Consider the following 55,387-nt stretch of genomic DNA (forward strand, 5'->3'; position numbering starts at 1 on the left):
CTCCCACCTCGCCCATGACGGCGATCCGGCGGCGCTGATGGCGGTGGTCTGCTTCTGGCGGCTGCTGGCGCGTGTCGCCGGCGATCTCGCCCTCGTCTTCAAGGCGACGGGCGGCGTCTTCATCGCAGGCGGGATCGCGCCGCATCTGCTGGCACTGGCGGACAAGTCCGCGATCCGGTCCGCCTTCGCCGGCAAGCCGCCGATGGAAGACCTCGCAGCCCGCTTTGCGCTGCACGTCATCACGACGAAGGACGCGGCCGAGCAGGGGCTCGCGGCGATTGCCACCAATCTCCACCGTTTCGGGCTCGACGACCCGAAGCGGCTGTGGTTTGGCTGAGCGCCCCGCTCATCCGACCACTTCCCGACAGGTTCGCGTGCAGCCCATCTATTCGATCCAGGTCCTGCGCGCGCTCGCGGCCTTCATGGTCGCGATCCACCACGTGCAGCCGGACGCTGCCGTGCTGGCCGAACGGGCAGGCCTGAGCTTCAGCCGCAGCGACCTGCTGCCCTGGATGGCCGGCGTCGACATCTTCTTCGTCGTGTCCGGCTTCATCATGGTCCATGCCTCGCAGGACCTGTTCGGGCGTGCGGGCGCCTGGCGCCAATTCCTGAAGCGCCGCCTGGCCCGCATCGTGCCGCTCTACTGGGCGATGACGACGCTGTTCCTGCTGGTCGGTCTTGCCGTTCCCACGCTGCTCAATTCGGGTGCGCCGAATCTGGCGCAGATCCTCGGTTCCTATCTGTTCTGGCCGGTCGTCTCGACGCAGGGGCTGGTCCAGCCGGTCTATTCGCTGGGCTGGACGCTGAATTACGAGATGCTGTTCTACGTGCTGTTCGCCGCCGGGCTTGCCCTGCCGAAGCGCTGTACCTTGCCGGCTGTCACCTTGATTCTGGCCGTGTTGGTCGGCATCGAGAGCCTGAGCGAATCCTTGTCGCTGCCCTTTGCATTCTGGGGCCAGCCGATCGTCCTCGAATTCGCAGCGGGCATGGGCATCGCCGTATTGCGGCGCGGAGGACTTCGTCTGCATGGCGCCCTGCGTGTCGTGGTTGCGGCGGCCGGTGTCGCCGTGCTGGTTGCGGCGGCGCATTTGCCGGGCACGGATGGCCCCTGGAGCGGCGTGCTGTGGCGTGGCAGTGCCGCTGTCCTGTTGATGCTCGCCGCTGGCTGCGGCCGCGAGGGCATCGTGCCGGTGAGGCCGATCATGGCGCTGGCGGCGGTCGGCGATGCCTCCTATGCGCTCTATCTCGTCCATCCCTTCGTGATCCGGGGGATGCGGGAGGTTGCGCTGCGGATAGGGCTCCACGCGCCGATACCCTTCATCGTGCTCGCACTCACCGGTTCTGTACTGGCGGCGGTGCTGCTCTATCGCTTCTTCGAGAAGCCGGCGACGCGGCTCGTGCGGCGCTGGCTGAACGGGTGATCGGCCGACGCGGCCGGTGAGCTCCAGGTTGCTCGCCTCTTTCACCGAAACGCAGGTCATCCCGGCCGGAGCGAAGCGTAGAGCCGGCGTCGCCGGACTTTAGTTCAGCTTCATGCCCTTGAGCGAATGGCCGACCACGCCGCCATCCTTGCGCCGCTGCGCCCGCTTGGACTTGATCGTCTCGACATGCTCGGGCTGCGGGAAATAGCCGCGCTCCATGATCTCGAGCGAATATTCCTCATAGGTCAGGCCGAGCGCCTCGGCCTTCTCCTCGCGGCGCAAGGCGATCTCGCGCGGCTTCTTCCAGGCCTTGCGATGAGCGAAGCGCCAGTCGAAATAGCGCCCGATCGTGCCTGATCCGGTGGTGGAGCGGCGCTTGCGCTCCTTCAACGGCGGGCCGCCATTATGGCCGATCCCGATGGGGCGTTCGCTGGGCATGGCTCTCGGACTCATGGCTGCTCCGCAGCACGATAGGGGGCAGAACAGTTCTGGCAAGTGCCGTGCCATCGCCTGCGGGCGTGACACGGCGGCGGCGGCAGTCTATCCCGCAGGCCGGAAACAGGACGGATCATGGCCCCCTTGCTGCATCTGCGCGACGTCGCGCTCACCTTCGGCGGACAGCCGCTGCTCGAAGCCGCCGAGATCGCGGTCTCGGCCGGCGAGCGCGTCTGCCTGGTCGGCCGCAACGGCTCGGGCAAGTCGACCCTGCTCAAGATTGCGGCGGGTCTAGTCGAGCCCGACCATGCCGAGCGCTTCGTCCAGCCGGGCGCGACCATCCGTTATTTGCCCCAGGAGCCGGACTTCACCGGCTACAAGACATCGCTCGCCTATGTCGAGGCGGGGCTGGGACCCGGCGACGACGCGTATCGCGCGCAGTATCTCATTACGGAGCTCGGCCTGACCGGCGAGGAGGACCCCGCCACCATGTCCGGCGGTGAATCGCGCCGTACCGCGCTGGCGCGGGTGCTGGCGCCGGAGCCGGACATCCTGTTGCTGGACGAGCCGACCAACCATCTCGACCTGCCGGTGATCGAATGGCTGGAGCAGGAGCTGAAGTCGTTGCGCTCGGCGATGGTGCTGATCAGCCACGACCGGCGCTTCCTGACCTCGTTGTCGCGCTCGACGATCTGGCTGGACCGTGGCGTCACCCGGCGGATGGAGAAGGGGTTCGGCGATTTCGAAACATGGCGCGATGACGTCCTCGCTCAGGAGGAACTCGACCGCCACAAGCTCGACCGCAAGATCGCCCGCGAAGAGGACTGGCTGCGCTACGGCGTCAGCGCCCGGCGCACCCGCAACCAGCGCCGGCTCGGCGAGCTCCATGCCTTGCGCGACCAGCGCCGCACCGCGCGCGCCGCGACCGGCAATGTCCGGCTGGAAGCGAGCGAGGCGCAGACTTCCGGCAAGCTCGTCATCGAGGCCATCGACGTCGCCAAGGCCTATGGCGACAACACGGTGGTCAAGAACCTGTCGCTGCGCGTGGCGCGCGGCGACCGGATCGGCATCGTCGGTCCGAATGGCGCGGGCAAGACGACGCTGATCAATCTGCTGACCGGCGCGCTCGCGCCCGACAGCGGCACGGTCAAGCTCGGCACGGCGCTGGAGATGGTCACGCTCGACCAGCGCCGCGAAAGCCTCGATCCGGCGACCCCGCTCGGCGATGCGCTGACCGGTGGCGGTTCGGATCAGGTGATGGTGGGCGGGCAGCCCCGCCATGTCGTCTCCTACATGAAGGACTTCCTGTTCCAGCCGATCCAGCGCGGCACCCCCGTCGGCGCACTTTCAGGTGGCGAGCGCGGGCGGCTGATGCTGGCCCGCGCCTTGGCAAGGCCGTCGAACCTGCTCGTGCTGGACGAACCGACCAACGACCTCGACCTCGAGACGCTGGACCTGCTGCAGGAGCTGCTGGCTGACTATCAGGGCACGGTGCTGCTGGTCAGCCACGACCGTGACTTCATCGACCGGGTCGCGTCGGCGGTGCTGATCTCGGATGGCGACGGCGTCTGGGCCGAATTCGCCGGCGGCTATTCCGACATGCTGGCGCAGCGCGGTCGCGGCGTCGGCGCGAAAGTGCGGGTGGTGGAGAAGGCGCCGGCTGGGGCGCCGAAGGTTGCCTCCGCGGCACCGGCTGCAGCCACATCCAAACGCAAGCTCTCCTTCAACGAGAAGCACGCGCTTGAAACGCTGCCGAAGAAGATCGAGGCGTTGCAGGCAGAGGCAGCGAAGCTCAACACCGCCGTGGCAGGCGATCTTTACACCCGGGACCCGAAGCTCTTCGCCAAGGCGACGGCGCGGCTGGAAGAGGTCGCGCGCGAGATCGGCGACGCGGAAGAGCGCTGGCTGGAGCTGGAGATGCTGCGCGAGGAGATCGGGGCGTAGTTCGCGCCGTCATGCTCGGGCTTGACCCGAGCATCTCTTTTCGGAGGACCTGGCGTCATTGCGAGGAGCGAAGCGACGAAGCAATCCAGGGGACCGGGTTGAACGCTTCGACCCGGTCACCTGGATTGCTTCGCTGCGCTCGCAATGACGGTGGAAGCTCCGGTGCTCGATCTGGACGCGATTCTCGGGTCTGCGCGTCGCCTCGCCCGAGAACGGCGGCGAGCCATACGATTTCCGTATCCGCCTGCGCGGAAAAGCGCATTTACCGACTCGCTCAATCGTTTCAAACATCGTGGCAATCGAGACCACGAGGAATGACCATGAGACTGAAGGGCAAGACAGCGCTGGTGACCGGCGCGGCGCAGGGGTTCGGCTTCGGCATCGCCGAGACCTTTGTGCGCGAAGGCGCGCGCGTCGCGGTGCTGGACATCAACGGCGACAAGGCCAAGGAAGCCGCAAGGGCGATCGGCCGTAAGGCCTTCGCCGTGACCTGCGACGTCGGCAAGGCGAAGAGCGTCGACAAGGCGGTCGAGAAGATCATCGCCAAGTTCGGGCGGCTCGACATCGTCGTGAACAATGCCGGCACCACCCATCGCAACAAGCCGATGACCGAGGTGACAGAGGAAGAGTTCGACCGGGTCTTCGCCGTCAATGTGAAGTCGATCTATCTGATGGCGCGGGCGACCGTGCCGCATTTCCGTGAGCATGGCGGCGGCGTCATCCTCAATATCGGCTCGACGGCGGGCCTGCGTCCGCGTCCGGGCCTGACCTGGTACAACGGCTCGAAGGGCGCGGCGAACCTGATCTCGCAGTCGATGGCGGTCGAGCTCGCGCCGGACAAGATCCGCGTCAACGCGATCGCGCCGGTCGCGGGCGAGACGCCGCTGCTCGCCACCTTCATGGGTGAGGATACGCCCGAGCGGCGCAAGGCCTTCACCTCAACCATTCCGTGGGGGCGCTTCTCGACGCCGCAGGACATCGCCAATGCGGCGCTGTTCCTGTGCTCGGACGAAGCCGACATGGTGACGGGCTCGGTTCTGGCCGTCGACGGCGGACGCTGCATCTGAGCTGACGAGCAGGTCGTTTACTTCAGGCCGCGCCGGCCAAATTCCGTGCGTTGGCGCGGGGCCGGCGCCGGCCTCGCCGTTCCGAGGAAACCTTGCGGCCGCACCGGAGCCGAAATCGGCTCGTTGCCGGCGATCGCCTGCTCCATCGCCTGGGTCATCTGCGAATCGGCGCCGGCCGGTTCGCGCTCGAAAAGACCGCTGCGGCGGGATGAAGCGTCGACCCCGATCGCCGCCGAAGGCTTCAGCAGCAAATAGAGCCAGATGACGCCGAGGGCGAGATAAAGCAGGCTGAGATAGTCGATGCCGCTCGTCGGGTCGTCGGCGTTGTGGGTGATCAGCGCCTCGGTCTGAAAGCCGATCGCCATGCACATGCCGATGATATAGCTGCCGATCACGACATCGCCGCCGCCGGCATCGCGGTTGCGGCGAATGGCGAAGCTGACGTGCTTGAAGCTAAAGAACAGGCTGATCAGCAAGGCGGCCGCGGCCAGCCGGTAGCGCCCTGATCCGGGTGGGCCTGAAGCCGCCTCGTACTGTATCGCTATGCAGATAAACAGCGACACCGTCTCGGCAATGCCGACGAGGCACGACCTGACGAAGAACTGGCGTCTGCCAAGGGTTCCGGAAAACATCTGCGCATCCTTCCCTTGCGGCAGCATAGGAAGCCCGCGTGAAAAGCGGGTAAATGGCAGCAGATACTTGGGAACGCGGAGTTCTTTAGGTCGGCTTTGTGTGAAGCGCGATCTCCTGGCGGAGGATGACCGTGCCGTCGAGCTCGAAGCCGCGCTGCTCCAGCCTGATCTGCGGCGCTGCAGCGTCACCTGCGATGTGGAACAGGTGCCAGGTTCCAAGTTCGCCATGGCCGAGCGGCCCGAGCGAGGCAGAGGGCACGCCGACGATGGGAACGTCATGGTCGGGGCCGGGGCGCCAGGCCAATGAGAAGCTGTGATTGTGGCCGTGGACGATGAGGTCGGCGCCCTTGCGCTTCAGCATGACCTCGAAGGCGGCGGCATCGACCAACTCGCGGCCGCGTTTCGCGCCGCCGACATAGGGCGGGTGGTGAATGAGTACGACGCGGATGAGACGCTCGTCGCGGGCGCGGTCCAGCAGCGCGGCGGTCCGCTCCATCTGCTCGCTGCCGATGCGGCCCGTCGCCATCAGCGGCAGGGTCGGCACGCCGCTGTTGACGCCGATCAGCGCGACCGGCCCGCGGCGGCGGTACCAGGGATAGCCGGCATGGCCCTCATCGTCGGCGATCCAGGGAGCAAGCAGCCCCGCGAGGGGCTTCAGCGAAGAGCGTGCATAGGTATCGTGATTGCCCGGCACGAAGCTGACGGTCTCGCGCGGTCCGAGCGTGTCCAGGAAGGCGATGGCGGTCTTGAATTCGTCTGGCAGCCCGATATGGGCGACATCGCCGGTGCAGGCGACATGGTCCGGCTGCTGCGCGTGGATATCGGCAACGATGCGCGCCAGGATATCCATGTCATGGGCGTGCCGGCGCTTGCGACGCCAGTTGACGTAACCGGTCGCGCGCTTGCCCAGAAGCTGATGCAGCGAAAACCCGGCGAGCGGGCCGAGATGCGGGTCCGACAGATGCGCGAGCTTGAACACGCTCCAGCGCTTGCCCTTCCCGCCTGCCGTCAGTCAAGCGCGCCGTTGACGCGCCTCGACTGGCGGATGCGGAAAGCTCAGTTGGCGGCGCCGGTCAGTTCGGACACGATACGGGAATCGGTCAGGGTGACGGCGGGCTTCCAGACATAGGCCGGCTTGGCCTTCAGGTACGAAACGATGAACGAGAGCAGCATGTTGATAGTTCCTAGCGGATGCGGCGGCTGTGTGAGCCGTATTTGGGGCGCGTTTGTGGCGGGGCAAGCGATGCGGTTGACGGTCCGTCATGCGCTTTTTGCATAGACAATTAATGCAGCCTTGAGAGACGTTCCGATGCAATCGCCGGCGCCCCATCCGCCAACCGATACGGAAATGCCGCGGACGCTTCGGCATCGGCTGCTCACCGCGGTGCTGCATGTCTATTTCCGGCTTTCCCGCAGCATGACGTTCGGCGTGCGTGCGGCGGTGCTCAATGACCGCGGCGAGGTCTTCCTCGTCCGGCATGGCTATATCCCCGGCTGGTACCTGCCGGGCGGGGGCGTCGAGGTCGGCGAGACCATGTGGGATGCGCTGGAGCGCGAGCTCGCGGAAGAGGGCAACATCAGGATCGCCGGGCAGCCGATCCTGCACGGCATCTTCTTCAACCGCCGGATCTCGCGCCGGGATCATGTCGCGCTCTTCGTCATCCGCTCCTTCACCGTCGAAGGCATCCGGCGGCCGGACCGCGAGATCGCCGAGGCCGGCTTCTTCCCGCTCGATCGCCTGCCGGATGGGACGACGCCAGCAACAAGGCGGCGGCTGGAGGAAATCATCGCGGGCGCGCCGGCCGCGGCCGACTGGTAGGACGAAAGCGCGATGGACGGGCCGATCTGGCTCTGCTACAGGCGCCTTTCATGAGCAACGGGTACAGCCTCCGCGACCTGCGACGACCGGCGCGCTGAAAGCGCCTTCCGGCAGTGCGCCCGCACGCGCCTGCCTCCGCCGATCGCCTCTCTTGCTCTGCCTGCTGCCATGACATCCCTGCCGCTGACCATCCGCCACGAATTGCCCGTGGACTCCGCCGCCATCGAGCGCCTGCATGAGCGCGCCTTCGGCCCCGGCCGCTTCGCCCGCACCGCTTTCCGCCTGCGCGAGGGCGTGCCGCCCGATGCGGCGCTCTCCTTCGCCGCCCATGTCGGCACCTTCCTCGTTGGGTCGGTGAAAGTGACGCCCGTGCTCGCCGGCGGCCACAAGGCGCTGATGCTCGGGCCGCTGACGGTCGACCCCGCCTTCGACGGCAGGGGCATCGGGTCCGCGCTGATGAACCGCTCGATCGAGGCCGCGCGTGAGGCCGGCCACGACCTGATCATGCTGGTCGGAGACGCGCCCTACTATGCGCGCTTCGGCTTCAAGGTGCTGCCGCCGGGCCAGCTCGTTCTGCCGGGCCCGGCCGATCCGGCGCGCTTCCTGGCGCTGGAACTGGTCGAAGGCGTGCTGAACGAACGCCGCGGCGCCGTGACCTCGGCGCGCGTCATGCCTGCCGCTTGAAGCGGCGGCCGCTCTCGCCGAGCCAGCCGGCCACGAGCGCGCCGAACAGGATCGCAAGACCGATCAGCCCGACGAAGAGCGGCGAGATCTGCACGCCGCGCACGATGCCGGAATCGCTGATCCTGAGGCCGATCCAGTCATTGCCGGCGAACTGGCTGCCGGAGCGCACCGGCACGATGCGCGGAATGCTGACGCCGGAATCGCCCTCGTGCCCGATGCGGCGCGAGGAGCCGCCGGTGGCCTGTGCCAGGTTCTGGAGCGCAGCGGGGTCGCTGACGACTTCCATCAGCTCGCGCGGATTCTCGGGGCCGACGCTGGCGAAGGCGGTGAGATTGTCGGCCGTCAACCGGTAAAGGCCCTGATCGCCGGCCGGGATGCGCGCGGTGAACAGGCCTGGCCGTCCCGGCTCGAGCGTGACCGAGCGGGACTGGCCGTCGGGGCCGGTAATGGTCACGGGCGCGGGGTTGTCGCTCAATGTCTGGCGCTCGACCTCGATGGCGCCGCCGCGCGCGGTGGCGCGCAGCGCCTCCTCCTCCAGCTCCGGTTCCTTCATCAGCCAATGGCTGAGGCGGCGCAGCAGGTCGAGATAGGGGCCGCCGTCGCGGAAGCCGCGCGCCCAGAGCCAGGCATGATCCGAGAGAAAGAGCGCGACGCGGCCCTTCTGTTCGCGGGCCAGCATCAGCAGCGGCCGCTCGCCGGGCCCGGTCATGACGGGGGAGGCGCCTGCGCGCGCCTGCGCGCCGACCATGCGCAGCCATTCGCCCCAGCGCGGCGGCGAGACTTCCGAGCCCGGCAGGTCGCGGGTGACCGGGTGGCGCTTGCCGGGCTCGCTGACCTCTGCGCGATAGGCCTCATCGATGACGCTGCCGTCCGGCAGAGCGGGCAGAATCTGGCCGAGCGGGGTGCGTGCCAGCGTCTGCGATCCCGCATACTCAGGGCCGGCGGCGACGAGCAATGCGCCGCCGTCACGGACATAGCGGACGATATTCTCGAAATAGAGCAGCGGCAGGATCGACTGGTTGGCGTAGCGGTCGAAGATGATCAGGTCGAATTCCTTGATCTTGACCTGGAACAGCTCGCGCGTCGGGAAGGCGATCAGCGAGAGCTCGTTGATCGGCGTGCCATCCTGCTTCTCCGGCGGGCGCAGGATGGTGAAATGGACGAGGTCGACATTCGCGTCGGCCTTGAGGAGGTTGCGCCAGGTGCGCTCGCCCGGATGCGGCTCACCCGAGACCAGCAGCACGCGCAGCTTGTCCCGGACGCCCTCGATGGTGATGACCGCACGGTTGTTGGCGAGCGTCAGCTCGTTGTCGAGCGGCGCAGCCTCGATCTCGACGACGTTCGGCCCGCCGCGGTCGATGCGGATCGGCACCTGCACGATCTGGCCGGTCGCGACGTCGCGGCGGGCGATGATCTCGCCGTCGCGGCGGATGGTGAGACCGGCGCGGCTCGACCCGTTCTTGTCCACGACGCGCAGGCGGATGACCTGATCCTTGCCGACGATGCCGAAGCGTGGCGAATCGACGAGCACGATGCGGCGGTCAATCTCGGCATTGCGGCCGGTCGTCAGCACATGGAGCGGCGCGCGCAGGCCGAGCGCCTCGGCATTGGCAGGGGTGTCATGGGCAAGGCCATCGGTGATGGCGATGGCGCCGGCGACGCGCTCGGACGGGACATCGGCAAGGCTCGATGCCAGCGCTTCGAACAGGCGGGTGCCGTCGCTCGCTCCTTGAGCGTCGCGCAGCTCGACGATCCTGGGCTCGATATTGGGAATGCCGCGCAATTGGCGTTCGACCTCGGCCACGGCGGCGTCGGTCTGGGCGGTGCGGTCGGCGAGGCGGTTTGAGGCCGAGCGATCGACCACGATCGGAACGACGTCCTTGACCGGCTCGCGCTCCTCGAAGACCAGCGAGGGATCGGCGAGAGCCGTGGTCAGCACGATGAGCGCGAGCGCGCGCAGGATGGCGCTGCGCCCGGCAAGGACGAGCCCAGCGCCGGCGGCCAGCGCCGCCAGCACGGCAAGGCCGATCAGGAGCGGCAGCGGCACCAGCGGGGCGAAGGAAACGCTCCACATCGTCATTGTCCCAGGCGTTCGAGCAGGGCCGGAACATGGACCTGGTCGGCCTTGTAGTTGCCGGTGAGGGCATACATCACGAGGTTGATGCCGCCACGCAGCGCCATCTCGCGCTGGCGCGGATCGGCGCCGGAGAGCGGCACCAGCCCTTCTCCGCGCTTGTCGATGGCCCAGGCGGCGGCGAGGTCGTTGGCGGTGATGATGATGGGCGAGACATTGTCGCCGGCGCGTGCCGGGCGCCGGCCGTCGCTGTCGGCGGGCGGCAGCGTCTCGACCCAGGTCGAGCCGCTGTCGTAGCGGCCGACGAGTTCGTCGAGGATGTAGAAGGTCTTGGTCAGGACGTGGTCGCGCGGCAGTGGCTCGAGCTCGGGAATATCGAGCGTCTGCAGCATGCGCTTGAGCTGATCGCCTTCCGGCGTCGTGCCGCCGCCGGGACGCGCGCTCATGGCGTCGCGCGTGTCGAAGATCACGAGGCCGCCGCCCTTCATATAGGCTTCGAGCTTGCGCAGGGTTTCGGCCGAGGGGATCGGCCGACCGGCGACCACTGGCCAGTAGAGCACCGGGAAGAAGGCGAGTTCGTCGTGCTCGACATTGACGCCGACGGGGTCGCCGGGCTCCAGCGCGGTGCGCGCGCCGAGGACGATATTGAGCCCGGCGAGACCGGCCTTCGACATGTCGTCGACTGCCTTGTCGCCGGTGACGACATAGGCCAGCCGCGTCACCGCGCCATTGGCGAGAAGCGAGCGCGGGATCGGCGGGCGCGTGTCCGCTTGCGGGTTCGGCGCGGGTTGGGCCCGGACCGGATCAGGCGAGAGGCCGCCGGCCAGGGCCAGCGCGACGAGGATCGCGGCGGGGGCGGCTGCCTTGCGGGCGCGGCCGAAGCCGAGCCGCCCGCCGAGCCAGAGCGTCGCCAACGTATCGACGATCAGCAGCAGCAGGGCGAGCGTCAGGAGGGGCGGGCGGGCATCGCGAGCCACCGGCTCGTCGATCGGCAGGATCGGCGCACCGAGGCCGGCGAGGTCGAGCGCCGCCAACGTGTCGTTCGGGGTGAGAGCATTGACCGCAAGCATGCCGTCGGCCGGACCGTAGAGACCGGGCGGATGGGCGAGCGTGCCACGCCCCGCATAGTTGCGGGGCACGGGCTGGCTGGTCGCCGGCGGGGTGCGAAAGCGGCCGCTGCCATCGAGCACGCGGGTCGGCGAAAGCGTTTCGACGCGAACCTCGTCGCTCTGGGCATCCGCCGCGGGGCCGGTGCCGGCGAGGTTCACGACCCTGCGCAGCATCTCCACGAAGAGACCGGAGAGAGGCAGGTTCGACCAGGTCGTATCCGCCGTGACGTGAACCATGGCGATGAGGCCGTCGCCGCGGCGCTCGCCGGTGACGACCGGTGTTCCGTCTTCGAGCGCGGCCCAGGTCTTGCGCGAGAGATCGGCCTCGGGCTCCGCCAGGATTTGGCGGCTGACGCGAATGTCGTCGTTGATCGTCAACCCGTAGAAGGGGCTTTCGCGCGTGAAGGGCGCTAGCTTGCGGGGCGTTTCCCAGGAGAGGCCGCCGCCCAGCGTCCGGCCGCCGCGACGCAGGCGGACCGGCGTCAGATCGTCGGAGGAGGCGGCGAGGCGCGCACCGGCGAAGCGCAAGAGCACGCCGCCGCGCGTGACGAAATCGGAGACCTTGGCGCTGGTGTCGCGATCGAGCGCGCCGATATCGGCCAATACCAGGACCGAGAGATTCTGCGCGAGAAGCTCACCGACCGGGTCGGTCGAGCCCTGGCGCGGCTCGCGGACCTCGGCGAAGGGCTGGAGGGCGCGCGAGATGTAATAGGTCGGCGACAGCAGCGGCTGCGCGGTGTCGGCAGTGGCGCCGGAGACGATGCCGATCCGGCGGCGCTTGGAGCGATCGTCGAGCAGGGCGACGGCGCCCGCGCTGTTCTCGCCGAGGATCTCGAGTCGCGAGACGGCGTTGCGCACCTCGATCGGCAGGGTGAGGCGCGCCGTGGTCTGCAGGTTGGAGCCCTCGAAAATGAACGGCGTGTCGCCGAGCGGCAGACCCTTGAGGTCGAGCGCGCGGACCTGTCCGGTGGCGGGAGCGCTCGCCGTTGGGCGCAGGACCTTCACGCTGAGCGCCCCCGCGAGATTGTCGGGCGCGGCGAGGGCGAGCTGGTTCGGCGGGCCGGCATGGATCGAAAGCCGGCGTGCGTCGGCGAGTTGCTTCAGCCGGGCCTGGAAGCTGCCGTCGTCCGAAACCGCGAGGCCGTCCGAAATCCAGACGATCTCGGCTTCAGGTGCCGTCTGGAGGAAGGATTCGATGCGTGGCAGATGGGCCGCCCGGTCCGGTGCATGGGGTTGTAGGGCCAGCGCGCGCAGCCGATCGAGCGCGACGCGCGGCTCCGCCAGTGAGATGGCGGCCGGCGCCTCGGCCAGTCCGACGACGGCGACCGGACGGCCCTCGCGAGTCGCCGCAGCGATCCGCGATTCGGCCACGGTGACGCGGTCCGGCCAGTCGGCGGCGGCGCCGAAGCCGTTGTCGACGAGCATCAGGACGGGGCCGCGCAGCGGTGCACCTTCGCGCGGCGGATTCCAGATCGGGCCGGCGACGGCGAGAATGACGAGTGCGGCGACCGCCATGCGGATCGCGAGCAGCCACCAGGGCGTATGCGCCGGCAATTCCCGCTTGGCGACGAGGTCGGCCATGATCTTCAGCGGCGGGAAGTCGATGCGGCGCGGCCTCGGCGGCGTCACGCGCAGGATCAGCCAGAGCGCAGGCAGCAGGGCGAGCGCTGCCAGTGCGAGCGGGGCGGTGAAGCTCAAGGGGAGGGCGCTGAACATGGCTGCTCCCTCAAAAACCCGATGCGCCGCGCGAGGCGGCGACGAGGCTGGCGATGCGAAGCACGGCTTCGCTGGCCGGGCGGTCGGTGCGGTGAAGCGTCAGGGTCCAGCCGGCCTTGCGGCAGGCCTCCGTGATCGCGTCGCGATGGGCGGCCAAGCGCTGGCGATAGGCCTCGCCCCAGGCGCCGGCATCGCCGACGCGAAGCGTCAGCCCGTCCTCCAGATCGAAGAGCTCGGCCTGGCCGGTGAAGGGAAAGGTTTCCTCGATCGGATCGACGATCAGCAGGAGGTGGCCGCGCGCGCCTGATGACGCCATGGTAGCGATGCGCTGCGCCAGCGAGGCGGAGGGCGAGAGACCATCGGTGATGATGATGGCATCCGCCAGCCGCGGCAGTGGCTCGCCCGGCGGGAGGTCAGCCTCGCTGTCGCGGCTATCGGCGGCAATGGCCTGCGCCAGCAATTCGACGATGCGGCGCGAGGCCAGCGCCCGCGTCAGGCCGAGATGGCCGACGCGCTCGCCCCCCTCGACCATCGTCTCGGCCAGAGCGAAGCCCGCGACCAGCGCTCGATCGACCTTCGGCGCCATTGCCAGCGAGGAGGCGAAGCCCATCGAGGGCGAACGGTCGATCCAGAGCCAGATCGAGTGCGAGGCTTCCCATTCGCGCTCCCGCACAAAGAGATGGCCGTCGCGGGCCGAGCGGCGCCAGTCGATGCGCGAGGCGGATTCGCCGGCGACCAGCGGGCGGTACTGCCAGAAGGTCTCGCCCGGGCCCGAGCGGCGCCTGCCGTGGATGCCGTGGACGCTGGCGGAGACGCGGCGGGCTTCGAGGATCAGGCGGGGCAGGCGCGCGGCAAGGTCGAGCGATTCTGTCAGAACCGGCTTGGCGGGTCTCCGCTCGTTCGGGCCCAGGACGCGCGTGCGCAGCATCAACCTATCCCAGCCGTTCCACGAGCCTGCCGATGACGCGCTCGACCGTCTCGCCATCGGCGCGTGCGGCGAAGGTCAGCGCGATGCGATGCTTCAGCACGGGCAAGGCGAGCGCGGCGACATCGTCGACGGACGGTGCGAGCCGGCCCTCGACCAGCGCGCGGGCGCGCACCGCAAGCGTCAGCGACTGGCTGGCGCGCGGACCCGGCCCCCAGGCCAGCTTTTCGGTGATGGCGGCGTCGCCGTCGCCGGGGCGGGCGGAACGGACGAGGTCGAGGATCGCATCCACGACGGCGTCACCGACCGGCAGGCGCCGCACCAGGCGCTGGATCGACATCAGCGTCTCGGCCGTCATTGCCGCGGACGGCTTGTATTCGGTCGCGCCGGTGGTTTCGAGCAGGATGCGCCGCTCGGCCTCGCGATCGGGATAGCCGACATCGATCTCCAGCAGGAAACGGTCGAGCTGGGCCTCGGGCAGAGGGTAGGTCCCCTCCTGCTCGATCGGGTTCTGGGTGGCGAGAACGTGGAAGGGCGCGGGCAGATCATAGCGCTCGCCGGCGACGGTGACGTGGTGCTCCTGCATCGCCTGCAGCAGCGCGGACTGGGTGCGGGGCGAGGCGCGGTTGATCTCGTCCGCCATCAGGAGCTGCGCGAAGACCGGGCCCTTGATGAAGCGGAAATGGCGCTTGCCGTCGCTGCTCTCGTCGAGCACTTCGGAGCCGAGAATGTCGGAGGGCATCAGGTCGGGCGTGAACTGGACGCGCCGGGCGCCGAGGCCGAGCACCGTGCCCATGGCCTCGACCAGCTTTGTCTTGGCGAGACCGGGCACGCCGACCAGCAGGCCGTGGCCGCCCGCGAGCAGGGTAACGAGCGACAGATCCACCACGGCCTGCTGGCCGAAGATGACCCCGCCGATTTCCTTGCGCGCCGCACCGATGGCGCCGAGCGCGGCCTCGGCCGCCTCGACGATCCCGCTGTCAAGATCGATGGGGGAAGTGCTCTCGCTCGCGCGGGCTTGCGCCGCCATGTCGGTCTCCTTCACTGTCGCGGGCCGTTGCGCCGCCATGCGAACCGGTCGATGTGTTCCACGGTTGAATGTGGACGGGCCAACCCGGCGGCTCAAGCGCCGAATGGAATGGTACACATCATCTCGGCTTCACGATTATGTGGAGTTCAAGGCAGAAACGCGATGCAATCAATATGCCGCGGCAAGTGGAGACGGGCCTTTCGATGACGGCTCCGGGCAATGCGATGGACCGGCTGATGGCCGCGCTGGGCAGTGGGAAGGCGCGCGGATTGCCCCCTGTCGAGCGCTGGAATCCGCCGTTTTGCGGCGATCTCGACATGCGGATCGCCGCCGATGGAACTTGGCTTTATCTCGGCACGCCGATCGGCAGGCCGGCGCTGGTGAAGCTTTTCTCCTCTGTGCTCAAGCGTGAGGGCGACGATTACTTTCTCGTGACCCCGGTCGAAAAGGTCGGGATCAAGGTCGATGATGCGCCGTTTCAGGCTGTCGAAATGCAGCTCGACGGCGAAGGGGACGAACGGAGCATCGCCTTTCGGACGCAGGTCGACGATCTGCTCTGCGTCGGGCCGGAGCACCCCTTGCGTTTCCAACGGGCTGCGAAGGATGGCTTGAAGCCTTATGTCCATGTCCGTAGCGGCCTGTGGGCTCGGCTGACGCGTGCGCTGACCTATGATCTGCTTGCGCTCGGCGAGGTGCGGGAGGCCGATGGGCAGGCGATGTTCGGCGTCGCGGCGGCGGGTCGGTTCTACCCGGCGCTGCCGGCGAGCGAGATCGAAGGCATCGAGATTTGACGTGAACGGCCAAGCTTTGAACCTCAGCACCGAGGCTTTCGCCAAGCTGGCGCGCGAGCGGTTGCGCACCGAGCCGCCGGGGCTCGGTGACGTCATCGCCCGCCTCCGGGGCGACCACGAGAATCAGCCGCAGCCCGTGCCGATTCCGGACGAGAAGCGTGCAGTCCCCGCGGCTGTGCTGATCGGAATCGTGCCGCGCGCGGCCGGCCCGACCGTGCTCCTGACCCAGCGCGCTGCGGCGCTGCGCAATCATTCGGCGCAGGTCGCCTTTCCCGGTGGGCGGGTCGATGCGGTCGATGGTTCGCCGGTCGTGACCGCACTGCGCGAGACCGAGGAGGAAATCGGCCTGTCGCGTGAGCGCATCCGCACGCTGGGGTTCCTCGACGCCTATCTGACCGGAACGGGCTACCTCATCGTGCCGGTGGTGGCGCTGATCGAGCCGCCCTTCTCACTGGCGATCAACCGTCACGAGGTCGACGAGGCCTTCGAGACGCCGCTGTCCTTCCTGCTCGATCCCGCCAACCACAAGCGGGAGGGGCGTGAGTGGAAGGGGCATTTCCGCACCTACTATGCGATGCCGTTCGAGGGTCGCTATATCTGGGGTGCGACCGCCGGCATGATCCGTAACCTCTACGAACGGCTGGCCGGTTAGAATTGTCTTGCGCGGATAGCGCGCCTGGGAACAACGAAACCGATGCTGCGCGCGATCATCGAAGAGGTTCTGCTCTTCGTCCTGCCTTTCTGCGTCTTCGCGGGCTACCTCGTGGTCAAGCGGCGCAACCCGTTCGACGTCGAGCATTGGAGCCGGCACGCCTTCTGGCTCGCCGTCATCGGTCTGCTGCTGGCGATCTCGGTGCTCACCTATACCGGCTTCATCGCTCCGCGCAGCGAGGGGGCATACGAGCCGCCACATATGGAGAATGGGGTGCTCGTGCCCGGCCGGTTCAAATGACCGGGGAGCGCGAAGACGCCATCGCCAGCTTCCTGGCCGAGCCGGTTCTGGCCCGCCTCCTGAGCGCACTGAACGGGGAGGGGGAGGAAACCCGCATCGTCGGGGGCGCCGTGCGCAATCTTCTGCTCGGCGAGCCGGCGAACGACGTCGATCTCGCCACCACCGCTCTACCGCAGGAGACGATCCGGCGTGGCCGGAAGGCCGGGTTCAAGGCCGTGCCGACCGGTATCGAGCATGGCACGGTGACGCTGGTCTCGGGCGGCGCGACCTTCGAGGTCACGACGCTGCGGCGCGATGTCGAGACCGACGGGCGGCGCGCCAAGGTCGTGTTCGGGCGGGATTTTGCCGAGGATGCGCTGCGGCGCGACTTCACCATCAATGCGCTGGGGCTCGATTGCGGGGGGAAACTGCATGATTACAGCACCGGCCTTGCCGATCTGGCCGGGCGGCGCGTGCGTTTCATCGGCAAGGCGGAAACGCGCATCCGCGAGGATTATCTGCGGATCCTGCGCTTCTTCCGCTTCCATGCCCGCTACGGCGCGGGCGCGCTCGATGCGGAAGGCCTTCGTGCCTGCATCGCGGGTCGCGAGGGGCTCGCAGGCCTCTCGCGGGAGCGCGTCCGGGCGGAGTTGATGAAGCTGCTGGTTGCTCCCGGAGCCGCCGCCACGGTCGAAGCCATGGCCGGGGCCGGGCTCTTGATGCCGGTGATCGGCGCCGTGCCGCATCTCTCGCGCTTCGTTGTCATCGCCGGCGATGGCGGCGATGGCGTTCACCCGACCTTCCGGTTGGCGGCGCTGGCGGTGTCGGTTCGGGAGGATGCACCGCGCCTGCGCGAGCGGCTGCGGCTCTCGAACGAGGAATTCGACCGGATCGACCGGATCGCGCTGGCGCTGGAAGGGCTGGGCGGACAGGCGAGGCTGCCGTCGCTGGCGCGGCTGCGTCAGATCGCCGACCGCGCCGGAGCCGATGCTGGCGCGGCAGCCCTCGTTTTGCTGACGGCCTCGGCGGGCGAGGAAGCCGGCATCGACGTTCAGGACCTCATCGGGCAACTGGCCGGGACACCCGTCTTCCTGCCGCGAGGGCAGGATGCGCTCGCCCGCGGCGTACCGAAAGGCGAGCGGATCGGGCAGATCCTCGCGGAGGCACGCCGGCTCTGGATCGAGGCCGGGTGTCCGGCCGATGCCGAAGCGCAGTTCGAACTGCTCGATGCGGCCAGCCGGCAGATGCTGGCTTAGGGCCAGCGCACCGTCGGCGGCATCGAAGACAGGATCGAATCGACATTGCCGCCGGTCTTCAGCCCGAAGATCGTGCCACGGTCGTAGAGCAGGTTGAACTCGACATAGCGGCCACGCCGGACCTGCTGCTCATGGCGCTCGGCCTCGGTCCAGGGCTTGCCGATATTGCGGCAGAGTACGTTGGGATAGATGTCGAGGAAGGCCTCTCCCACCGCCTTGGTGAAGGCGAAATCGGCTTCGACGTCGCCGGTCCAGACATAATCGTAGAAGATGCCGCCAATGCCGCGCGGCTCGTTGCGGTGCTTCAGGTAGAAGTACTCGTCGCACCACTGCTTGAAGCGGGAATAATCCGCCACGGCCGGGAAGTTGTCGCAGGGCCGGCGCATCGCGGCGTGGAAATCCCGCGAATCCAGGTCGTCCTGGTTGCGGCGGGCATTCAGTACCGGCGTCAGATCGGCACCGCCGCCGAACCAGGGCTTGGTGGTGACGACGAAGCGCGTGTTCATGTGCACGGTCGGCGCGTGCGGGTTCCAGGGATGGGCGATCAGCGAGATGCCCGTGGCGTGAAAGCGCGGATCATCCGAGGCGCCGGGGATCTGGGCCGCGAAATCCGGGTGAAAGCTGCCATGGACGGTGGAGACATGGACGCCGACCTTCTCGAAGACACGGCCCTTCATGATCGACATGACGCCGCCGCCGCCGGGAGCGCCGTCGTGATTGGTGCGCTGCCAGGGCGTGCGGACGAAGCGGCCGGGCCGGTCGGTCTCGGCAGGGAACGGGCCCGCCGCCTCGTCCTCGACCTCCTCGAAGGCCGCGCAGATCCGGTCGCGGAGATTCTCGAACCAGGCCGCCGCGCGGGGCTTCATCGCCTCGATGACAGCCGTATCGGCGGGCGCAGCTTCAACGGGCTTCGGTCTGTTCATGGTCGTGTCCATCACGGCGCGGAAAGCCGCCTGTCTGTCGCAACGCCTCGCCCATTACCATCGCAGCCGCAAGCGCGACATTGAGCGATCGCAAAGCCGGGCGCATCGGGATGTGAAGGCTCGCATCGGCCGCAGCCTGCACCGCGGGCGTGACGCCGGCCGATTCGCGCCCGACAAGGACGATGTCGCCGGGCTGGAAGACGAAATCCGGCAGCGGGGTCGCGCCGTCCGTCTCGGCGAGGACGAGGCGGTGCCCGGCGTCACGCCGCCACTGGTCGAAGGCCGCGAAGGAATCGTGGCGGGAGACGGCGGCGCGCTCGAGATAATCCATGCCTGAACGGCGGAAATGCCGATCCGAGACGTCGAAGGCGGCGGGCTCGACGATATCGACGGCGATGCCGAGACAAGCGGCCATGCGGATCATCGTGCCGGCATTCTGCGGGATGTCCGGCTGGAACAGGGCGAGACGCAACATGGCCCTGTCATGCGGTGACGCCCGGATATGCGTCAAGCAGGCTGGCCATTCGCGCAGGCGGGGGCCATATGCCTCGAAACCGTCGTGATGCCGCTCCAGGGGAAGGCAGACATGTTCGCTCCGCTCTTCCGCTGGCTCGAAAGCCGAATCGACGTCTTCGCTCCCTTCGACGAGCAGGAGACGCCGCCGCATGGCGTCTGGCCCTTCATGTGGCACCACATCAAGGGTGTGAAGGGCTGGATGGCGGCGATCATGATCACCGGCCTCGGCTTCAGCGGCATCGAGGCGGCGATGTATCTGATGGTCGGCTGGTTCGTCGATCTGCTTTCGACGCAGTCGCCGCAGACGATCTTCCGGGATCATGGCTGGCTGCTTGCGAGCGCCGCCTTCCTGCTCGTGGTCGTCAGGCCGCTGATCTATTTCGCCAACCACGCCATCGTCGATCAGGTCGTGGTGCCGCAGATCACCAACCAGATCCGCTGGCGCAATCATGTCTACACGCTCGGCCATGCGCTGGGTTACTTCCAGAACGATTTCGCAGGACGCCTTTCCGCCCGCGTCATCCAGGCCGGGCAGTCGATCCGCGGCGCGACGATCGAGGTCATCGACGATCTCTGGTACGCGCTGGTCTTCGCCACGGTCGCGATCGGCTTTTTCGGCAAGACCAGTCTCTGGCTCGCCCTGCCGGTCGTCGTCTGGCTCGGCGCCTATGTCTCGCTGCTCATCTACTTTGTACCGCGCGCCAAGAAGCGCTCGGAGGCGAATTCCTTCGGCCGTTCGACCACGACCGGGCGCATCGTCGATTCCTATACCAATATCCTGACGGTGAAGCTGTTCGCGCGCGCCGATGCCGAGCGCTCCGCCGTCCGCGACTCGTTGACGCGGTGGAACGCCTCCTTCCTCAACCTGTCTCGGCTGATCACCGGCGTCAGTGTGATCCTGCAGACGATGAACAGCCTGCTCGTCGTGGCGACGGCCTGGCTGGCGCTGCTGCTCTGGAGCCAAGGCGAGATGACGCCGGGCGCGGTCGCGGCCGCGATCGGCCTAGTGCTGCGCCTCGTGCAGATGTCGGGCTGGCTGATCCATCTCGTGCGCGGCATTTTCGAGAACATCGGCTCGGTGCAGGAGAGCATGGAGACCATCGCCAAGCCGCATGATCTGCGCGACGCGCCGGATGCGCAGCCGCTCGTCGTCGACAAGGGAGCGATCAGCTTCGAGAATATCCGCTTCAACTACGGCCGGGGCGCCGGGCTGTTCGAGGGGCTCGATCTCAAGATCGAGCCGGGCGAGCGGGTCGGTCTGGTCGGACCGTCCGGCGCCGGCAAGTCGACGCTGGTGAACCTGCTGCTCCGGCTCTATCCGCTCGAGAGCGGGCGCATCCTGATCGACGGGCAGGACATCGCCCATGTCACGCAGGACAGCCTGCGGGCGCAGATCGGCATGGTGACGCAGGACAATTCGCTGCTGCATCGCTCGATCGGCGACAACATCGCCTACGGCAGGATCGGCGCGAGCGAGGACGAGATCGCCGCGGCCGCGCGACAGGCGGCGGCGCATGACTTCATCCTCGGGCTCGGCGACCAGGACGGGCGCCAGGGCTTCGATTCGCGCGTCGGCGAGCGCGGCGTGAAGCTCTCGGGCGGCCAGCGCCAGCGCATCGCCATCGCCCGCGTGCTGCTCAAGGACGCGCCGATCCTGATTCTCGACGAGGCGACCTCGGCTCTCGATTCAGAGGTCGAGGCAGCGATCCAGCAGCAGCTCGCGGCGCTGATGCAGGGCAAGACCGTGATCGCGATCGCGCATCGGCTTTCGACGATCGCCGCGCTCGACCGGCTGATCGTGCTCGATCAGGGGCGGATCGTGGCCACCGGAAGCCATGAGGAGTTGATCCGGCGCGGCGGGCTCTACGCCCGGCTCTGGGCGCGGCAATCGGGTGGCTTCCTCGCTGCCGCGGATCCGGAAAAGCTCACGGTCTGAGGTCCCCGCCTGCGAACTGTGCGCCATGCATGGGCGGGTGGTTCGCGACAGTAGACTTCGTCCAATCTGCATGTCAAAGAGCCCGAGGTGACGCACCGCCGCATTGCGGCGGTCGCGGCGCGCCCCTATGAGGGCGAGAGGCGACAATTTCGAGCTGTTCCAGCTCGCAAGACGTGCAAGAGGATTGGATCGTGGCGAACGCGACCGATACATCGACCGGAACAACCCGCCGCGATTTCCTGATGCTTACGACCGGGGCCGCAGGCGCCGTCGGCATCGGCGCTGTCATCGTCCCCCTGATCAGCCAGCTCGCTCCCGATGCGCAGACCGTCGCTGCCGGCGCGCCGATCGATCTCGATCTGACGCCGATCGCCGAGGGCCAGTCGATCAAGCTGTTCTGGCGCGGCAAGCTGATCTTCGTGCGCCATCGCACCAAGAAGGAGGTCGACGAGGCTCTCGCCGTCGATATCGCGACGCTGCGCGATCCGCAGACCGATCAGCAGCGCACCAAGCCCGGGCACGAGCGCTTCCTTATCGTCTATGGCAACTGCACCCATCTCGGCTGCGTGCCGCTCGGCAACGCTCCCGGCGAGCCGAAGGGCGATTATGACGGCTGGTTCTGCCCCTGCCACGGCTCGCACTACGATTCCTCCGGCCGCATCCGCAAGGGCCCGGCACCGCTCAACCTGCCGGTTCCGCCCTACGCCTTCACGGCGGATACCAAGATCAAGATCGGCTGAGCAATGCGCTCGACGCTTTCCCGCCAAGATGAGACAGCCTTGAGGCATTCTTCATGAGTGGTCACAGTTCCTACGTTCCGAAGACCGGCATCGAACGCTGGCTCGACGCCCGCCTGCCGATCATCCGCCTGGCTCATGATTCGGCCGTCTCCTATCCGGTGCCGCGCAACCTGAACTATCTCTGGACGTTCGGCGGCATCCTGGTGTTCATGCTGGTGGCGCAGATCATCACCGGCGTCATCCTGGCGATGCACTACACCGCCAACTCCATGCTGGCGTTCAACTCCGTCGAGCACATCATGCGCGACGTGAACTATGGCTGGTTGCTGCGCTATCTGCATTCGAACGGCGCCTCGATGTTCTTCGTCGCCGTCTACGTGCACATCTTCCGCGGCCTCTACTACGGCTCGTACAAGGCGCCGCGCGAGGTGCTCTGGATCCTCGGCGTGGTCATCTTCCTCCTGATGATGGCGACGGCCTTCATGGGCTATGTGCTGCCCTGGGGCCAGATGTCCTTCTGGGGCGCCACCGTCATCACCAACCTGTTCTCGGCGCTGCCGGTGATCGGCGAGACGATCGTCACCTTCCTGTGGGGCGGCTACTCGGTCGACAACCCGACGCTGAACCGCTTCTTCTCGCTGCACTATCTGCTGCCGTTCATGATCTTCGGCGTCGTCGTGCTGCACATCTGGGCGCTGCATGTCGTCGGGCAGAACAACCCGTCGGGCGTCGAGGTGAAGAACGTCGAGAAGGACACCGTGCCCTTCACGCCCTATGCGACCGTGAAGGACATCTTCGGCATGGTCGTGTTCATGATCCTGTTCTCCTGGTTCGTGTTCTATCAGCCGAACTTCCTGGGCCACGCCGACAACTACATCCCGGCGAACCCGGCCGCGACGCCGGCGCACATCGTCCCCGAATGGTACTTCCTGCCGTTCTACGCGATCCTGCGCGCCATCCCCGACAAGCTCGGCGGCGTGCTGGCCATGGGCTCGGCCATCGTCGTGCTCGCCTTCCTGCCCTGGATCGACACCTCCAAGGTCAAGTCGATGACCTATCGTCCGATCGCGCGTCAGCTCTTCTGGGTCTTCGTCCTGGTCTGCATCGGCCTGGGCTATCTCGGCGCCATGCCGGCGGAAGGTGGCTACGTCATCGCCTCGCAGATCTTCACCGTGCTGTATTTCGGCTTCTTCGTCGCGCTCTTCGTCGTCGGCCTGTTCGAGCGGCCCAAGGCGCTGCCGACCTCGATCGCCGATGCCGTGCTCGCCGCTTCCGCCAAGAACGGCTCGGCGGCGCGCATCGCGACCGCCACCGCTGCCGAACCGAACGTCAAGGGCTGACGGAACCATGAGCAGAACATCGTTTCGTCTGGCCCTGACCGGGCTCGCCGCCGGCCTGTCGCTGGCGCTCTTCCAGCCGGCGGCGCAGGCGGCCGAGGGTGCGCCTCATCCGCCGGCACTCAACTGGTCGTTCGCCGGCCCCTTCGGCAAGTTCGACCGGGCCCAGCTGCAGCGCGGCTTCAAGGTCTACAAGGAAGTCTGCGCGAGCTGCCATGGCGCGAGCCTGGTTGCCTTCCGCAACCTCTCGCAGCCTGGCGGCCCCGAGTTCACGCCCGGGCAGGTCGCCGCGCTTGCCGCGACCTATCAGATCAAGGACGGCCCGAACGACCAGGGCGAGATGTTCGACCGGCCGGGCCGGGCGGCCGACCGCTTCCCGTCGCCCTTCCCGAACGAGCAGGCGGCGCGCGCAGCCCAGGGCGGCGCCTATCCGCCGGACTTCTCGGTTCTGGCCAAGGCCCGCACCTATGTTCGTGGCTTCCCGACCTTCATCTTCGACATGTTCACCCAGTATCAGGAGCAGGGGCCGGACTACATCCATGCGCTGATGGTGGGCTATGAGGAGCCGCCTGCCGGCGTCACGCTCCTGCCGGGGCAGAACTACAACAAGTATATGCCGGGTCACCTGATCGCGATGCCGAAGCCGCTTTCGGACGGGCAGATCGAGTACCCCAAGGGCCCGGACGGCAAGTCGCCGGTGCCGGAGACGGTCGACCAGTACGCGCGTGACGTCGCAGCCTTCATGGTCTGGATGGCTGAGCCGCATCTGGAAGCGCGCAAGCGCTTGGGCATGCAGGTCATGCTCTTCCTCGTGGCCTTCTCGTTCCTGCTCTACTACACCAAGAAGAAGGTGTGGTCGCGCATGCCGGACGGCTCGCCCGCTCACTGAGTGCTCAACAACGATCCTGCGAAAGGCCCCGGAGACGGGGCCTTTTTGCTATCCGGCCGTCATTCTCGGGCGAAGCGAAGCGCAGATCCGCGAAACGCGGGCAGGCAGAGATGCCGAAGCCTCCTCGGCAGAAGATGCTCGGGTCGAGCCCGAGCATGACGGCGTTGCGCTGCGCACCGTATTGCGACCGTCATCGAAAGATGGTCCCTTCCGCGCCCGCAACAGGGAATCAGCCATGAGCGAAGCCGTCCTCGGAATCATCGGCGGATCGGGCATCTACGATCTGCCGGGCCTCAGCGACTTGCGCGAGGAGCGCATCGACAGCCCGTGGGGCGAACCGTCGGATACGCTGCGGATCGGCCGCCTCGGTTCCACCAAGATCGTCTTTCTGCCGCGGCATGGGCGCGGCCATGCGATTCCGCCTTCCGAGATCAACTATCGCGCCAATATCGACGTGCTGAAGCGCGCCGGCGTGACCGACCTCGTCTCGCTCTCGGCTTGCGGTTCCTACAAGGCCGAGCTCTATCCCGGGCTGTTCGTCCTGGTCGATCAGTTCGTCGATCGCACCACGCGGCGTGAAAGCTCCTTCTTCGGCAAGGGTTGCGTTGCCCATGTCTCCGCCGCCCATCCGGTTGGGCCGGGCTTGCAGGGGCGCATCGCAGCGGCTGCGGAAGCGGAGGGGTTGCCCTTCGTGCGCGGCGGAACGCTGGTGACGATGGAAGGGCCGCAATTCTCGACCTATGCGGAATCGATCACCTATCGCGGCCTCGGCTACGACCTGATCGGCATGACCGCGATGCCGGAGGCCAAGCTCGCGCGCGAGGCGGAGATCACCTACGCCACCGTCGCCATGGTGACGGACTACGATTGCTGGCACGAGCTGCACGGCGCGGTCGATGTTGCTTCCGTCGTGGCGGTTCTGCATGAGAATGCCGACAAGGCGCGCCGCCTCGTCGCGCGGCTTGCGGCCGACTTCCCGGCCGAGCGCGATGCTTGCCCGGCCGGCTCGCACAGGGCCCTCGACAATGCGATCATCACCGCGCCCGCCTTCCGCGATCCTGCTCTCCTGGCGAAGCTCGACGCGGTCGCCGGGCGCGTGCTCAAGGGCTGAATGATGGCCGCGCCCTTGACGAAGCCGGCTCGGCGTCCGACCAAGGCGTCCGTCACCATGTCCGAGACGACGTCAATGAACCTAGCCGACAGCATCCGCGCGATTCCGGACTATCCTCGGCCCGGCATCGTGTTTCGCGACATCACGACGCTGCTCGGCGACGCGCGGGCTTTCCGCCGTGCCGTCGATGAGCTGGTGCAGCCCTTCGCGGGACTGAAGATCGCCAAGATCGCCGGAATCGAGGCGCGCGGCTTCATTCTCGGCGGTGCCGTCGCGCATCAGCTTTCCGCAGGCTTCATCCCGGTGCGCAAGAAGGGCAAGTTGCCGCTCGAGACGCTGCGGGCGACCTATGCGCTCGAATACGGAACCGACGAGATCGAAATTCACCGCGATGCGGTGCAGCCGGGCGAGCGCGTCCTGCTGGTCGACGATCTCGTCGCGACCGGGGGCACGGCCGAGGCGGCCGTCAACCTGTTGAGCGGGCTGGGTGCGGAGGTGGTCGCGGCCTGCTTCATCGTCGACCTCCCCGATCGTGGGGGGGCGGACAGGATCCGCCGGCTCGGCGTGCCCGTGCGGACGCTCGTGTCTTTCGCCGACTCTTGAGCCCATGAAGATCAACGGCCAGCATTACCGGACGATCTGGCTCGCGCAGGATGGCTGGCGCGTCGTGGTCATCGACCAGACGCGGCTGCCTTTCCGTTTCGAGACCGTGGCGCTCGGCTCGGCCGAGCAGGCGGCCGAAGCGATCCGCTCCATGGTGGTGCGCGGTGCCCCCCTGATCGGCGCGACGGCGGCCTATGGGGTCGCGCTGGCGATGCGGGCGGATGCATCCGACGCCGCGCTGGAGGCGGCGCTCGCGCTGCTTGGGGCGACCCGGCCGACGGCAGTCAATCTGCGCTGGGCGCTCGCGCGCATGCGGCGCGTGCTGGCGGCGCTGCCCGCCGAGAACCGCGCCGAAGCTGCCTATGTCGAGGCGGCGGCGATCTGCGACGATGATGTCGCGCTCTGCCGCGCGATCGGCGAGCACGGACTGCCGCTGATCCGCGAGATCGCCGGGCGGAAGCCGACGGGGCAGGTCGTCAACATCCTCACCCATTGCAATGCGGGCTGGATCGCGACGGTGGATTGGGGCACGGCGCTGGCGCCGATCTATCTGGCGCACGATGCCGGCATACCCGTCCATGTCTGGGTCGACGAGACGCGCCCGCGCAATCAGGGCGCGGCGCTGACGGCCTATGAGCTTGGCGCCCATGGCGTGCCGCACACCGTCATCGTCGACAATGCCGGCGGGCATCTGATGCAGCGCGGCGCAGTCGACATGGTGATTGTCGGCACGGACCGGACGACGGCGACGGGCGACGTCGCCAACAAGATCGGCACCTATCTCAAGGCGCTCGCAGCGCACGATAACGGTGTGCCGTTCTATGTTGCGCTGCCGTCGCCGACGATCGACTGGAGCATCGGCGACGGCCTCGCCGAGATCCCGATCGAGGAGCGCGCCGCGCGCGAGGTGACCCATCTTTCCGGGCTTGCGGAGGATGGCGAGGTGCGTCCCTTCCGCGTCGTCGCGCCCGGCAGCGGTGCGGCCAACCCGGCCTTCGATGTGACGCCGGCGCGGCTCGTCACCGGGCTCATCACCGAACGCGGCGTCTGCGCGGCAAGCGCCGAAGGGCTTGCGCATCTCTTCCCCGATCAGGCGAGCAAGGCGACGGCATGAACGAGTTGGAGCTGCGGCAGGAGATCGTCGCGGTCGCGCAGGCGATCGACCGTGCGGGCTTCTGCCCGTCGAAATCTGGCAATGTCTCGGCGCGCTTCGGGGAGGGACTGCTGATCACGCCGTCCGGACTGCCCTATGCCAAGACGAAGCCGGAGGACCTGATCCATCTGGCGCTCGACGGGACGGTGCTGAGCGGGGCGCGCAAGCCTTCCTCGGAATGGCCGTTCCATGTCGAGATCTACAAGGCCCGGCCGGATGCGCAGGCGCTCGTGCACACCCATTCGCCGCGCGCCACGGCGCTCTCCAGCACGCGGCGCGGCATCCCGGCGTTCCACTACATGATCGCGCTCTGCGGCGGCGCGGATGTGCGCTGCGCCGACTACGCGACATTCGGGACGCCGGAGCTTGCGGCCAACGCAGTGAAGGGGCTGGAGGGGCGCAAGGCCGTGCTCCTCGCCAATCACGGCGTCATCGCGCTCGGCCAGACGCTGGCCGGTGCGCACACGATCGTGGCCGAGGTCGAGAACCTCGCAGGGCAGTATCTCGACATCCTGGCGGCCGGGCTCGAACCCGTCATCCTCGATGCTGCCGAGATGGAGCGCGTCGGCGCCAAATTCGCGGGCTACGGCAAGGTCGGCTGAGGTCGTCGCTGAGGATGCCGCCAACACCCGCCTCGCGCCTGTGATCGCGCTGCCGCGATCAAGGCGGCAGCGTCTTTTCCGTTCTGCAGTGGCTCGGCTATGCCGGGACGGCGGCCGGCCGGGAGCACGCGCCGATCAGATTGCAGCGCAACCTGATCGGATCCGGCTCTAGTCGAGCATGAAAGGTTGCTCCAGCACGTCCCTGGAATCGAGGCCGAGCTGCACCTCGAAGCGTCCGCTCTCGACGACTTCCTTCAGCTCGGCATTGATGAACTTGAGCTGCTCCTTGCCGATCTCGAAGCGGACCACGCGGCTCTCGCCGGGCTTGAGCGTCACCTTCTGGAAGCCCTTCAGCTCCTTTATCGGCCGCGCGATCGAGGCGTAGGGGTCGGCGATGTAGAGCTGCACGACGTTTGCGCCCTCATAGGTGCCTTCGTTGGTCAGCGTCGCCTCGGCAGTCAGGCGTTGGTCCCGCGTGATCCGGGCCGCCGAGAGCTTCAGGTTGGACAGGGTGAAGCGGCTGTAGCTCAGTCCGAAGCCGAAGGGATAGAGCGGGCCCTGCTCCTCCTCGAAATACTGCGAGGTGTAGTTGCCCGGCTTGCCCGGGGTGAACGGGCGGCCGATCCGCAGGGGGTTGTAGTAGGTCGGGATCTGACCGGCGGAGCGGGGGAAGGAGATCGGGAGCTTGGCCGAGGGGTTGTGGTCGCCGAACAGCACGTCGGCAATGGCGTTGCCGCCCTCGGTTCCGGTGTACCAGGTCTCCAGCAGCGCGTCGGCGTTGTCCTTTTCCCAGCCGAGGGCGAGCGGACGGCCGTTCATCAGCACGACAACGAGCGGCTTGCCGGTCGCCTTGAGGGCCTTGAGCAGGGCGCGCTGGGAACCGGGCATCTCGATGCTGATGCGGCTCGACGATTCATGCGACATGCCGCGCACCTCGCCGACGACCGCGATCACCACATCGGCCTGGTTCGCGACCGATACGGCCTCCTGGATCATCTCCTCGGGGCTGCGCGGATCCTGGATGACCTCCGGCTTGTCCCAGTTCAGATAGTTCAGGTATTCGACGACCTTCGGATCGTCGAGGACGTTGGAGCCGCGGGCGGTAATGAGGCGCGCCTTGCCCTCGATCGCGTTCTCGATGCCGGCGCGCACGGTCACGGCCTGCTCGGCCACGCCCTGCGCGGACCAACTGCCGAGGATGTCGAGCCCGGAATCGGCCAGGGGCCCCACGAGCGCGATGGTTCCGGTCTTCTTCAGCGGCAGCGTCTGGTTGCGGTTCTCCAGCAGCACGATGGTTTCGCGGGCGATCTCGCGCGCCGGCTGGCGGTGGAGGCGGCTGTCGGCCTTCTCGTTCACCGGGTCGTCGGCGGGTTTGCCCATGCGCAGGAACGGGTTGGCGAACAGGCCGAGATCGTATTTGGCGCCCAGCACCTCACGGACGCAGGCGTCGAGTTCGGCCATCTTGACCTCGCCCGAGGCGATGAGGCCCGGCAGCTCGGCGAGATAGACCTGATCGGCCATGCTGAGGTCGATGCCCGCCTTGATGGCGAGCTTGGCCGCCTCACGCGCATCGCGCGCCACGCCATGGCGCGTCAGCTCGGTGATTGCGCCATGGTCGCTGACGGTCACGCCGTCGAAGCCCCATTGCTTGCGCAGCAGATCCTGCATCAGCCAGGTGTTGGAGGTCGCGGGCACGCCGTTGATCGAATTGAGCGCGACCATAACGCCGCCGGCTCCGGCCTCGATCGCGGCACGGTAGGGCGGCAGATAGACCTGATGCATGCGCAGCGGGCTCATATCGACCGTATTGTAGTCCCGCCCGCCTTCGACCGCGCCGTAGAGCGCGAAATGCTTGACCACGGCCATGATGCTGTCGGAGCGGTCGGTGGCGTCGCCCTGGAAGCCGCGGACGCTGGCCCGAGCGCATTCGGAGACGAGATAGGGGTCTTCGCCGAAGCCCTCCGAGGTGCGGCCCCAGCGCGGGTCGCGGCTGATGTCGACCATCGGCGCGAAGGTCATGTCCACGCCGTCGTTGCAGGCTTCGACGGCCGAGACGCGGGCCATGCGCTCGATCGCGGCCATGTCGAAGCTCGCCGCCAGCCCGAGCGGGATGGGGAAGGTCGTGCGGTGGCCATGGACCACGTCATAGGCGAAGAAGAGCGGGATCTTCAGGCGGCTGCGCTTGATGGCCGCTTCCTGCAGCGGCCGATTGTCGCGCCGGATGACGGTGTTGAACGAGCCGGCGATGCGCCCGGCTGCAACCTCATCCATCAGCTTGGCATGCGGCATCTCGGGGCCGATGCTGATCAGGCGCAACTGGCCGATCTTCTCCTCGACCGTCATGCGTTTGATCAGGTCGTCGATGAACGTCTTCTTGCTGACGGGGCCGGTCAGGTTGAGGGCTTGTTTCGGCGCCGCTTCAGCGGGCTTTGCCGCCATCCCCGCTGCCAATGCGACTGAAGCCATGGCGCCTAGCGCCTGGCGCCGGGACAGGCCCCGATCGGCCTCGTCATTGCATGACACCGCATCCAGCCCGTCCGCGGCCGGCGCACCGTTCGAATTATCCATGCTGAGTTCGTTCACTGAGGTTGGGAAAGGCGAAGGGCGGCGTGGGAGCGGTTCGGAAGAACGACGCTCATTCCTTGACCCTTGGATCGATGATGGGCATTTGTGCTCGGGTGCGCCGCTGCCAACGTGGGACGGGCGCGCTCCGCCCCGCCAGCCTGCATCTTTAAGGAGCTGATGTGAACTTGTCGACCCGTTCTGGTAACGGGGCCTTCAATATGGCCCGGTTTTCTTCTTCGGCCGGACGCATGCTGACGATAGCATTGGATTGGTGCGGAGCGGCCCGGCGCGGGGCGGGCTTCGCGCGATTGGGACTGGCGCTCGGCTGGCTGGCCGCCGGCACGCTCGCCGGGACCCCGGCCTTCGCGCAGAAGCGCCCGGCTGATTTCGGGCTCGAGGATGTGCTCGCGAAGGCGAAGGCGCTGGCGGACAAGCCCCACGTCACCCCGGTCAGCAATCTGCCGGACGTGTTCAGCAAGATGCAGTTCGCCGACTACCAGAAGATGCAGCCCCGGCGCGACCGCTTTGCCTGGACCGAGCTGCGTACGCCCTTCAAGCTGGCCTTCTACCATCAGGGGATGCAGTTCAACACGCCGGTGAAGATCAACGAGATCGTCAACGGCGCCGTGCACGAGATTCCCTACGACGCGGGGCGCTTCGACTTCGCCGACCTGCATTTTGACCGCAACGAGACCAGCAAGCTCGGCTGGGCCGGCTTCCGGGTGGTGTATCCGATCAACCAGGCCGGCAAGCTCGACGAGGTCATGAGCGTGCTGGGCGCGAGCTATTTCCGCGTCATCGGCAAGGGACAGATCTACGGTCTTTCGGGGCGCGGCCTGGCCATCGATACCGGCCTGCCGATTGCCGAGGAGTTTCCGGCTTTCCGCGAGTTCTGGCTTCGCCGCCCCAAGTCCGGGGATCAGCGTCTGACCTTCTATGCGCTGATGGATTCGCCGCGGGCGACGGGCGCGTATGAATTCACCCTGGCGCCGGGCGCCGACACGGTGCTGAGCGTCAAGGCGCGCGTCTTCATGCGCGAGGGGGCGGCGCCGCGGACGCTTGGCATCGCGCCCTTGACCAGCATGTTCCTCTTCGGCCCCAATCAGCCGTCGTCGACCTATAACTTCCGGCCGGCCATCCACGATTCCAACGGTCTCGCCATTCGTGGCGGCGACGGCAAATGGACCTGGAGCCCGCTCAGCAACCCTCCGTCCGCGGTGGCTATCACCAATTTCGCGGCCGAAAATCCGAAAGGTTTCGGGCTGCTTCAACGTGGACGCTCGTTCACGCGCTACGAAGATCTGAAGGATCGCTACGACTTGCGTCCGAGTGCCTGGATCGAACCGACCAATGCCTGGGGCAAGGGCAGCGTGCGTCTCGTCGAAATCCCGACAGCGGACGAGACCAATGACAACATCGTGGCCTTCTGGGTGCCCGAGAGCATGCCGGCGGCCGGCCAGCCGCTGCAGTTCGACTATCGAATCCACTGGACGACGGACGAGCCTGCGATTTTGAAGGACGGCACGTCCTATGTCTGGCAGACGATCCGCTCTACCGGGGAGTTCTATCAGTCCAACCTCATTCGTGCGGGCGACGGGACGCAGGCGTTCCTGATCGACTTCAAGGGGCCTTCGTTGCGCAAGCTTTCGCCGCAGGCGCAGATCACCGCCGAGGTCGGCGCCAACGACAATGTCGAGATCGTCGGGACCGAGCTGCAGCCGAACCCCGCCATCCAGGGCTGGCGTCTGACGTACCGGGTCAGAATCAAGAACCCGGCCGTGTCTTCCGATCTGCACGCGACATTGAAGCAGGGCGACCGCACGCTCACCGAGACCTGGAACCTGAGAATTCCTCCTTTGCCCGCTCCGAAGGCAAGGGAGTCCTATCTCAATCCCTTCAAGGCGATCGAAGGTCAAAGGTCAGAGCTGGTCGAACCGAAGCCCTGACGCCACGCGTTGTGGCCGCGCCTGCCGTGCTCAAAAGGCGGGCAGGCGGGGTCCTGGGATCAGGAGGGCTTTCGCTCGACGAAGACGCAGCCGTCGAAGCTGAAGACCTCTTCGCCCCTCTGATTGATGCCGGTGTTGTGGTGGAAGAACAGGCCCCATTGCGGGCGTGAGGCGCTCTCGCGCTTGTCCGCCACCTCGGAGAAATAGGTGATGCGGTCGCCGGCGAGGACCGGCTTCGACCAGCGCAGATTCTTGAACCCGGGCGAGGGGCCGAGACGGGCCGGGCGTCCCGTCGTCGCGGCGAGCTGGCGCCTGCGGTGCGAGACCATGGTCGCCATCCAGACTGCCGCCGTATGCCAGCCTGAGGCCGCGAGCTGGCCGAAGAGGCTGACGCGCGCCGCGGCCTCGTCCATGTGGAAGGGCTGCGGGTCGAAGCTGCGGGCGAAGGCGATGATTTCCTCCGCGGTGAAGACGAAGCTGCCGAGCTCGTGGCGGCTGCCGATCTCCAGTTCCTCGAAGAAGCGGGTAGGCTCGGGAGCCTCTGCGGGCGCCTCCAGCGGGCTTTCGAGGGCCGGGGGCTCGTAGCGCGGCGAATGGGCGAGCCAGTCGCCCTTCGGCTGCGGGGCGACGCCGGATTCCTTGCGGCCGAACATGATCCAGTTGGTCTGCTCCAGCAGCGGCTCGCCGCGCTGGTTGAGCAGTTCGAGCCGGAAGCGCACGAGGCCCATTTCGGGCCGCGAGCGCGAGGCCTTGGTCTCGAGCACGGTGCGGCGCGCGGTCACGCTGTCGCCGGGAAGCAGCGGGCGCAGCCACTTCACCTCTTCGATGCCCGGCGCGCCCATGCCGGTCGAATCGAGCAGGAAGCTCTCCGCCATCAGCCGCATCAGCAGCGAGCAGCTGTGCCAGCCGGAGCCGATCAGGCGGCCGACGAAGCTCGCCTTGGCGGCTTCCGGGTCGACATGGAAGTCCTGGGCGTCATAGCGCGAGGCGAAGGCGACGATATCGTCCTGAGAGACAGCGATGCTGTGCGAGAGGACGCTCTCGCCAGTGACGAAATCCTCGAACTGCAGCATCTGCGGGCTCTTTCAGGTGGCGAAGCGGAAGTGCAGCACGTCGCCGTCGGCGACGACGTACTCCTTGCCTTCGAGGCGGAACTTGCCGGCCTCGCGTGCGCCCGACTCGCCCTTGTTGGCGACGTAGTCGTCATAGGCAATGGTTTCGGCGCGGATGTAGCCCTTCTCGAAATCCGTGTGGATCACGCCGGCGGCCTGCGGGCCCTTGGTGCCCTTCTCGATCGTCCAGGCGCGGGCCTCCTTCGGGCCAACGGTGAAATAGGTCACGAGGTTGAGCAGCTTGTAGCCGGCGCGGATGACGCGGTTCAGGCCCGGCTCCTCGAGGCCGACCGCTTCGAGATATTCGGTCTGCTCCTCGGGCGGCAGCACCGCGATCTCGCTCTCGATCTTGGCCGAGACGACGACGGCGACGGCGCCTTCCTCGGCAGCGCGCTTCTTCACCAGCTCGGAGAAGTTGTTGCCCTTGTCGGCGCTCGCTTCCTCGACATTGCAGACATAGAGGACGGGCTTGGACGAGAGCAGGCCGAGCAGCTCGAAGGGGCGGCGCTCCTCGGCGGCAAGCTGGACGAGGCGGGCCGGCTTGCCGTCGCGCAGGAGGACGAGGCAGCGGGTCATCAGATCGACCGCTTCCTTGGCCTCCTTGTCGCCGGACTTGGCCTTCTTCTCGAGCGGGACGACGCGCTTCTCGAGGCTTTCGAGGTCGGCGAGCATCAGCTCGGTTTCGATCGTCTCGATATCGTCGATCGGCGAGACCTTGCCCTCGACATGGGTGATGTCGCCGTCTTCGAAGCAGCGCACGACATGGGCGATGGCGTCGCATTCGCGGATATTGGCAAGGAACTGATTGCCGAGGCCCTCACCCTTCGAGGCGCCGCGCACCAGGCCGGCGATGTCGACGAAGGTCAGCCGGGTCGGGATGATCTCCTTCGAGCCGGCGATGGCGGCGAGCTGCTCGAGCCGCTCGTCGGGCACCGCCACATCGCCGACATTCGGCTCGATGGTGCAGAACGGGTAGTTGGCGGCCTGCGCCGCGGCCGTCTGCGTGAGCGCGTTGAAGAGGGTCGACTTGCCGACATTCGGCAGGCCGACGATTCCGCATTTGAAGCCCATGATCGCCTGTTCCGTTGCCCTCGACGGACTGAACGGCCGCCGGGCGTGAAGCTTTGAAAGTTGCGGCCTTATTGGGGGGCTTGCGCAATAAAGACAAGTGCCGCACGCCTTATGGCCGATACGCCGCTCACGCGAACGTGCATGGCGACGGCACGGATGCTGGTGCTGGATCGCCCGGTCGCGTTTGCCTGCGCCGTTCGGAGCATCGCCATGAATCGTTTCGGTTTCGCACTCACCCTGTCGGTCTTCGCTCTGGCCGGAGGCCTGGCCGTCGCGCAGGCGCCGGGGACGCGATTGCGTGGCACGGTGGAGCGCATGGAAGGCTCGACGCTGGATCTCAAGGCCGCTGACGGGCGGGAGGTGAAAGTCGCCCTCGCACCAGGTTTCTCCACCGGCGGGGTTGTACCCGCGAAGGCGTCTGACATCGCGAAGGGAAGCTTCATCGGGGTCGGCGCGAAGCCGCAGCCGGATGGCACGCTGCTGGCCGTGCAGGTCATGATCTTCCCGGAGGCGCTGCGCGGGACCGGGGAGGGGCACCGGCCCTGGGCCGTTTTGCCTGACGCGACCATGACCAACGCGACCGTGGCCGAGACGGTGTCGCGGGTCGACGGCGCCAATCTCGTGCTGAGCTACCCCGGCGGCGAGCAGAAGGTCGCGATTACGCCTGAGGCAACCATCCTGATGGCGGCGCCGGCCGAGGCTAGCGAGCTCAAGCCCGGCGCCCAGGTCACGATGACGGCGAGCCGGCAGGCCGACGGCAGCTACAGCACGAGCCGTGTGACGGTCGCGAAGTCAGGCGCGAAGCTGCCGTTTTAGCGTTCATGAGGCATTTGTGGGCGAGGGGCATTCCGGACCAGCCGCGTCAGCGGCGCCGACCGGGGATGATGCCCGAACCTGTCCGGAGAGGCTCGGGCTGGATCCCGGGTCTCCCTTCGGTCGCCCGGGATGCCGGTGCGCGTCAGGGGTGATCCGCGAGGCGCAGCTCAGCCTTCGCTCTTCTCGCCCAGGCGCTTCACCGCGCCATGGCCGCGCGCGTCCATGAAGAGATGCACCTTGTTCTGGAAGCCGGCATCGTCATGGGCCGCGAGCAGGGCCGCGTGATCGGCGCAGGCCGTGCAGAGATCCTCGACCCAAGGGTGCTCGGCCTTGCCGAAATCGTTCAGCACATAGCCGTGGACCAGCTCTTTCAGCCCGGGATGTCCGATGCCCATGCGGACGCGGCGGTAGTCATTGCCGATCGCGGCCGTGGTCGAGCGCAGACCGTTATGGCCGGCATTGCCGCCGCCGAGCTTCACGCGCAGCTTCGCCGGAGCCAGGTCGAGTTCGTCATGGAAGACGACGACGTCCGCAGGCGCGATCTTGAAGAAGCGTGCGGCCTCGCCGATCGAGCGACCCGACTCGTTCATGTAGGTCTGCGGCTTGAGCAGGATCACCTTCTCGCCGCCGATGGTGGCTTCGCATGATTCCGCCTGAAAGCGCGCGCGCCAGGGCGACGCGCGATGGAGGCGGGCGATCTCCTCGACGGCCATGAAGCCGATATTGTGCCGGTTGCGGGCATAGCGCGCGCCGGGATTGCCGAGGCCGGCGAAGATCAGCATGGCGAGGACTCCGCAGGCTCATGGATCAGCATCGGATCCATCTGAAAAGTGGATTCCGCTTTTCGGTCCGATGCCAAAGCAAGACGGCCGGGAGGACCCGGCCGTCTCGGTAGACTGGATGCGGCGGAAGCGGCGCCAGGCGGCGCCGCTTCTCAGGCCTTGGCTTCGGCCGGAGCCTCGGCGGCCGCGTCGGCAGCGGGCTCGACCTCGACGGTCGGCGGGGCGATCGTGATGATCGTCGCGTCCGAACCGACGGTCAGCTTGGCGCCGGCCGGCAGCTTGATGGCCTTGGCTTCGACCTGGTCACCGATGTTCAGGCCGGCGACGGAAACCTCGAAGGCTTCCGGAATGCTGTCGGGCTCGACGGTGATTTCGAGGGTGTGCTCGACGATCTGGACCAGACCGCCGCTCTTGACGCCGGGGCTGGCCTCCTGGCCGACGACGTGGATCGGAACCTGGACCGTGACGGTCTGGCCCTTGGCGACGCGCAGGAAGTCGACGTGGATCGGGAAGTCCTTGACCGGGTCGAGCTGGTAGTCGCGCGGAATGACGCGCTGCTTCTTGCCGCCGACGGTGATCTCGAAGATCGTGGTCAGGAAGTGGCCATTGAAAATGAGCTGGCGGGTCTTGTTGGCGTCGAGCGCGATGGCTTCGGGAGCAGCGCCCCCACCATAGATCACGGCAGGCGTCTGGCCCTGGCGGCGAACTGCACGGGCGGCCCCCTTGCCGACCTGTGCGCGCGCCGAAGCCTCGAGTTGCTTCACGGCGGTCATGTGTGTTGTCCTTGACTCGTAAATGACAAGGCCGCCTCGTGGCGGCCATCGGTTTGCGCGTCCAGAGCCTCCAAGGGTGTCAGCGGGACGCGCGGCTGCTCATAGGCGAAAACCGGCGCAATCTCAACCCCGTCGCTTTACGCTGCGTTCGCGACGGCTTCGCGTTCGAGCGCGGTCGCAGAGGTTGCCTGGCCGAAGCGTTGCAGCAGTTCGCGGATGACCAGCGCCGGAACCGGCGGCGAATAGAGATAGCCCTGCCCGAAACGACAACCCATCTCCTCGAGACGCTGAGCCTGCGACTGCGTTTCGATGCCCTCGGCGATGATCTTCATGCCGAGCCGGCGTGTCATCGTCAGCAGCGATTCGACGATCACGGCACTGCGGGCTCCGCTGTCGATGGCGCTGACGAAGGAGCGATCGATCTTGATGATGTCGATGGGAAAATCGAGCAGATGGGTCAGCGAGGCGAAGCCGGTGCCGAAATCGTCCAGCGCAACCTGCATGCCGCAGGCGCGCAGGGCCTCCATCGTTCGCGCGACACCGTCCCTGCGGCCGCCCATGAAGACCTGCTCGGTCACCTCGACGACGAGGTGGCGCATCGGCAGGCCGGCCTTGTCGAGCGCCCGGGCCACGCGCTGCGCCAGGTCGCCCTTCTGGAAGTCGGCCGAGGTCACATTCAGGCTGGCATGGTGGATATGCAGGCCGGCGCTTTGCCATTCGGCCATGTCGAACGCGACCGAAGCCAGCATCTGCGTGGTGATGCGGTGGGCGATCTTGGGGTCCTGCAAGGCTTCCTGGAATTCGCCGGCCGTGACGATGCGCCCGTCGTCCAGCCGCATGCGGGCGAGGGCCTCGACGCCGACGATCTCGGCGGTGTCGAGCCGGATGATCGGTTGGTAGTACGGCACGATCCGCTCGCCGCCGAGCGCCCCGTCGACATCCTTGCGGATTCGGGTGCGGTGCATCATCGCGCTGCGCAGCTTGCGGCGGAAGCGCACATAGCGGCCGCGGCGGGTCTCCTTGGCGTGATACAGCGCGAGATCGGCGTTCTGCCGAAGCGTCACGCTGTCCTCTCCGTCCTCGCCTGCGAGGGCGCCGCCGATCGTGACGCTCGGCTGAATGCTGTGCCCGTCATGTTCGAGCGGCGCCGCGGCAATCGCGGCGAGAGCGGCGGAGGCGAGGCTGCGCATTCGAGCGGGACTGTCGCAATCCGGGACCAGGATTGCGAATTCGTCGCCGCCGATCCGGCAGGACAGGCAACCGATCAGGGCGGCGTTCAGGCGGTCGCCGACGCTGGCGATCAGGCTGTCGCCGGCGGCATGCCCGAGCGTATCGTTCACGGTCTTGAGATGATCGATATCGATCAGCATCAGCCCGTAGCGCCGCGAAGCCGCGCTCATCGCGGTGATGGCATCGTTGAACTGGGCCCGGTTCGGCAGCCTCGTCAGCGTGTCGAAATAGGCGAGATGGTGATTGCGGGCACGCACCTCGTCGTGCTCGATCGCGATGGCGCAGAGATGGACGCAGGTCGCGACAATGCGGCGCTCGAGCGCTCGCGGTCGGCGGGGCTTGCGGAAATAGAAGGCGAAGGCGCCGACGACGCGGCCGTCCCGCGCCTTGATCGGCGTCGACCAGCAGGCTCTGAGGCCGAGCGGCAGGACGAGCTGCGTATAGGGCGCCCAGAGCGGGTCGGTCGCGATGTCGGTCGCCTCGACGGCGGCGGCGCGATGGATGGCGGTGCCACAGGAGCCGGCGCTCGGGCCTGTCGGCGTGCCAGCGAGTGCGGCGACATAGTGATCGGGCAGACTCGGTGAGGCGAGGGGCTGCAGATAACCCTGATCGTCGACGGTCACGACGGAACAGATCACGCCGGGCGAGATCGCCTCAGCCCGTTGGCACAGGCGCTTCATGCACAGGGCGAGGGTTTCCCCGCGTGCAATGTCTTCAAGAATATCGTTCTGCAGGGCCTGCAGGCGGTCCGAGGGCTTGATCACGCTGTTCCCGACAGAGAAGGGCTTGTCGAAGAACACGAATTCTAACTCAATCGGCTTAAGCGCCGATTGAAGGGCCGATTCAAACTTTATCCGCCTCAGGCGGCGGCTAGGCCCAAGCGCTCGTCGCGGCGGCGCAGCAGATGCATCAGCGGCAGCGCGAACAGCACCATCCAGGCCTTGCCGATCACCTGGCCGGCGAGGAAATCCAGGCTGCCGAAGGCGAGGTGCAGGAAGACGATGCTGTCGACGACGAGGCCGACCATGCCGGAAGCGAAGACCGCTGTCAGGAAGCGGCGGCGCTGCAAGGGCGTGTAGATGGCGAAATCGGCGAGCTCCGACAGCAGGAAGGCCGAGACGGAGGCGATCACGATGGCCGCGGGTGCGAGCAGGGCCGAGATCAGGGCGCCGACGGCGATTGCGCCGAGCCCCGCCAGCGTGCCCAGGCGGCGCTGCACGAGGTCGCGCAGCACGAGCGCAAGCCCGACCATCAGGACGCCGCTCGGGGCCATGATCCCCGGCCAGACCGGCACGAGGCAGGGGCCGTTCGGCACGCAGACGGTGCCGGCATTGCCGATAAGCCAGTTGGCTGCCGGAATGGTGAGACCGAACAGCACGAGCGCGACGATGCCTTCGAGCCGCCGCTGGTGATCACGAATCATAGGAGGGTCCGCTGTCGTCGGGTGTCACGAGATAGGCCGCGAAGCCTTTTGCGCGCAAATCGCAGGCCGGGCAATGGCCGCAGCCGAAACCCCAGCCATGCCGGGTCGTCCTGTCGCCCAGATAGCAACTATGCGTCTGTTCAAGGACGAGGTCGAGGAGGGTCTGCCCGCCGAGTTGCCGCGCCAGCGCGAAGGTCTGCGCCTTGTCGCGCCACATCAGCGGCGTGTGCAGCACGAGCCGGCGATCGAGCCCCAGGCCGAGCGCGACCTGCATCGCCTTGATCGTATCGTCCCGGCAATCGGGATAGCCGGAATAATCGGTCTCGCAGACGCCGAGGACGATATGCTTCAGGCCGCGCCGATAGGCCAGCGCCGCAGCGAAGGTCAGGAAAATCAGGTTGCGGCCCGGCACGAAGGTGGTCGGCAGGCCGGTTTCGGCGAAGCTGATCTCGGTCTCGCGCGTCAGCGCGGTTTCGGAAATCGCGCCGAGCGCTTTCAGATCGACGACATGGTCGGGGCCGAGCCGCGCAGCATAGCGGGAGGAGAGCGCCGGCAGCTTCTCGCGGATGGCGAGGCGGCACTCCATCTCGACGAGATGGCGCTGCCCGTAGTCGAAGCCGATCGTCTCGACCGTGTCGAAACGATCGAAGGCCCAGGCCAATGCGGTGGTGGAGTCCTGGCCGCCGGAAAACAGGACGAGCGCGCCGGAACTCAAGTGACCATCCTCAGTCGAACAGGCTCGACACGCTGGTCTCGCTCGCCGTGCGCTCGATCGCCTCGCCCATCAGCCCGGCGATGGAGATGACGCGGATGTTGCGCGCGACCTTCACCGCCTCGGTCGGCATGATCGAGTCGGTGATGACCAGCTCTTTGAGCTTGGAGGAAGCGATGCGGGCGACCGCGCCGCCCGAGAGCACGCCATGGGTGATGTAGGCGAAGACCTCCTTGGCGCCCTGCTCGAGCAGGGCCTCGGCGGCGTTCACCAGCGTGCCGCCCGAGTCGACGATGTCGTCGATCAGGATGCAGGAGCGGCCCTCGACCGAGCCGATGATGTTCATGACTTCCGATTCGCCCGGCCGGTCACGGCGTTTGTCGACGATGGCCAGCGGTGCGTCGATGCGCTTGGCGAGCGCGCGGGCGCGGACCACGCCGCCGACGTCCGGCGAGACGACCATGGCGTTCTTCCACTCCAGCCGGTCCTTGATGTCGCGCGCCATGAGCGGGGCGCCAAACAGGTTGTCGGTCGGGATGTCGAAGAAGCCCTGGATCTGGCCGGCGTGGAGGTCGAGCGTCAGCACGCGGTCGACGCCGGCATGGGCGATGAGGTTGGCGACCAGCTTGGCCGAGATCGGGGTGCGGCCTGAGGCACGCCGATCCTGCCTTGCATAGCCGAAATAGGGGATCACCGCCGTGATGCGGCGCGCCGAGGAGCGGCGCAGCGCATCGGTGATGATCAGCAGCTCCATCAGGTGGTCGTTGGTGGGGAATGAGGTGGACTGGATGACGAAGACATCCTGCCCGCGCACATTCTCCTGGATCTCGACGAAGACCTCCATGTCGGCAAAGCGCCGCACCGTGGCCTTGGCGAGGGGAATGCTGAGATGGCTGCAGATGGCTTCTGCAAGTGGCCGGTTGGAGTTGCCGGCGACGACTTTGAAATGAGAGGGCATGCCGTGGCGCACCGTTGGACAAGGCGGGGCACGAGCCGGCTAGGCCGGCTCAATTCGAACGGCTCTTAACAGTGCGATGACATGGAGTCGACCGCTGCGCTGCAATATCGCTGCTCAAAAAGCGCTCGCGGCGCCGGCGTGACCCGGAATCCACTGACGTAGCGTCGCCCAAGGGGCTGAGCGACCGTGTTCAGCTCTTCTTCTTGTCGGTGGTTGCGGCGACCTTGGTTCCGGGCTTCACCTTGTCGGCCTTCTTGTCCTTGTCGCCGCCAAGAGTCTCGACAGCCGGGGTGGTGACGAGGAAGCTCGCGATCGCATCCATCGAATCGGAGGCGGCCTTGGCGACGATCGTCCGGTCGATGCCGGCCCAGGGATCGGAACCGCTGCTGCGCTTGCCGATGCTCTCGCCCTGAACACGCTGGGCGCGCTGCTTGGTCGAGTCGTACACATCCCAGACGAAGGCGAGCGACGTCTGGCCGTCCTCCGTCGGCTGGGCGGTGAGATAGCCCTTGACGCGGAAGCGCGCCGGCTTGTTGCCGGGTACGATCTCCATCTTGCGCTCGGCCGCGGCCTCGCCGAGCAGTCCGGCGAAGCTGGTGGTGACGTCTTCCGGCGCTCCGGAGATGCTCTGGACCGAGACCGGAACGCCCGGTGCATCGACGCGCGGACGCGACGCGGTCTGGCTGGTTTCCTGGCATCCGGCGAGCGCCAGCGCAAAAACCGGCCCCAGAACGAGGCCGCTCAAACGGTTGATCATGACGCCTCCCGCCCTTTGGGCTGTGGACTGCTTCGAGATTCCCTGTGCGCCTTTTCTAGGCTCAACGGAGGACGAGGTCCAGATCAGGTAAATTCAGCGCCTCGGCGCGCTCAGTGCCCACCAAATAGGTGCGGCCCAGGCACATGGCGGTCTCGCTGTCGGAATCCATCAGAATCATGTGGGCGAACATCACCATGCCCGGAACGATCGCCCAGTCATTGGCCTCGTAGAACATCGGCCAGTCCATCCAGGAAGGCGTGAATTTGGCGCCCAGCGAATAGCCGCAGGCATTGAGCCGGTGCTGTGCGAGGCCGTGCTCGTCGAAGACGCGGGCGTGCGCCGCGAAGACATCTCCGGCGGTGCTGCCGGGCTTCAGTGCGGCCTCGCAGGCGAGCAGCGCGTCGCGGGCGGCGGCATGATAGGGGAGGTGCAGCGGGCGGGGGGCGCCGACCACGACCGTACGCATGGCGGCGACATGGTAGTGCCGATCGACGCCGGCGAATTCGAGCGTGATCTGGTCGTTGGCGCCGAGCCTGCGCCGGCCGGACTTGTAGCGGCAGAGCAGGGCGTCTCTGTCCGAGCCGATGATGAATTCGTTGGCCGGATAGTCGCCGCCGCCCGCGAAGATCGCATTGTGCTGGGCGGCGAGGATCTCGCCTTCGTCGGCACCGGCCCGGATCGCGTCGAGCGCCGCCCGATCGGCCGCATCCGCGAGCGTCGCGGCGCGGCGGACATAAACGATCTCCTCGGCCGATTTCACGGCGCGCAGCCGCGTGACGATCGTCGAGGCATCGACGAGCTCGGCCTGGCCGGTAAAGGCGGCGTCCAGCTTGCGGTAGTTCGAGGCGACGAGACCATAGGACTCGAACTCGACGCCGATGTGCTTGCCGGACAGGCCGAGATCGCGCGCGAGCGCCAGGAGGTCGCTGGCCGGATTGGCGTCGCGGCCGTCCTTCCAGATGCGGATGTCGGTGAGGTTGGAGGTGAGCTGCGCCTGCCGGAGGTCTGCCGAGCGGGTCAGCAGCGCCATGGTGCCGTCGGCCCTGACGACGAGACACTGGAAGAAGCAGAAACCGAAGGTGTCATACCCGGTCAGCCAGAACATCGATTCCTGCTGGAACAGAAGGAGTGCGTCGAGACGCGCGGCCTGCATGGAGGCAAGGAGGGATTCGCGGCGGCGGGCAAATTCGGCGGGGGTAAAATGCAGGGCCATGATGCGTCTCCTCAAGCCAGGCGGGCATCTGATCGTGGCCATGGCCGGCGAGCAAGCCGGACCTCCGGTGGCGATTGCGGCTCCGGTCCGCGCTGCCTATAGGCTTTGGCAAGAGAGTTTCGCCCCGATGGGAGAGAGCCATGGTGAACCCCGGCAACCGCATCCTCGACGACATCGCCCGCCTCGCCACCGATGCGGCCGGAGCTGCGCAGGGAGTGCGCCGTGAGGTCGAGACCGTCGTGAAGACCCAGATCGAGCGCCTGCTGCGCGATCTCGACGTCGTCACCCGCGAGGAGTTCGAGGCGGTGCGCGAGATGGCGCTGATCGCCCGCGAGGAGAACGACAAGCTCGCGGCGCGCCTCGCCGCGCTCGAGGAGAAGCTGGGCAAGGCCTGACCGACAAGTCCTGACGGGTCCGCTCGAACGACGGTCTTCACGTCGTTGCGTCATGTCCACAGCCATGTGTTGTGGACAGCATCCCAGGGGGATTGAGCCCGCCGGCCGAATCCGCGGAGCTTCACGCTGTGTTGGGAGCGTCACAGCGCCTGCGCTATCGTCGGTGGAAAGAATTGATTCGTCGGGCGGATTCGCCTCTGGCCGACGGATGGGCCGCTCTCCCGGGAGCGTCCCGGAGGTGTGTTGCGTTCCTTCGGCTTTCCAGTCGCCGTGTTCCTCTTCTCGAACGCGCCGGGGCACCTGCCCCGGAAGGTGGATCCTAGGGCATGATGGACCTCGATATGGATGCCGAGCTGGATCGGCCTTCCAACCCGCTCGACCTGTTCGAGCGCCTCGCCGCCCTCAACGGCTGGAACTTCGACCGCGACAGCGAGGACGAGCTTTCGGTCGCCGTGACCGGTGGATGGTCGGAGTATCACGTCGCGATCACCTGGCTCGCGGAGGTCGAGGCGCTGCATATCGCCTGCGCCTTTGACCTCAAGGTGCCGGAGCGCCGGCGCGGCGAGGTGCTGCAGCTCGTGAGCCTGGTCAACGAGCAACTCTGGCTCGGTCATTTCGACCTCTGGAGCACCGAGAGCGTGGTGATGTACCGCCATGCGCTCCTGCTCTCCGGTGGCGCCGAGCCGACCGACGAGCAAGCGGCCGCACTGGTCAAGACGGCCGTCGAAGCCTGCGAGCGCTATTACCAGGCCTTCCAGTTCGTGGTTTGGGCCGGGAAGACGGCCAAGGAAGGCATGGAGGGAGCCATCCTGGAGACGGTCGGCGAAGCCTGAGCAGCCGCATTGCCGTCACGGCCGGGCTTGACCCGGCCATCTCTTGCAGGCTCTGGTCCTGAGATGGCCCGGGCAAAGCCCGGGCATGACGCCCTGGTCCCAAGCGACGAGAACCGCCATGTCGAATTCCCTTCCGCAATCGCTCGTCCTGATCGGCGCGGGCAAGATGGGCGGAGCGATGCTGGAAGGCTGGCTGCGCATCGGCATGGACCCGGCGGGCATCAGCATCATCGATCCCAAGCCGTCGGACGAGATGGTCGAACTCGCCGGTGAGAAGGGAATGCGGCTCAACCCTTCCGCCAAGGAAATTCCGGCAGCAGATGTCGTCGTCCTCGCGACCAAGCCGCAGATGCTGGACACCGCCGCTCCGGCCGTCCAGGCTTTCATCCATCCCCGGACGCTGCTGATCTCGATCCTCGCCGGCAAGACGCTGGGCGACCTCGCGGCGCGCCTGCCGAGCGCGGCCGCGATCATTCGCGCCATGCCCAACCTGCCAGCCTCGGTTCAGCGCGGCGTGACCGCGGCCGCGCCCGGCAAGGGAGTGAGCGCCGCGCAGCGCGCCACTGCCGACGCGCTGCTCGGCAGCATCGGCAAGGTCGAGTGGCTCGGCGATGAGGGGCTGATCGACGCCGTCACCGCCGTCTCCGGTTCCGGCCCGGCCTATGTCTTCCATCTGGTCGAGTGCCTGGCTGCCGCCGGGGCTGCGGCGGGGCTGCCCGCCGATGTGGCGGAGCGGCTGGCGCGGGCGACGGTGGAAGGGGCGGGCGAGCTGCTGTTCCAGTCGCCGCTGCCGCCGGGAACGCTGCGCCAGAACGTGACCTCGCCGGGTGGCACCACGGCTGCCGCGCTCGAAGTGCTGATGGCGGACGATGGCCTGAAGCCGCTGATGAACAAGGCGGTCGCTGCTGCGAAACGTCGCGCCGGCGAGCTTTCGGGCTGATCGGCCTTCCACCCGCCACGATAGCGGCCTAACCTCCTTTCGACGCGAAGCGAGAGGAGCTGTCCCCATGGTCCGCAAACCCGTTTCCACGCCGCCGACAGGCGCCGAGCCCACGCCCGGGGCCAAGGCGGTCGAGCCGCGCAAGCGCGCCGTCGATGCGCTGATGAGGCTCGCCGCGGAGCGGCCGTGGGATCAGATCGAGCTGCCGGATATCGCCGGCGAGGCCGAGTTGACTCTGGCGCAGCTGCGCGGGCTCTTCCCCTCCAAGCTCGCGATGCTGGGCGGGGTGACGCGCCTCGTCGACGACGCGGTTCTGGCCGGCACGTCGGAGGATCTGGCGGGGGAGCCCGCCAAGGAGCGCATGTTCGATCTGGTGATGCGCCGGCTCGATGCGATGGCGCCGTACAAGGCGGGCCTGCGCAAGATCGTGCCGGTCATCCGACGCGATCCGCTGGCCCTGGCGGCCCTTAACCGCGGTGCGGTCAATTCCTGGCGCTACATGCTGGCTTCCGCCGGCATCCCGACCGAGGATGCGCTCGGACATTTGCGCGTGCAGGGCGCGGTGCTGCTGATGGCGCGGGTATCCGAAACCTGGCTCCACGACGACGAGCCTGAGCTGTCGAAGACCATGGCGCGGCTCGATCGCGAACTGAAGCTCGCCAGCTGCATCATGGCCCGGGCGGAGGACGTGCATCGCCTGACGGCGCCCTTCAGAGGGCTGGCGCGGGCGATCTGTTCCGGCCGGCCGTTGAAGGCGCGCCGGCGCGAACGCGCCCCGGAGCGCGGCGAGGACAACGAGGACTACGCGCCGGCGATCTGAGCCGGGGCGCCGCTGCCTCGCAGCGACGCAAATGTGGCCGAAATGGGTCGATGTTAAGCGCGTTTTAGTCAATTTGCGCGAGGTGGAAGGTCCCTCCCGCGCAGGAAACGCGTATGTCTTTCTTCAAGAAGCTTGCGACCCTGTCGATCAGCCGCTCATTCGCCCTGATCGCAGCCCTGGCCGTGCTGATCGCCGTCGGCAGTGTCGGCTACACGTTGAATGCCGCCCGCAACGAAATGATCGCGCTGAAGCGCGGTGAGATGAAGAATCTCGTCGAGGCCGCGGCCACGACGGTGAAAGGCTACCTGGCGCGGGTCGAGGCCGGCGAGCTCAAGGAAGACGACGCCAAGAAGATGGCCATGGCGGCCCTCGGCAATGCGCGCTTCGACGATGGAAACTACTACTTCCTCGTCAACTACGACGGAATCAGCGTCCTGCATGCCAACAAGAAGATCCAGTCGACGGACATGAAGCCGCTCAAGGACGCGGACGGCAAGTTCTTCGTCCAGGACATGATCGCGTTGGTGAAGGCGAAAGGCGAAGGCTTCCTGGATTATGGCTGGCTCAAGGCCGGCGACAAGGAGCCTTCCCTCAAGATCTCCTATGTCGTCGGTGTTCCGAAATGGCAGTGGGTGGTTGGTTCCGGCCTGCATGTGGAGGATGTCGATGCCGTCTTCACGAGCATGCTCGCGGGTGTCGCGAAGGTGCTCGTGCCGCTCGGTCTTCTCATGCTCGGCCTGGTCCTGGTGCTGAGCCGCCGCGCCAACGGCATGCTGCATTCGCTGAAGGACTCGATGGACGGCCTCGTCTCGGGGCATCTCGACACTGCGATCGAGCATCAGGAGCGCTCTGATGAGGTTGGTTCGATGGCGCGTTCCCTCGTCGTCTTCCGCGATGCGGCCCGCGCCAAGGAAGCGATGGAGGCCGACAAGCTGCGCGCCGAGGAGGAAGCAGCCGACCACCGCAGCGCCGCGGATGGCGAACGGCGCCGCAACGAGACCGAGCGCGCCGACCACGCGCGCGTTCAGGCCGGCGTGGTGCAGGCTCTCGGTACCGGGCTGGAGCGGCTCTCCGGCGGCGATCTGACCTACCGGATCGATGCGGCCTTCAGCGCCGAGTACGTCAAGCTCAAGGACGACTTCAACGCCGCCATCGCCAAGCTGCAGGATGCGATGCGCCAGATCGCGACCAATACCGAGAGCATGAAGGCGGGCTCGACAGAGATCAGCCAGGCCGCCGACGACCTCGCCGGCCGCACCGAGCAGCAGGCCTCCTCGGTCGAGGAGACCGCGACCGCGCTCGACGAACTCACGGCCACGGTGCGCCAGACCGCCGAGAGCGCACGCCTTGCCAACCACGCGACCGAACAGGTCAAGACCGAGGCAGAACAGTCGACCAGCATCGTGCGCGATGCCGTGACGGCGATGGGCGGCATCGAGAAGTCGGCGCAGGAGATCTCGCAGATCGTCGGCGTGATCGACGAGATCGCCTTCCAGACCAATCTGCTCGCCCTCAACGCCTCGGTCGAGGCGGCGCGCGCCGGCGATGCCGGCAAGGGCTTCGCGGTCGTTGCCTCCGAGGTGCGGGCGCTGGCGCAGCGCTCGGCTTCCGCCGCCAAGGAGATCAAGACGCTGATCGACGCTTCGGCGATCGAGGTCGAGAAGGGCGTCGCCCTCGTCGGCCAGACCGGCGGCGCGCTCCAGCGCATGGCCTCCGAGATCACGCGCGTCACCGGCCTCGTCGCCGAGATCGCGGGGGCCGCGCAGGAGCAGGCCTCGGGCTTGCAGGAGGTCAACTCGGCCGTCGGCGAGATGGATCAGGCGACGCAGCAGAACGCCGCTATGGCCGAGCAGTCCACCGCCGCCGCCCATTCGCTGTCGCAGGAGGCCGACCGCCTGTCGGCGCTGGTCGCGCGCTTCCAGCTCGGCAGCGACGTCGCCGGGCTCAAGGCGATGGCGCGGACGATGCAGGCGGCCGTCGCTCAGTCGGCTCCCGCACCTGCGCCCCGACCTGCCGTACCGCGGGCCGCCAGCAAGGCCTATAGCGGCAGCGCCGCCGCCGCGCACAAGGCCGATGCGGATGCCCGCGACAAGGGGTGGGAGGAATTTTGAGCACATCTGCTGAACCGGCCGCGCCGATCGGCTTCGACGATTTCCTCAAGGTCGACATCCGTGTCGGCACGATCGTCGAGGCCGAGCCCTATCCCGAGGCGCGCAAGCCCTCGATCAAGCTCGTCATCGATTTCGGCGGCACCATCGGCCGTAAGAAATCCTCGGCGCAGATCGCCAGGCGCTACCGGCCCGAGGACCTCCCGGGCCGGCAGGTGCTCGCGGTGGTAAACTTCCCGCCGCGCCAGATCGGCAAGTTCATGTCGGAGGTGCTGACCCTGGGTATCCCCGATGCCGAGGGCGAGGTCGTGCTGATCGGGCCGGGCCACGGCGTTCCAAACGGCGGAAGGCTGTACTAGCCGACGACGGTCAAGCGGCGGCCGCCCACAGACCGGTCTGCAACGTGGTCGGCGCAAACTCCGGCGCCGACCAGCGCAAGGCCAGCGCATGGGGGCGACGCCAGCCACGGGTGACGTGGAGGCGCCACAGGCGCTGCGAGCCTTCCAGCCCCGCAAGCTCCGGCCCGTCCCAGACGATCTCGGCCACGCCTTGCAATTGCAGTGTCGTGCCGGTCTCGAAATCGACGAGGAGCAGGGCAGCGCGCGGCTGCTCCAGCAGGTTTCCGAGTGTGTTGAAGTAGTTGTTGCCGGCGAAATCCGGGATGGTCACCGTATCGCCGTCGATCCRCACGAAGCCGGGCCGGCCGCCGCGATGGGAGATGTCGACGCCTCCCAGCGGTGTTTCGAGAGCCGCAGCACTGGCGACGAACAGCGTATCAGCATTGGCGATCAACGCCCGGGCTGCGGCATCGAGACCGGACAAGCCGGTGGGTCGTTCGCCGAGGTCGCTGCCGTCCTGAGCCCGACTGCGCGCCTGGATATATTTGGCGCAATTGCCGAAGCTTTGGGTGACCGAAACCGTGAAGCCATCGGAGCCGACTGCTTCGATCCGGCCATTGGCGCGGTTGCGGCGGCGGGTCTCGAATTCCAGCCCGAGCAGGCCGATGGGGACGCCCGGCCGAAAGCCTTCGAACGCGGGATCGCCAGGGGACGGCGAGGCAGCGATCGACAAGCGAGTGGGATCCGGGCTGGTCACGAAGCCGGGCTCGCCCGTCAACGCTGTCGCCAGCGGCCAGCCGTTCCGATCGAGCACGCCGGCGAAGAGCCAGGGCAATTGCCCGAAGAAGACGCGGTGCTGATCTGGCATGAAGCCGCGTATGCCCGCACCGCGCGTGAAGACACCGGCCCGGGTCTGCGCCGCGAGTTCGCCGGAATGGAAGGGACCGTCAGGCTGCATCGTCGCCGCGCTCCACAGGCAAGGGGGAGGGCGGAATCGGCTTGAAGAAGGGCAGGGCCTCGATGCGGGCAAGCCAGCGGCGCACGGCCGGGTAGGGCGCGAGCGAGATGCCCCCCTCCGGCGCGTGAGCGACGTAGGAGTAGCAGGCCAGATCGGCGATGGTCGGGTGAAGAGCCGCCAGGTATTCGCGCTCGGCCAGATGCACTTCCATGAAGGCAAGGAGCCGTGCTGCGATCCGCTTGGCGCGCGCCTTGTCGTCGTTGAGGCCGAATTGCGTGATCAGCCGCGCAACGGAGGGGCCATGCATGACCTCGCCGGCCGCGATCGAGAGCCAGCGCTGCACATGGGCCGCGCCGACGGCATCGCCGGGCAGCCAGGCGCTGTCCGGGGCGTAGCGTCTGGCAAGGTAGACCATGATCGCGTTGCTGTCGGCGAGCGTCAGATCGCCATCCTGCAGGACGGGAACCTGGCCGAGGGGATTGAGCTTGCGAAAGGCCGGGCTCTGCCGGATTTCGGCGGGCGCCGGCTCGAACCGATAGGCCAGCCCGAGGGCACGCAGCAGCAGCTCGACGCGGTGGGCGTGGCCCGAAAGAGGCGTGCCGTGAAGGACGATCTCGGTCGATGGCATGGCGATGCTCCTGCTCGTCGGCAGCATGATCATCGTTTCGATAATCCGGCGAAATCTGCTATCTTTCAAAATCAGAATTTCAATTTTCGGAACAGTGACGTGGATCGGATCGAGGAGCTCACGGTCTTCGTGGCGATCGTCGATGCCGGCAGCCTTGCCGGAGCTGCGCGACGCCTGCGCAAGTCGCGCCCGGCGGTGACGCGCGCACTCGCGGCGCTGGAAGAGCGCGTCGGCTCGCAACTGATCGCACGCACGACCCGGCGGTTGACGCCGAACGATGCCGGCAGGGAGCTTGCGACGACAGCCCGGCGGCTTCTGGCCGATTACGATGCGGCGCTGGGCGTCGCTGCGGCCGAGCCGGTCAGCGGGTTGTTGCGGATCACCGCGCCGCTCGCTTTCGGCCGGCGGCATGTCACGCCTCTGGTGTCCGAGTTCCTTGATCTCTATCCGCAGGTGCAGGTCGAGCTCGTGCTGGCCGACCGGAATCTCGACCTGATCGAGGAGGATCTGCAACTCGCGGTGCGGATCGGGCCGCTGCCGGATTCGGGCCTGCTGATGCGCAAGGTCGGGGAGGTCCGGCGCATCCTCGTCGCGGCGCCGTCCTATCTCGCCCGTTCTCCGCTGTTGCGCCGTCCGGCCGATATCGCGGCCCATGAGACGATTGCGAGTGTTGCCGCCAACCAGACGCTGAACTGGCGCTTCGGCGGGCCGCGCCGCGGCAGTGGGGTCGTGCTGACGCCGCGGCTCATCGTCAACGAGGTGGAATCGGTGCTGATCGCAGCGCGCGCCGGACGGGGGCTGGCGCGGGTGCTCTCCTATCAGGCGGCGGACGACCTTGCGGCGGGAACGCTGTTGCGTCTGCTTCCGGAGTTCGAGCCGCCGCCGTTGCCGGTGCAACTGGTGATGCCGGGCGGGCGCCAGCCGGCGCCGCGCGTGCGCGCCTTCATCGACCATGCCGTCACGCGCTTGCCGCAGCTCGCGCCGATCGGCGGAGATTCCTAGCGCAGCGAGCCGGCAAAGCCGGATATGGCGGAGACGACCTGCCCCTCGCGGCCGATGAAGCCATGATGGGCACGGGCTTGGCACGGGTTCCCGGTCGAGGAGCCGCCGTCGATCCAGAGCAGCCGCGCCTTGCCGCCGGTCCATTGCTGAAAGGCGGCAGCCGATTCCGGCAGCGTCACGCGGCAGGTGTCCTGTCGGTGATGGATGATAAGCGTCGGCGGCAGGCGGGACGGGTCGCCAATCATGCCGCGTGCCTCGTCCAGCATCGAGGAAGCGAAGACGATGCCGTCGGGCCTCGCCGGCAGAGTGCCTGCGACCTTGAGAGCACCGCGGCTCATCGCCACGACGATGACGCGCGGCGCGATCCCGCGCATGTATTCCACGGCCTTTGCCGGGTCGGCGTTGGCATCGAGCGTGATGCTGGCGATGCCGCTGCGCAGATAGGCGTCGCGGGTCCGGACGATCCAGTTGGTACTGCGCTCGACGCTCCCGTCGGAGCCGATGCCGATATAGCCGTCGCCGCCGGTCAGCAGGACCAGCCCGGCACGAGGCTTTCCCGTGGGCTTGTTGAGGAGCGCGCGGCCGCCGCCAAAGAGACCTCCGCCGAGATCGACCACCTCTTCGCAGCGCGCCGCTGTCGCCGAAAGGAGAAGGGAGGTTGCAAGGAATGCTGCAGCGATCCGGAACGTCCGCATGACCGGCCCCCGATGAGTTTCGCGAATACCTATGGTTACGGGTCGTTCGGCGTCGAGCGGATTTTTTGGTCAGACCGGCAGGCGCACCGTCGCGCGCAGGCCACCGAGCGGCGAGTCGCCTAGCATGATGTCGCCGCCATGGGCGCGGGCGATGTCGCGCGCGATCGCAAGGCCAAGGCCCGTGCCGCCGCCGTCGACATTGCGGGCTTCGTCGAGGCGGAAGAAGGGGCGGAAGACCTCCTCGCGCTGGTCGGGCGGGATGCCCGGCCCGTCATCGTCGACCATCACGATCAAATAGCGCGCATCGTGCGTGGCGCGGATGGCGATGCGGTCTCCATAGCGGGCAGCGTTGGAGACGAGGTTGGTCAGGAGGCGCCGGAAGGCGTCCGGGCGAATGACGACCAGCGGGTCGCCGACGACCTCAAGCTCGGTCTGGTGGCCCTGACGCTCGGCATCCGACTTCAGCTCTTCCAGCAGGGAGCGGATATCGGTCTCGACCGGCACCTCGCCGGCATCGCCGCGCGCGAAGGCGAGATAGTCCTCGAGCATCCGGCTCATCTCGTCCACATCCTTCTCGAGCGCTTCGATTTCCGAAGAGCGCTCCATCAGGGCAAGCGAGAGGCGGAAGCGCGTGAGGATGGTGCGCAGGTCGTGGCTGACGCCGTTCAGCATCGTCGTGCGCTCGCCGATCGAGCGCTCGACGCGCCGCTTCATCTCGATGAAGGCGTTGCCCGCGCGGCGGACTTCGCGCGCGCCGCGCGGGCGGAAATCGGCGTCGCGGCCCTTGCCGAAGGCCTCCGCCGCATCCGCGAGCTTGAGGATGGGGCGGATCTGGTTGCGCAGGAACAGCACCGCGATGGTGAGCAGGATGAGAGAGGTGCCGATCATCCAGAGCAGGAAGATGTGGCTGTTGGAGGCATAGGCCGCATTGCGCCGGGTCAGGATGCGCATCACGTCCTTGCCGAGCTTGATGCGGATCTCGATCAGGCTGGAGCGGCCGACCGTGTCGAGCCAGAAGGGGCGGGCAACCTGCTGGCTGAGCTCGGTCGAAAGCGCGTTGTCGAGCAGCGAGAAGAAGGGGCGCGGCCCCGGCGCCGGCAGGTCGGAATCAGGTATGATATCGACGTCCATGCCGAGTCGTTCGGCGGCGATGCGCGAGAGCGTCGTGGTGTCGGCATCCTGCGGATAACTCTCGTAGACATCGATCAGCATGGCGATATCTGCGGAGACCGCGGAGGACAGGCGCTGAGTCACGAGCTGCCAGTGCCGCTCCATGAAGACGTAGGCGATCACCGATTGCAGCAGCACCACCGGCGCGATGACGATGACGAGCGCTCGGGGATAGAGCCCCTTGGGCATGTAGCGCGCGATGATCTGGAGCGGGCGGCCGATGCTCCTGAGCGCCGGGCGCAGGAACCTGCCGATATGGCCGCAGAGCATTTCGAGCCAGGCGAGGACGGGACGCAGCATGGCCGCGGCCGAGCGAAGCGCCGATTGAGCTTTGCCGCCGTGGTGAAGCGAAGTCACGTCCTGTCCGTCACCAGCCTGTAGCCGACGCCGCGCACGGTCTGGAGATAGAGCGGATCGGCCGGATCACGCTCGATCTTACGGCGCAGCCGGTTCATCTGCACGTCGACCGTGCGGTCGTTTGCGGCCGAGCCTTGCGCCGCCAGCTCCTCGCGCGGGACGACCTCGCCGGCGCGCTCGGCGAGCGCCGTCAGGATCTCGCGCTCGCGCTCGGTCAGCCGGATCGTCTCTTCGCCCTTGCGCAGCTCGCCGCGAGCCAGCCCGTAGATGAACGGGCCGAAGCGGACGAAATCGGGGCGCGTGCCGGATTGGGCAGCTTCGACGACGACGGTTCGCTTCAGGATGTTGCCGAGGCGAAGCAGCAGCTCCCGCGGCTCGAAGGGCTTGGCGAGATAGTCGTCGACACCGATCTCGAGACCGTTGATCCGGTCCTTGCCATCGGCGCGGGCGGTCAGCATCAGGATCGGCACGGCGGAGCCGCCGCGGAAACGGCGGGCGAAGTCGAAACCGTTCTCGCCAGGCATCATCACATCGAGCACGATCGCGTCGAAGACGAGGTTGCCGAGCCGCGTGTCGGCCTCCGCCGCATTGGCCGCGGTGGTGACGCGGTAGCCATTATCGCCGAGGAAGCGGGCGAGCAGATCGCGCAAGCGGCGGTCGTCGTCGACGACGAGGACATGCGGCGCCTCGTCGGGCAGCGGCTTGCGGGCCGGCTTCGCTAAGGTCTCGCTGGCGATCATGCTTGCGCCTTCCTCCTGCTTCCGGGCCGGGAGCGATCACGGTGCCCGGCTGCCATAGCACAATGCGCGAGACGGGTCGCTTGTCAGGGCTTCATCAGCAGGCGCTCGACCTTCGGCCGCTCCGAGGGATCGATCAGGGCGGAAAGGTACCGCGCGGCGATTGCCGCTGCTTCGGGGCCGACGCCCTCGAGCGCCCGGTTGATGCGCTTGGCCTGGAGCCGGACCAGGCGAAGCGCCAGGTCCTGCCCGGCGGCAGTGGTGTGGAGATGGCGCTGGCGCTTGTCCTGCCGGCCGGTGCGCTGCTCGATATAGCCCTTCTCGACCAGCTCCTTGAGGACGCGGTTCAGGCTCTGCTTGGTGATCTGCAGGATGTCCAGCAACTCGGCGATGGTCAGGCCGGGGCAGCGCTGGACGAAATGGAGGACGCGGTGATGCGCCCGGCCGAAGCCGTAATCCGCCAGTATCCTGTCGGGGTCTCCGACGAAATCGCGATAGGCGAAGAAAAGCAGCTCGATCAGGTCGTGCGGAACGGCCTCGGACGAGGGCTTGAGGGGGGCGTCGTCAGGGCGAGGTTCAGACAAGGTCAAAAGCACGCTTCCAAAAATTTGGGTCAGCCTTATTGACATATCTCAGACGGAAGATTACCGGTCAAGGGCGCTGAGCGAACGATTATTTCAAAGCCAATCGTCGCAGCGCAGCTTTAGACCCATGCTTGCGTTCCCAAATCGGCTGTGCCGGAGTTCGGAGCGAGGAAGCACCCAGGAGAAGGTCCATGTCAGTCATTCCTTTCGACCAGCGCGACGGCGTCATCTGGTTCGACGGCAAGCTCGTGCCGTGGAAGGACGCCAAGATTCACGTACTGACCCACGGGCTCCACTACGGCTCCTGCGTGTTCGAGGGCGAGCGCGCCTATGATGGCGTCATCTACAAGTGCGCGGAGCATTCGCAGCGCTTCCACAAGTCGGCCGAGATCATGGATTTCACGATCCCCTATTCGGTCGCCGAGCTGGACGAGGCCAAGTATCTCTGCCTGAAGGAGAACGGGCTCAAGGACGCCTATCTCCGCCCGGTCGCCTGGCGCGGCTCGGAAATGATGGCGGTGTCGGGCATGAACAACAAGATCCATACCGCGATCGCGGTGTGGGAATGGCCGAGCATGTTCGACATGGCGCAGAAGCTGAAGGGCGTGCGCCTCGACGTTGCCGATTATCGCCGGCCGGATCCGGCCTGCGCGCCGGTCCATGCCAAGGCGGCGGGCCTCTACATGATCTGCTCGCTGTCGAAGCATAAGGCCGAGCGCGCCGGCTACGCCGACGCGATGATGCTGGACTGGGAAGGCAATGTCGCCGAATGCACCGGCGCCAACATCTTCTTCATCAAGGACGGCGTGGTCCACACCCC

54 protein-coding genes (2 of these 54 cut by a window edge) are annotated in these 55,387 nt (G+C 67.2%); 28 read left to right on the forward strand and 26 right to left on the reverse strand.

Annotated elements, in window-relative coordinates; translation table 11 throughout:
- Both AC1DNE_RS00530 and AC1DNE_RS00535 read left to right on the forward strand, forming a co-directional pair.
- Positions 1-337, forward strand: partial view of a glucokinase gene (locus tag AC1DNE_RS00530; protein WP_476765017.1) — the 3' end only. It extends 668 nt beyond the left edge of the window; only the last 337 of its 1,005 coding nucleotides appear in the window; its start codon lies beyond the left edge, outside the window; the stop codon is at positions 335-337.
- Positions 338-374: 37 nt separating this feature from the next.
- Entirely contained in the window at positions 375-1,421 is a 1,047-nt protein-coding gene (locus AC1DNE_RS00535) for an acyltransferase family protein (protein WP_476765018.1), read from the forward strand.
- 99 nt (positions 1,422-1,520) lie between these two features.
- Here the strand turns inward: AC1DNE_RS00535 and AC1DNE_RS00540 are convergent, their stop codons facing one another.
- A complete protein-coding gene (locus tag AC1DNE_RS00540) occupies positions 1,521-1,859 on the reverse strand; it encodes a hypothetical protein (protein ID WP_476840873.1) in 339 nt (112 codons plus the stop codon).
- Positions 1,860-1,991: 132 nt separating this feature from the next.
- On the opposite strand from AC1DNE_RS00540, the gene AC1DNE_RS00545 reads away from it, so the two are divergent.
- Both AC1DNE_RS00545 and AC1DNE_RS00550 read left to right on the forward strand, forming a co-directional pair.
- Positions 1,992-3,800, forward strand: a complete 1,809-nt coding sequence (locus AC1DNE_RS00545; protein WP_476840874.1) for an ABC-F family ATP-binding cassette domain-containing protein — start codon at positions 1,992-1,994, stop codon at positions 3,798-3,800.
- Between the two features lie 320 nt (positions 3,801-4,120).
- A complete protein-coding gene (locus AC1DNE_RS00550) occupies positions 4,121-4,867 on the forward strand; it encodes an SDR family oxidoreductase (RefSeq protein ID WP_476765102.1) in 747 nt (248 codons plus the stop codon).
- Between the two features lie 17 nt (positions 4,868-4,884).
- Here AC1DNE_RS00550 and AC1DNE_RS00555 read toward each other — a convergent pair whose 3' ends face one another.
- Positions 4,885-5,688 carry a hypothetical protein gene (locus tag AC1DNE_RS00555; RefSeq protein WP_441469917.1) on the reverse strand — a complete coding sequence of 268 codons (804 nt, stop codon included), beginning with the start codon at positions 5,686-5,688 and terminating at the stop codon, positions 4,885-4,887.
- Entirely contained in the window at positions 5,585-6,478 is an 894-nt protein-coding gene (locus AC1DNE_RS00560; RefSeq protein ID WP_441469916.1) for a metallophosphoesterase family protein, read from the reverse strand. The genes AC1DNE_RS00555 and AC1DNE_RS00560 overlap by 104 nt, the downstream gene beginning before the upstream one ends.
- A gap of 369 nt (positions 6,479-6,847) precedes the next feature.
- On the opposite strand from AC1DNE_RS00560, the gene AC1DNE_RS00565 reads away from it, so the two are divergent.
- Both AC1DNE_RS00565 and AC1DNE_RS00570 read left to right on the forward strand, forming a co-directional pair.
- Entirely contained in the window at positions 6,848-7,318 is a 471-nt protein-coding gene (locus tag AC1DNE_RS00565; RefSeq protein ID WP_441469915.1) for an NUDIX domain-containing protein, read from the forward strand.
- Positions 7,319-7,486: 168 nt separating this feature from the next.
- On the forward strand, positions 7,487-8,002 hold the full coding sequence (locus AC1DNE_RS00570) for a GNAT family N-acetyltransferase (protein ID WP_441469914.1): 516 nt from the start codon (positions 7,487-7,489) through the stop codon (positions 8,000-8,002).
- On the opposite strand, the gene AC1DNE_RS00575 is transcribed toward AC1DNE_RS00570, so the two are convergent.
- From AC1DNE_RS00575 to AC1DNE_RS00590, 4 genes are read right to left on the reverse strand one after another with little or no spacing between them, the layout of a single operon-like run.
- Positions 7,986-10,076, reverse strand: coding sequence for a hypothetical protein (locus AC1DNE_RS00575; protein ID WP_476840875.1), 2,091 nt, complete (start codon positions 10,074-10,076; stop codon positions 7,986-7,988). The two genes, AC1DNE_RS00570 and AC1DNE_RS00575, sit on opposite strands and share 17 nt — an antisense overlap.
- Positions 10,077-10,078: 2 nt before the next feature.
- Complete coding sequence (locus AC1DNE_RS00580) at positions 10,079-12,901, reverse strand: DUF4159 domain-containing protein (RefSeq protein WP_441469912.1); 2,823 nt, start codon at positions 12,899-12,901, stop codon at positions 10,079-10,081.
- 10 nt (positions 12,902-12,911) lie between these two features.
- Positions 12,912-13,829, reverse strand: coding sequence for a DUF58 domain-containing protein (locus AC1DNE_RS00585; RefSeq protein WP_441469911.1), 918 nt, complete (start codon positions 13,827-13,829; stop codon positions 12,912-12,914).
- Positions 13,830-13,833: 4 nt separating this feature from the next.
- A complete protein-coding gene (locus AC1DNE_RS00590) occupies positions 13,834-14,856 on the reverse strand; it encodes an AAA family ATPase (protein ID WP_476765024.1) in 1,023 nt (340 codons plus the stop codon).
- Positions 14,857-15,059: 203 nt separating this feature from the next.
- Here AC1DNE_RS00590 and AC1DNE_RS00595 point away from each other — a divergent pair, with 203 nt between their 5' ends.
- From AC1DNE_RS00595 to AC1DNE_RS00610, 4 genes are read left to right on the forward strand one after another with little or no spacing between them, the layout of a single operon-like run.
- The gene (locus tag AC1DNE_RS00595) at positions 15,060-15,647 is read left to right on the forward strand and encodes a DUF1285 domain-containing protein (RefSeq protein ID WP_476765025.1); all 588 of its coding nucleotides are present in this window, start codon (positions 15,060-15,062) and stop codon (positions 15,645-15,647) included.
- Position 15,648: 1 nt separating this feature from the next.
- Positions 15,649-16,299: a CoA pyrophosphatase gene (locus AC1DNE_RS00600; protein WP_476765026.1), complete on the forward strand. Its 651-nt coding sequence runs from the start codon at positions 15,649-15,651 to the stop codon at positions 16,297-16,299.
- A gap of 42 nt (positions 16,300-16,341) precedes the next feature.
- Positions 16,342-16,599 carry a DUF6111 family protein gene (locus AC1DNE_RS00605; RefSeq protein WP_476765027.1) on the forward strand — a complete coding sequence of 86 codons (258 nt, stop codon included), beginning with the start codon at positions 16,342-16,344 and terminating at the stop codon, positions 16,597-16,599.
- Positions 16,596-17,834: a CCA tRNA nucleotidyltransferase gene (locus AC1DNE_RS00610; protein ID WP_441469906.1), complete on the forward strand. Its 1,239-nt coding sequence runs from the start codon at positions 16,596-16,598 to the stop codon at positions 17,832-17,834. Before AC1DNE_RS00605 ends, AC1DNE_RS00610 begins: the two co-directional genes overlap by 4 nt.
- Here the strand turns inward: AC1DNE_RS00610 and hemF are convergent.
- Complete coding sequence (gene hemF, locus AC1DNE_RS00615; RefSeq protein ID WP_441470037.1) at positions 17,831-18,700, reverse strand: oxygen-dependent coproporphyrinogen oxidase; 870 nt, start codon at positions 18,698-18,700, stop codon at positions 17,831-17,833. The two genes, AC1DNE_RS00610 and hemF, sit on opposite strands and share 4 nt — an antisense overlap.
- 34 nt (positions 18,701-18,734) lie before the next feature.
- Entirely contained in the window at positions 18,735-19,232 is a 498-nt protein-coding gene (locus tag AC1DNE_RS00620; protein ID WP_441469905.1) for a tRNA (cytidine(34)-2'-O)-methyltransferase, read from the reverse strand.
- Between the two features lie 111 nt (positions 19,233-19,343).
- Between AC1DNE_RS00620 and AC1DNE_RS00625 the strand changes: the two genes are divergently transcribed.
- The 8 genes from AC1DNE_RS00625 to AC1DNE_RS00660 all read left to right on the forward strand — a co-directional run bounded on the left by AC1DNE_RS00625 (position 19,344) and on the right by AC1DNE_RS00660 (position 27,644).
- Positions 19,344-21,209, forward strand: a complete 1,866-nt coding sequence (locus AC1DNE_RS00625) for an ABC transporter ATP-binding protein (protein ID WP_441469904.1) — start codon at positions 19,344-19,346, stop codon at positions 21,207-21,209.
- Positions 21,210-21,400: 191 nt separating this feature from the next.
- Positions 21,401-21,949 carry a ubiquinol-cytochrome c reductase iron-sulfur subunit gene (gene petA, locus AC1DNE_RS00630; protein WP_441469903.1) on the forward strand — a complete coding sequence of 183 codons (549 nt, stop codon included), beginning with the start codon at positions 21,401-21,403 and terminating at the stop codon, positions 21,947-21,949.
- 53 nt (positions 21,950-22,002) lie between these two features.
- Positions 22,003-23,289 (forward strand): cytochrome b, encoded by a 1,287-nt coding sequence (locus tag AC1DNE_RS00635; protein ID WP_441469902.1) that lies wholly within the window; start codon positions 22,003-22,005, stop codon positions 23,287-23,289.
- A 7-nt stretch (positions 23,290-23,296) separates the two neighbouring features.
- The gene (locus AC1DNE_RS00640) at positions 23,297-24,175 is read left to right on the forward strand and encodes a cytochrome c1 (RefSeq protein ID WP_441469901.1); all 879 of its coding nucleotides are present in this window, start codon (positions 23,297-23,299) and stop codon (positions 24,173-24,175) included.
- Positions 24,176-24,410: 235 nt separating this feature from the next.
- Entirely contained in the window at positions 24,411-25,286 is an 876-nt protein-coding gene (locus AC1DNE_RS00645) for an S-methyl-5'-thioadenosine phosphorylase (protein WP_441469900.1), read from the forward strand.
- A 57-nt stretch (positions 25,287-25,343) separates the two neighbouring features.
- Complete coding sequence (locus tag AC1DNE_RS00650; RefSeq protein WP_441469899.1) at positions 25,344-25,889, forward strand: adenine phosphoribosyltransferase; 546 nt, start codon at positions 25,344-25,346, stop codon at positions 25,887-25,889.
- 4 nt (positions 25,890-25,893) lie between these two features.
- On the forward strand, positions 25,894-27,003 hold the full coding sequence (gene mtnA / locus AC1DNE_RS00655) for an S-methyl-5-thioribose-1-phosphate isomerase (protein WP_441469898.1): 1,110 nt from the start codon (positions 25,894-25,896) through the stop codon (positions 27,001-27,003).
- A complete protein-coding gene (locus tag AC1DNE_RS00660; protein ID WP_441469897.1) occupies positions 27,000-27,644 on the forward strand; it encodes a class II aldolase/adducin family protein in 645 nt (214 codons plus the stop codon). The genes mtnA and AC1DNE_RS00660 overlap by 4 nt, the downstream gene beginning before the upstream one ends.
- Before the next feature lie 168 nt (positions 27,645-27,812).
- Here the strand turns inward: AC1DNE_RS00660 and bglX are convergent, their stop codons facing one another.
- Positions 27,813-30,212: a beta-glucosidase BglX gene (gene bglX / locus AC1DNE_RS00665; RefSeq protein ID WP_441469896.1), complete on the reverse strand. Its 2,400-nt coding sequence runs from the start codon at positions 30,210-30,212 to the stop codon at positions 27,813-27,815.
- Positions 30,213-30,457: 245 nt separating this feature from the next.
- Between bglX and AC1DNE_RS00670 the strand changes: the two genes are divergently transcribed.
- Positions 30,458-32,155 carry a glucan biosynthesis protein G gene (locus tag AC1DNE_RS00670; protein ID WP_441469895.1) on the forward strand — a complete coding sequence of 566 codons (1,698 nt, stop codon included), beginning with the start codon at positions 30,458-30,460 and terminating at the stop codon, positions 32,153-32,155.
- 59 nt (positions 32,156-32,214) lie between these two features.
- On the opposite strand, the gene AC1DNE_RS00675 is transcribed toward AC1DNE_RS00670, so the two are convergent.
- Together AC1DNE_RS00675 and ychF are read right to left on the reverse strand one after the other, a co-directional pair.
- Positions 32,215-33,228, reverse strand: coding sequence for a MaoC family dehydratase (locus tag AC1DNE_RS00675; protein ID WP_441469894.1), 1,014 nt, complete (start codon positions 33,226-33,228; stop codon positions 32,215-32,217).
- Between the two features lie 12 nt (positions 33,229-33,240).
- A complete protein-coding gene (gene ychF, locus AC1DNE_RS00680) occupies positions 33,241-34,338 on the reverse strand; it encodes a redox-regulated ATPase YchF (protein WP_441469893.1) in 1,098 nt (365 codons plus the stop codon).
- Between the two features lie 156 nt (positions 34,339-34,494).
- Between ychF and AC1DNE_RS00685 the strand changes: the two genes are divergently transcribed.
- Positions 34,495-35,154 (forward strand): hypothetical protein, encoded by a 660-nt coding sequence (locus tag AC1DNE_RS00685; RefSeq protein ID WP_441469892.1) that lies wholly within the window; start codon positions 34,495-34,497, stop codon positions 35,152-35,154.
- A 167-nt stretch (positions 35,155-35,321) separates the two neighbouring features.
- Here the strand turns inward: AC1DNE_RS00685 and pth are convergent, their stop codons facing one another.
- The 8 genes from pth to AC1DNE_RS00725 form a co-directional block, all read right to left on the reverse strand.
- Complete coding sequence (gene pth, locus AC1DNE_RS00690) at positions 35,322-35,936, reverse strand: aminoacyl-tRNA hydrolase (protein WP_476765031.1); 615 nt, start codon at positions 35,934-35,936, stop codon at positions 35,322-35,324.
- 152 nt (positions 35,937-36,088) lie between these two features.
- Complete coding sequence (locus tag AC1DNE_RS00695; RefSeq protein WP_441469890.1) at positions 36,089-36,709, reverse strand: 50S ribosomal protein L25/general stress protein Ctc; 621 nt, start codon at positions 36,707-36,709, stop codon at positions 36,089-36,091.
- A 137-nt stretch (positions 36,710-36,846) separates the two neighbouring features.
- Positions 36,847-38,739, reverse strand: coding sequence for a putative bifunctional diguanylate cyclase/phosphodiesterase (locus AC1DNE_RS00700; RefSeq protein ID WP_441469889.1), 1,893 nt, complete (start codon positions 38,737-38,739; stop codon positions 36,847-36,849).
- Positions 38,740-38,798: 59 nt separating this feature from the next.
- The gene (locus AC1DNE_RS00705; protein WP_441469888.1) at positions 38,799-39,362 is read right to left on the reverse strand and encodes a VUT family protein; all 564 of its coding nucleotides are present in this window, start codon (positions 39,360-39,362) and stop codon (positions 38,799-38,801) included.
- The gene (gene queC, locus AC1DNE_RS00710; protein WP_441469887.1) at positions 39,352-40,077 is read right to left on the reverse strand and encodes a 7-cyano-7-deazaguanine synthase QueC; all 726 of its coding nucleotides are present in this window, start codon (positions 40,075-40,077) and stop codon (positions 39,352-39,354) included. The genes AC1DNE_RS00705 and queC overlap by 11 nt, the downstream gene beginning before the upstream one ends.
- Positions 40,078-40,087: 10 nt before the next feature.
- Positions 40,088-41,032 (reverse strand): ribose-phosphate pyrophosphokinase, encoded by a 945-nt coding sequence (locus AC1DNE_RS00715; protein WP_441469886.1) that lies wholly within the window; start codon positions 41,030-41,032, stop codon positions 40,088-40,090.
- A 190-nt stretch (positions 41,033-41,222) separates the two neighbouring features.
- On the reverse strand, positions 41,223-41,789 hold the full coding sequence (locus AC1DNE_RS00720; RefSeq protein WP_441469885.1) for a hypothetical protein: 567 nt from the start codon (positions 41,787-41,789) through the stop codon (positions 41,223-41,225).
- Positions 41,790-41,850: 61 nt separating this feature from the next.
- A complete protein-coding gene (locus AC1DNE_RS00725) occupies positions 41,851-43,002 on the reverse strand; it encodes a M24 family metallopeptidase (RefSeq protein ID WP_441469884.1) in 1,152 nt (383 codons plus the stop codon).
- Positions 43,003-43,142: 140 nt separating this feature from the next.
- Here AC1DNE_RS00725 and AC1DNE_RS00730 point away from each other — a divergent pair, with 140 nt between their 5' ends.
- The 6 genes from AC1DNE_RS00730 (at position 43,143) to AC1DNE_RS00755 (ending at position 48,457) form a co-directional block, all read left to right on the forward strand.
- Positions 43,143-43,397: an accessory factor UbiK family protein gene (locus tag AC1DNE_RS00730; RefSeq protein WP_441469883.1), complete on the forward strand. Its 255-nt coding sequence runs from the start codon at positions 43,143-43,145 to the stop codon at positions 43,395-43,397.
- A gap of 326 nt (positions 43,398-43,723) precedes the next feature.
- Positions 43,724-44,230, forward strand: a complete 507-nt coding sequence (locus AC1DNE_RS00735; RefSeq protein ID WP_441469882.1) for a type III secretion system chaperone family protein — start codon at positions 43,724-43,726, stop codon at positions 44,228-44,230.
- Positions 44,231-44,348: 118 nt separating this feature from the next.
- Positions 44,349-45,170: a pyrroline-5-carboxylate reductase gene (gene proC, locus AC1DNE_RS00740; RefSeq protein ID WP_441469881.1), complete on the forward strand. Its 822-nt coding sequence runs from the start codon at positions 44,349-44,351 to the stop codon at positions 45,168-45,170.
- A 67-nt stretch (positions 45,171-45,237) separates the two neighbouring features.
- Positions 45,238-45,990 (forward strand): TetR/AcrR family transcriptional regulator, encoded by a 753-nt coding sequence (locus AC1DNE_RS00745; protein ID WP_441469880.1) that lies wholly within the window; start codon positions 45,238-45,240, stop codon positions 45,988-45,990.
- 113 nt (positions 45,991-46,103) lie between these two features.
- Complete coding sequence (locus AC1DNE_RS00750) at positions 46,104-48,101, forward strand: methyl-accepting chemotaxis protein (protein WP_441469879.1); 1,998 nt, start codon at positions 46,104-46,106, stop codon at positions 48,099-48,101.
- On the forward strand, positions 48,098-48,457 hold the full coding sequence (locus tag AC1DNE_RS00755) for a tRNA-binding protein (RefSeq protein ID WP_476765034.1): 360 nt from the start codon (positions 48,098-48,100) through the stop codon (positions 48,455-48,457). Before AC1DNE_RS00750 ends, AC1DNE_RS00755 begins: the two co-directional genes overlap by 4 nt.
- Before the next feature lie 10 nt (positions 48,458-48,467).
- Here AC1DNE_RS00755 and AC1DNE_RS00760 read toward each other — a convergent pair whose 3' ends face one another.
- A complete protein-coding gene (locus tag AC1DNE_RS00760) occupies positions 48,468-49,394 on the reverse strand; it encodes a pyridoxamine 5'-phosphate oxidase family protein (protein WP_476840876.1) in 927 nt (308 codons plus the stop codon).
- Positions 49,384-50,022 carry a glutathione S-transferase family protein gene (locus AC1DNE_RS00765; protein ID WP_476765036.1) on the reverse strand — a complete coding sequence of 213 codons (639 nt, stop codon included), beginning with the start codon at positions 50,020-50,022 and terminating at the stop codon, positions 49,384-49,386. Before AC1DNE_RS00765 ends, AC1DNE_RS00760 begins: the two co-directional genes overlap by 11 nt.
- A 99-nt stretch (positions 50,023-50,121) precedes the next feature.
- Between AC1DNE_RS00765 and AC1DNE_RS00770 the strand changes: the two genes are divergently transcribed.
- Positions 50,122-51,024 (forward strand): LysR family transcriptional regulator, encoded by a 903-nt coding sequence (locus AC1DNE_RS00770; protein ID WP_476765037.1) that lies wholly within the window; start codon positions 50,122-50,124, stop codon positions 51,022-51,024.
- On the opposite strand, the gene AC1DNE_RS00775 is transcribed toward AC1DNE_RS00770, so the two are convergent.
- From AC1DNE_RS00775 to AC1DNE_RS00790, 4 genes are all read right to left on the reverse strand, one after another.
- Positions 51,021-51,719 carry an alpha/beta fold hydrolase gene (locus AC1DNE_RS00775; protein WP_476840877.1) on the reverse strand — a complete coding sequence of 233 codons (699 nt, stop codon included), beginning with the start codon at positions 51,717-51,719 and terminating at the stop codon, positions 51,021-51,023. The genes AC1DNE_RS00770 and AC1DNE_RS00775 overlap by 4 nt on opposite strands.
- Positions 51,720-51,788: 69 nt before the next feature.
- On the reverse strand, positions 51,789-53,189 hold the full coding sequence (locus tag AC1DNE_RS00780; protein ID WP_441469873.1) for an ATP-binding protein: 1,401 nt from the start codon (positions 53,187-53,189) through the stop codon (positions 51,789-51,791).
- Between the two features lie 53 nt (positions 53,190-53,242).
- Positions 53,243-53,986 carry a response regulator gene (locus AC1DNE_RS00785; RefSeq protein WP_441469872.1) on the reverse strand — a complete coding sequence of 248 codons (744 nt, stop codon included), beginning with the start codon at positions 53,984-53,986 and terminating at the stop codon, positions 53,243-53,245.
- 83 nt (positions 53,987-54,069) lie between these two features.
- Positions 54,070-54,612: a MarR family winged helix-turn-helix transcriptional regulator gene (locus AC1DNE_RS00790; RefSeq protein ID WP_441469871.1), complete on the reverse strand. Its 543-nt coding sequence runs from the start codon at positions 54,610-54,612 to the stop codon at positions 54,070-54,072.
- Between the two features lie 146 nt (positions 54,613-54,758).
- Here AC1DNE_RS00790 and AC1DNE_RS00795 point away from each other — a divergent pair, with 146 nt between their 5' ends.
- A protein-coding gene (locus tag AC1DNE_RS00795; protein WP_441469870.1) for a branched-chain amino acid aminotransferase crosses the window boundary here: on the forward strand, positions 54,759-55,387 show its 5' portion. The gene runs 259 nt beyond the window's last position; the window shows 629 of its 888 coding nt (coding positions 1-629); the start codon lies at positions 54,759-54,761; its stop codon lies beyond the right edge, outside the window.

The sequence above is a fragment of the Allobosea sp. 05L423 genome (assembly GCF_056397745.1).

Coding starts and splice junctions, on each gene's coding strand:
- AC1DNE_RS00570 (WP_441469914.1), top strand. CDS start 7,487: ATGACATCCCTGCCGCTGACCATCCGCCACGAATTGCCCGTGGACTCC.
- AC1DNE_RS00720 (WP_441469885.1), bottom strand. CDS start 41,789: ATGATCAACCGTTTGAGCGGCCTCGTTCTGGGGCCGGTTTTTGCGCTG.
- bglX (WP_441469896.1), bottom strand. CDS start 30,212: ATGGATAATTCGAACGGTGCGCCGGCCGCGGACGGGCTGGATGCGGTG.
- proC (WP_441469881.1), top strand. CDS start 44,349: ATGTCGAATTCCCTTCCGCAATCGCTCGTCCTGATCGGCGCGGGCAAG.
- AC1DNE_RS00780 (WP_441469873.1), bottom strand. CDS start 53,189: ATGCTGCGTCCCGTCCTCGCCTGGCTCGAAATGCTCTGCGGCCATATC.
- AC1DNE_RS00540 (WP_476840873.1), bottom strand. CDS start 1,859: ATGCCCAGCGAACGCCCCATCGGGATCGGCCATAATGGCGGCCCGCCG.
- AC1DNE_RS00590 (WP_476765024.1), bottom strand. CDS start 14,856: ATGGCGGCGCAAGCCCGCGCGAGCGAGAGCACTTCCCCCATCGATCTT.
- AC1DNE_RS00735 (WP_441469882.1), top strand. CDS start 43,724: ATGATGGACCTCGATATGGATGCCGAGCTGGATCGGCCTTCCAACCCG.
- AC1DNE_RS00580 (WP_441469912.1), bottom strand. CDS start 12,901: ATGTTCAGCGCCCTCCCCTTGAGCTTCACCGCCCCGCTCGCACTGGCA.
- mtnA (WP_441469898.1), top strand. CDS start 25,894: ATGAAGATCAACGGCCAGCATTACCGGACGATCTGGCTCGCGCAGGAT.
- AC1DNE_RS00620 (WP_441469905.1), bottom strand. CDS start 19,232: ATGTTGCGTCTCGCCCTGTTCCAGCCGGACATCCCGCAGAATGCCGGC.
- hemF (WP_441470037.1), bottom strand. CDS start 18,700: ATGAAGCCCCGCGCGGCGGCCTGGTTCGAGAATCTCCGCGACCGGATC.
- AC1DNE_RS00685 (WP_441469892.1), top strand. CDS start 34,495: ATGCTGGTGCTGGATCGCCCGGTCGCGTTTGCCTGCGCCGTTCGGAGC.
- AC1DNE_RS00745 (WP_441469880.1), top strand. CDS start 45,238: ATGGTCCGCAAACCCGTTTCCACGCCGCCGACAGGCGCCGAGCCCACG.
- AC1DNE_RS00725 (WP_441469884.1), bottom strand. CDS start 43,002: ATGGCCCTGCATTTTACCCCCGCCGAATTTGCCCGCCGCCGCGAATCC.
- AC1DNE_RS00635 (WP_441469902.1), top strand. CDS start 22,003: ATGAGTGGTCACAGTTCCTACGTTCCGAAGACCGGCATCGAACGCTGG.
- AC1DNE_RS00675 (WP_441469894.1), bottom strand. CDS start 33,228: ATGCTGCAGTTCGAGGATTTCGTCACTGGCGAGAGCGTCCTCTCGCAC.
- AC1DNE_RS00695 (WP_441469890.1), bottom strand. CDS start 36,709: ATGACCGCCGTGAAGCAACTCGAGGCTTCGGCGCGCGCACAGGTCGGC.
- AC1DNE_RS00750 (WP_441469879.1), top strand. CDS start 46,104: ATGTCTTTCTTCAAGAAGCTTGCGACCCTGTCGATCAGCCGCTCATTC.
- AC1DNE_RS00650 (WP_441469899.1), top strand. CDS start 25,344: ATGTCCGAGACGACGTCAATGAACCTAGCCGACAGCATCCGCGCGATT.
- AC1DNE_RS00575 (WP_476840875.1), bottom strand. CDS start 10,076: ATGTGGAGCGTTTCCTTCGCCCCGCTGGTGCCGCTGCCGCTCCTGATC.
- AC1DNE_RS00785 (WP_441469872.1), bottom strand. CDS start 53,986: ATGATCGCCAGCGAGACCTTAGCGAAGCCGGCCCGCAAGCCGCTGCCC.
- AC1DNE_RS00670 (WP_441469895.1), top strand. CDS start 30,458: ATGCTGACGATAGCATTGGATTGGTGCGGAGCGGCCCGGCGCGGGGCG.
- AC1DNE_RS00705 (WP_441469888.1), bottom strand. CDS start 39,362: ATGATTCGTGATCACCAGCGGCGGCTCGAAGGCATCGTCGCGCTCGTG.
- AC1DNE_RS00730 (WP_441469883.1), top strand. CDS start 43,143: ATGGTGAACCCCGGCAACCGCATCCTCGACGACATCGCCCGCCTCGCC.
- AC1DNE_RS00645 (WP_441469900.1), top strand. CDS start 24,411: ATGAGCGAAGCCGTCCTCGGAATCATCGGCGGATCGGGCATCTACGAT.
- pth (WP_476765031.1), bottom strand. CDS start 35,936: ATGCTGATCTTCGCCGGCCTCGGCAATCCCGGCGCGCGCTATGCCCGC.
- AC1DNE_RS00765 (WP_476765036.1), bottom strand. CDS start 50,022: ATGCCATCGACCGAGATCGTCCTTCACGGCACGCCTCTTTCGGGCCAC.
- AC1DNE_RS00715 (WP_441469886.1), bottom strand. CDS start 41,032: ATGCCCTCTCATTTCAAAGTCGTCGCCGGCAACTCCAACCGGCCACTT.
- AC1DNE_RS00605 (WP_476765027.1), top strand. CDS start 16,342: ATGCTGCGCGCGATCATCGAAGAGGTTCTGCTCTTCGTCCTGCCTTTC.
- AC1DNE_RS00545 (WP_476840874.1), top strand. CDS start 1,992: ATGGCCCCCTTGCTGCATCTGCGCGACGTCGCGCTCACCTTCGGCGGA.
- AC1DNE_RS00595 (WP_476765025.1), top strand. CDS start 15,060: ATGACGGCTCCGGGCAATGCGATGGACCGGCTGATGGCCGCGCTGGGC.
- ychF (WP_441469893.1), bottom strand. CDS start 34,338: ATGGGCTTCAAATGCGGAATCGTCGGCCTGCCGAATGTCGGCAAGTCG.
- AC1DNE_RS00660 (WP_441469897.1), top strand. CDS start 27,000: ATGAACGAGTTGGAGCTGCGGCAGGAGATCGTCGCGGTCGCGCAGGCG.
- AC1DNE_RS00775 (WP_476840877.1), bottom strand. CDS start 51,719: ATGCGGACGTTCCGGATCGCTGCAGCATTCCTTGCAACCTCCCTTCTC.
- AC1DNE_RS00790 (WP_441469871.1), bottom strand. CDS start 54,612: ATGTCAATAAGGCTGACCCAAATTTTTGGAAGCGTGCTTTTGACCTTG.
- AC1DNE_RS00610 (WP_441469906.1), top strand. CDS start 16,596: ATGACCGGGGAGCGCGAAGACGCCATCGCCAGCTTCCTGGCCGAGCCG.
- AC1DNE_RS00585 (WP_441469911.1), bottom strand. CDS start 13,829: ATGCTGCGCACGCGCGTCCTGGGCCCGAACGAGCGGAGACCCGCCAAG.
- AC1DNE_RS00625 (WP_441469904.1), top strand. CDS start 19,344: ATGTTCGCTCCGCTCTTCCGCTGGCTCGAAAGCCGAATCGACGTCTTC.
- AC1DNE_RS00640 (WP_441469901.1), top strand. CDS start 23,297: ATGAGCAGAACATCGTTTCGTCTGGCCCTGACCGGGCTCGCCGCCGGC.
- AC1DNE_RS00550 (WP_476765102.1), top strand. CDS start 4,121: ATGAGACTGAAGGGCAAGACAGCGCTGGTGACCGGCGCGGCGCAGGGG.
- AC1DNE_RS00565 (WP_441469915.1), top strand. CDS start 6,848: ATGCCGCGGACGCTTCGGCATCGGCTGCTCACCGCGGTGCTGCATGTC.